We start from the raw sequence: 57135 nt of genomic DNA on the forward strand, positions 1-57135 counted from the left end.
GACGTTATCCGGCACCGTGTTTCCGTGGAGCCCGGACTTTCCTCACTCCGCGGCCTTTCGGCGCTTGCGGAGTGCGGCTGCCCGGCCAACTGGCAGAGGCTCATTAACCGACCGGGGCATGAAGCGCCAGAGAAATCGGCACTTCCCCGCTGCGGCGGCCGGCTTATCGATACGCGACCGCGAAATCGGTCTCGTATTCGTCGGCTTGGAGCCGACCGTCCATCACCAGCGCCGCACCCAGCCTGCCGATCTCGTCGGAGCTCTTGGCGGCCTGGCCGTTGCCGCCCGTCAGCACGGCGACGCGATCGCTCACGAAGCCGATATAGGGATAGCCGTGCCGCGTGAACGAGGTGACGCAAGGCGAAAAATGCGTCGAAACGGGCCTCAGCCCCGGCATCACTCCGGCAAGCAGGCCGCGCAGGTGATCGGCTGCTTCAGCACTACCGCTGCCGCGGAACCATTCCCGAATCGCCGGCTCGCTCTTAAGGATCCGATCGGTCGGATCACCGCCGATCTTGATGTAGTGTCTGCCATCGGCATAAGCAACCGGCGGGAGCAAATAGTAGCTCCTATCCTGTTCCGGCGCGGCACCGATCAATGACGGCATGCCGGCAAAGCCGGCGAGATCGTCGGGGCCGACCTCGGCGAAGAGCACGGTGCGCGCCTTCACCGTCAGGTCGATCGGTTGCGGAAGAAGCGCTTCCGAGAGGGAGAAGCCGCCCGCCGCGACGAGGATGCGCCCGGCGCTGACCGAATGCCGGTCAAGGGTCTTGACGAGGACGTGATCTGCGCCCTTCTCGACCGAGACCACTTCCGAACGGATCACGAGCGCACCAAACTTTTCAGCCGCGATCGTCTGTGCCCGTACGAGTGCGCGGGGATTGATGTAGCCCGCGCCACGCGCCTCGTGAACACCGCCGTAGCCATTCGGGAAGCGGAACCAGGGAAACTGCTCGGCGACGTCGTCGCCGAGGATCAGCGGCGCGTCGACGCCGAGCCTGTCCCGGGCACGCTCGACTTTTTCGAGATAGTCGAACGCACCGCCCGGAGCCGGCGCCGCGATCAGGCAGCCGACCTCGAAATAGAACTCGACGCCGCTCTGCTCGGCTATTTCTGGATAACGGTCAATCGATCGGCGAGCGAGCCGCGCCCAAACCGGATCGTTATCGATCGTGCGGGTGATGCGCGCATTGTCGTAGTGACTGGCGAAGACGCCGCCGTGATTGGCCCGATCTTCCGGCTCATCGGGGCCGACAAGAGCGACTCTGGCTCCGGCAAGCGCGAGATGACGCGCCGCCGCAGCGCCCATCATACCTTTGCCGACAATGACGAAGTCAAAGCTTTCCGACATGGCCTTCCCCGATCGTTCGTTCGCTGCGGAGATAGCATGCCGTTCAGCCTATGACACCGATTTCCTTCAAAGATTTAACGGTATGCCGGAACGCGAGACCTATCCGGCGTTGTCCCACAGCGCCGTGCGTCCTTTCAGGCACGCAAAGAATGCTGTAGCACTTTGGATTGCTGCATGTTTTTGTCCTTAAATCGGGACGGATACATGCAGTAGATCACAAGTCCAGGATGCTCATGACTTTACCGCAGTAGCGCTTCGAAACGGGATTCATCCGCTTGGCACCGTGGCCGGCATTATATTTGAGGATTGTGCCGCAGGTGGTGCCGTCCGAAAGCTCCTGCGCCTTGGCCAGATACATCATGCCGAACTTGATGTTGGTTTCCGGATCGTAGAGGCCCTTGGCGGATCCGGAATAGCCCATCATCCGGGCAGTGGCCGGCTTGATCTGCATCAGGCCGATTTCACCGGCGCTGCCGCGAGCCTCGGCGTTGAAGTTGCTTTCAACCTGTACGATGGCATGCGCGAGATCCACCGCGACCCCGTATTGCTTGGCGTAGGACTGGATGAGGATCGTATATTGCGAGCCGCGCATTAGCGTTAGATCCGGTTTCGGATAGCCTGTCGTTCGGGTCGCCGACGGGATCGCAGAGGTCTTGATGGTTTTGTCGATGCCCCCTGCATACGACGTACCCATCCCGGCGACGGACATGCAAAGGCATGCCGCCACCGCAGCAACAGACGATATTCTCATGTAGTTTGACGTCTCCGGTCTGAGGAACCGGCCGGACGGCGCACCCCACCGTCACGACCGAATTTCCCGATCGTTTTTTATTGACAGGGCCGCAGCGCGGGCGCCGCATTCCCTGCAGTTGATGCCGGGAAAATGAAGGGGCCATCGTGGTAAACATGTGGCAACGCGAAAAAATCGCGCACGAAAGCCCCACGCACGCTAATCTAGTGCAAGCGAGAATCGCTGCCTACGCGTTGAGTTTGGGGAGCGCCAAGAGCAGGCGATGAAGCGTATCGATGGTGGAAACGTCGGCGATGCCATCCACCCGCGATTGCCGGAAATGTCGCTGGAAGGCTGCCACTACGCCTTCGGTTTTCTGGCAGAAATCTCCCGTGATTTCAACGCCATAACCGTAAAGGGAAAGCATGGACTGAAGCGCTTCGACAGGCTGGCCTTGGTCACCACGCTGGAAGAAGCGCCCACCTGCGACCGGCGCCGGCTCCACCCAGTGCCCGACCCCGCGACGAAAAAGCACATCCCAGGGAAATTTTTCTCCCGGATCGACCTTGCGAATCGGTGCGATATCGCTGTGCGCGAGCACCCGTTCCGGGGCGATTTGCCAGCGTTGGCCACAGTCCCGACACAATTCGGCGACCGCTTCGATCTGCGCTTCGGGGAAGTCCGGCAGCCCATCCGGATGGCCGGCATTGGCGATCTCGATGCCGATGGAACAGGAATTGATGTCCGTCTCGCCCTTCCAGAAGCTCTTACCCGCATGCCAGGCGCGCCGCTCCTCCGGCACGAGTTGATCGACGCGCCCGTCCTCGTGAACAAAATAGTGGCTGGAGACCTGGCTCTCCTCGCGGCAGAGCCAGTCGAGCGCCGAGGCTCCCGTCTCCATGCCGGTATAGTGAAGGACGATCATGTCCGGCGTCCGCCCGCCAACGCGCTCGCCGTGATTGGGTGACGGCACGAAGCGGGCGCCGGGAAAATCGCAAGTCTTCGATGTCATGCGGCGCGGCGTTCTCTTTCGATCGCCTCGTAGGCCGCGTTCAGCGCCGCCATGCGATCGTTGGCGATCGCATGGAACTCCTTCGGCACGCCGCGCGCAACCAGCATGTCCGGGTGGTTCTCGGAAACGAGAACGCGATAGCGCTTGCGGATCTCGGAGAAGTCGTCCTTCGGAGACACACCGAGGACCAGATAGGGATCGCGGTCGTCCAAATGCACGTGGCGCGCCATGATGCGCTTGAAATGCGCCTCGTCCATTTTGAAGATTTCGGCCACGCGCATGAGGAAGGCGAGTTCCTTCTCATGCACCGCCCCGTCGGACTTCGCGATATGGAACAGACCGTCGACGATGTCTTCGAGAATCGGGCAGTTCCTCTCGCAGGAAGAGCAGAGCGACGCCATCTTCTCCGCATAGGCCTCATATCCCGCCACGTCCTGGCGCGCGAGATTGTAAAGCCGAGCGACGTTCTTCGCCTGGTCCGCGGGAAATTTGAAGATATCGCGGAAAGCGCTCACCTCGGCCTCGTTCACGATGCCGTCGGCCTTCGCCATTTTCGCCGAAAGCGCGATCATGGCGACCGAAAACGCCACCTTGCGCCGGGTCTCCGGATCCCCTTCGAAGAGTGTGCGAACCGCCTCGACAACCCCTGCAAGCGCATTGCCGGTGGTCGTGACGATCTTGAGAAGGTTGTCCCAGAATGACATGAGTGCGATTGTTCCCTGTCCACCACATGAGCATGACCCGATGTGGTGGCAAATTGCAAGCGGCTGACCGCGCGAACCGTCATGGCTGACGAATTTGTGATGGCCCCTCAATAAATCATATCGCCCCAAATCTCAATCGAATTCCAGAGTGCGCCATGCGACACTTTCAACGCAAGGCCGTCGCGCCTACGCGCGTTCCGACTTTCTGCGATCTACAGGCCTGTCATTTAATTTCTATCGGATTTGCGTTAGACCACGGTGATCTTTGACGTGAGACAAGGATTTTAGAATGCGGTCGATCCCATGAACGATCGCTTGGTGCCGAAATCCCGAGGAGGAATCATGGCCAAGAAAAAAGTCGCAATGCTGACGGCGGGCGGCCTTGCGCCCTGCCTTTCATCTGCTGTCGGCGGACTGATCGAACGCTATACGGACATCGCGCCCGATTACGAGCTCGTGGCCTACCGCTCCGGCTATCAGGGCCTGCTTCTCGCCGACCGTATCGAAATCACCCCGGCGATGCGTGAGAAGGCGCATCTGCTCCATCGCCATGGCGGGTCGCCGATCGGCAACAGCCGGGTAAAGCTCACAAACACCGCCGACTGCGTAAAGCGCGGGCTCGTCAAGGACGGCGAAAACCCGCTTCGCGTTGCGGCCGAAAGGCTCGCTGCCGACGGTATCGGCATCCTGCACACGATCGGCGGCGACGACACTAATACGACGGCGGCCGATCTTGCCGCCTATCTCGGCGCCAATGGGTACGACCTCACTGTCGTCGGCCTGCCGAAGACGGTCGACAATGACGTAGTACCGATTCGTCAGACGCTCGGCGCCTGGACGGCCGCCGAATACGGCGCCCGTTTCTTCGACCATGTAAGCAATGAGCAGAGTGCCGCACCGCGCACCCTCGTGGTCCACGAGGTCATGGGCCGCCACTGCGGCTGGCTGACGGCGGCGACCGCGCGCGCCTATATTCAGATGGCCCACAGCAAGGAATATGTCGACGGTTTCATGATGAACGAGCAGCTGAAGAACATCGACGGCCTCTATCTGCCGGAGATGAAATTCGATCTCGAAGCGGAAGCCGAGCGGCTGCGTGGTGTCATGGACCGGGCGGGCTTCGTCACGCTCTTCGTCAGCGAAGGTGCCTGCCTTGACGCCATCGTCGCGGAACGCGAAGCCGCCGGCGAGACGGTCAAACGCGATGCTTTCGGCCATGTGAAGATCGACACCATCAATGTCGGCAACTGGTTCTCCAAGCAGTTCGCGTCGCTCCTCGGCGCCGAGCGCTCCATGGTGCAGAAGTCCGGCTACTATGCCCGCTCCGCACCGGCCAACGGCGACGATCTGCGCCTGATCCAGAGCATGGTCGACCTCGCCGTCGAAAGCGCGCTCAACAAGGTTTCGGGCGTGACGGGCCACGACGAAGACCAGGGCGGCAAGCTGCGCACGATAGAGTTTCCCCGCATCAAGGGCGGCAAGCACTTCGACACCTCGGCCAAATGGTTCGGCGAGGTCATGGATGTGGTCGGCCAGAAATGGCAGACCGCAGACTAAGTTCAGTTACGGGGGGGGGAAGGACGTTCTCCCCCACCTTGGCACGATCGCAGCTCGATAGCAGTTGACGGCTCCGCGTTGGCATGGCTCCCTCTTGATGTTCTCAGGCCATTCAACCCGGAGCCTTCTCATGTCCCTCGAACACTGGCTCGCCTTCGCCGCCGCGTCGGCCGTCCTGCTTGCGATTCCCGGCCCGACGATCCTTCTCGTCATTTCCTATGCGCTCGGCCATGGCCGCAAGGTCGCGGGAGCAACCGTCGCAGGCGTTGCGCTTGGCGATTTCACCGCCATGACCGCCTCGATGCTCGGGCTTGGGGCCCTGCTTGCGACGTCCGCCGCCGTCTTCACCGCATTGAAGTGGATCGGCGCCGCCTATCTCGTCTGGCTCGGCATCAAGCTCTGGAAGGCACCCGTCGGCGACGCGTCCGGGATTGCCGGCGAAGCAAGCCCTGCCGAACGACCGCTGCGAATCTTCCTGCACGCCTACGCAGTAACCGCGCTCAATCCGAAAAGCATCCTCTTCTTCGTCGCCTTCCTGCCGCAGTTCCTGGATCTGTCGCGCCCGCTCTTCGCGCAGATGGTGATCTTCGAGGTAACATTCTTGACGCTCGCGACGATCAACGCGACCCTCTACGCCTGCCTCGCTTCTGCCGCCGGAGGCGCGATCCGCAAGCCAAGCGTGCGGCGCATCGTCAACCGCACCGGCGGCTCGCTGCTCATCGGCGCGGGCCTGCTGACGGCGGGACTGAAACGCGCCACCTCGTGAAATTCGCCCGTGTGCTTGCCGCAACCGGCGGCATAGGTTAATGGAGATTCAAGCGCAGCGGGTGGCATCCGCTGATTTGTCAGGGGCTACGGGGCCCAGAAGCACGAAAGTGACAGCATGGCGAAAATCCGTATCCCCCTGTCGAAACAGGCACTTACAGCCGCGGCCTTGGCGTCGGTAGCACTTGCCTCGGGATGTTCGACGGTCGAGCATACGTCGCTTCAAGAATTGACCGCCGTGCAGACGGTCACCCCCCTGCCGAAGCCCGGAACGGAGATGACGGCCTATGCGCTGCCCGCACCGATCGGCGCAACTGCGAGCACTTCGGCTGCGCTGACGGCTCAGACTTCATCCGCCGCGAGCCAGCCGACGAGCATCGCCACAACCACTCCGGGGATAGCCGCCGCAGTACCGGCGACCGACGCTGAGGTCACGCCGGCTACAGACGCGACCCTCGCATTCGCCGCGCCCCAGACCGTTGCAGTTCCCACGGCTAAGCCAGCCCAGGCCTTCGAAGTGGCGATGGCGACGCCCGCGTCGGCAAACCTCTCCCCGACCGCTTCGCCGGCCGCCGAGCAGCCTGTCGCCCCCATCCTCGGCGTTGCCGCCTCATGGGAATCGGATTTCGACACCGGCGAGCCGGTCGGCCTCGAAACGCTCGTCGCCAAGCGCATGATCGTGCCGACGGAACGCCCGAAGACCGGCGTCATCGGCTCGGCCGTCGGCGCAGTCGCAAGCGTCATTCCCGATTCGCTGAAGCTCACGAAAGCGCCGACCAGCTCGCGGCCGGAACTCGATAGCCTGATCAAGCACTACGCCGATCTCAATGGCCTGCCCCTCGAATTGGTGCACCGGGTCGTCAAACGCGAAAGCAACTACAATCCGCGCGCCTACAGCAAGGGCAATTACGGGTTGATGCAGATCCGCTACAATACCGCTAGAGGCCTTGGCTATGACGGACCGCCCGAAGGCCTCTTCGATGCGGAAACCAACCTCAAATACGCGACCAGATATCTGCGCGGCGCCTGGATGGTGGCCGACAACCAGCACGACGGCGCGGTAAGGCTCTACGCCAGCGGCTATTATTACCACGCCAAACGCCGGGGCATGCTCGACGAGCTCGACATGCGGTAAGCCGCAGCGGATCGTTTCAGGCGGCTGACTTACATTCGGTACATGCTCAATCGAGCGCTTCGATAATCCTGGCGTTCAGCTTCTGCACGTCATACCGCAGACGCGACGGCGTCAGCCCCAACCGGACGATGGCGAGACGAAGCGACGGCACGAGCATGATCGCCTGTCCGTCATGCCCAAGCATCCAGAACGTGTCCGGCGGAAAATTGCCCGTGCCGGCGCGGATACCGTTTTCCTGGAGCCAGACCTGACCGGAACCGTAGTCGCCGCCCGAGACCGCGGTCGGCGTGCGCATGAAGGACACGTATCCCTTAGGCAGGAGCCTCCTCCCCTTCCAGCTTCCGTCCTGCAGCAGAAATTCGGCAAAGCGTGCCCAGTCCTGCGCCGTCGCATACATGTAAGAGGATCCGACGAAGGTGCCGCTCGCGTCCGTCTCCATCACGGCGCTCGTCATCCCGAGTGGTGCGAAGAGCGCCTCTCGCGGATAGGCAAGCGCTTCGGCCGGATCGTCGAACGTCCGCATCCACAACCGGGAGAGAAGATTGCTCGTGCCGCTCGAATAGCTGAACGTCGTACCCGGGGCCGCTTGCAGCGGCTTCGACGCGACGAAGCCGGCCATATCGCTTTCGAGATAGAGCATGCGCGTCACGTCTGTGACGTCGCCATAGTCCTCGTTGAAGGCAAGCCCGCTCTGCATCGCCAGAAGATCCGCGAGTTTGATCCTCGCGCGCTCGTCGCCCTTCCATTCCGGCACCAGAGCGGTCCGAGCGACATCCATACGTCCCTCGGCGATCCGGCGACCGATGATCGCGGCCGTCACGGATTTCGTCATCGACCAACCGAGCAAAGGCGTGTCGCGGTCGAAACCGGCCGCATAGGTCTCCGCGACGAGCCGGCCATTCCTGATGACGACGACCGCCCGCATGCCGGGACCCGTCCATGCCGGATCTTCGACGATGCTTTGAATCGCGGGATCGATATCGGCCTTGCTTCCGTCAGGCCAACTCACGGCCGGATCATGAGCAACGCCAGCCGCGCCGGCGTCAACCTGCCCGGCCGCCGCCAGCGCCTGCGCGCTGCCGCCGCCGACATTGGCGCAGCCGAGGCCGGGGCGGTAGACCGCACGGCCGGGCGCAGCGAAGCCCAGGATACGTGCGGTTACGCTCTGCTCGTCGCGGTCGACGGAGACGCGGACGAGCTTCAAAAGCGGATGACCGGGCGCCTGCACATCCTCCGCAAGCACCGCCTCAGGATCGCGCCCGGCGAGAAACACATTGGAGCAGACGATCTTGGCGGCGTATCCGTCACCCACCTTGAGGAGCTCCGGCGGGTAGAACGCCAGCCAGCCGATAAGCGCTGCCGACGCAACGGCGACGACCCCGCCAAGCTTCTTCAACAAACCCTTCATGCTCGCCCTCCGACCTCACTGGAGAGAAACAGGTTTTCGTTGAGAGGCAAGCCCCCATACCACCGCCCCATCGACAGAAGAAGCATGGGATTGACCGGCAGACGCCGGATACCGCGGTGGCGACCGGGGCCGGAGGCCGTCACCCTCGGCGCCCGCTCAGAAGTGTGTTGAAGGTTGCAAGATCGATATTGCCCCCGCTTATCAGAATGCCGACCCTCTTGCCGGAGCAATCGATCAACCCCTGCAGAACCGCCGCCGCTGCCAGGCAGCCGGTCGGCTCCACGATGATCTTCATGCGTTCCGCAAAGAACCGCATCGTTTCTACGAGCTGAGCATCGGTCACGGTCACGACGTCATCGACGTCCCGTTTGATGATGGGAAAATTATGATAGCCGACATGCGTGGTGATCGCGCCGTCGGCAATGGACTTCGGCACGGGGATGTGGACGATTTCTCCCTTGCGCAGAGACTGCTGGCCGTCATTGCCCGCCTCCGGCTCGACGCCGATGACGGCGCAGCCCGGCGACAGCGCACGGGCGCTGAGCGCGCTGCCGGCAAGCAAGCCGCCGCCGCCGAGCGGTACGGCGAGCACATCCATCGCACCAATCTCTTCGAACAGCTCCAGGGCCGCGGTGCCCTGCCCCGCAATGATGTCCGGATGGTCGTAAGGCGGAATGAGAGTTGATCCTCGCTCGGCGGCAAGACGTCGGCTGATTGCCTCGCGATCCTCTGTATAGCGCTCATAATAGACGACCTCGGCGCCATAACCCTGCGTCGCCGCTACCTTGATCGCCGGGGCGTCGCGCGGCATCACGATCGTCGCGGAAACACCATGCAATCTGGCGGCGTAAGCGAGTGCTTGGCCATGATTGCCCGAGGAAAAGGCGATGACGCCGTTCTTGCGGGAGGCCGCATCCAAGGCCGCAATGGCATTGTAGGCGCCGCGGAATTTGAAAGCACCCGCACGCTGCATATTCTCCGCTTTGAAGAAGAGAGCGGCTTTGGCGATCTCGTTTGCGGTGCGCGATGTCAAGACCGGCGTCCTGTGCGCTATGCCGGAAATGCGCATGCGTGCCGCCCGAACATCTTCGAAGGTCGGATAACGCAAGGCGGTCGAGTCCGATGAAAGGTTGGTCACAAATAGTCCTCCCGTCGTCGAAGAGCACGGCACTGTAGCACGGGCGTGGCCGGTCCGCTCCTGTGCGAAACCTCGTCATCAAAGTGTAGCGGAGTCACTTTAGAAGCGCCTAAGTTTCAACTGGATGACAGGCAAAGATGACCGAACTCGCCCCCGATGCCGGCCTCCGCAGGAAGAATCCGAAGCTCAAAAGCGCGCTCCTGCAGCACAAGGCTCTCTCCCTTGCAGGCTTGTCCGAGCGCCTCTTCGGACTGCTGTTCTCCGGGCTCGTCTATCCGCAGATCTGGGAAGATCCGATCGTGGACATGGCGGCGATGCAGGTCCGGCCCGGGCACCGCATCGTGACGATCGGCTCCGGCGGCTGCAACATGTTGACCTATCTTTCTGCCGCACCCGCCCGCATCGATGTCGTCGATCTCAATCCCCACCACATCGCGCTGAACCGGCTGAAGCTCGCGGCCTTCCGCCACCTGCCGAGCCACAAAGACGTGGTGCGGTTTCTTGCCGTCGACGGCACGCGTTCGAACAGCCAGGCCTACGACCTCTTCATCGCACCGAAGCTCGATGCGGCCACGCGCGCCTACTGGAGCGGGCGCGACCTGACCGGCCGCCGTCGCATCAGCGTCTTCGAGCGCAATATCTATCGCACCGGCCTCCTCGGCCGCTTCATCGCCGCAAGCCATGTTCTCGCGCGACTCCACGGCATCAACCCGGTAGACTTCGTTCAGGCGCGCTCCATGCGCGAGCAGCGGCAGTTCTTCGACGACAAACTCGCTCCGCTCTTCGATCGTCCGGTCATCCGCTGGATCACCGGCCGCAAGAGCTCGCTCTTCGGCCTCGGCATCCCGCCGCAGCAGTTCGACGAACTCGCGAGCCTCAGCAGCGAGAAGTCGCTTGCGGCGGTTTTGCGCCAACGTCTCGAGAAGCTGACCTGCCATTTTCCGCTGCGCGAGAACTACTTCGCCTGGCAGGCCTTCGCGCGGCGTTATCCGCTGCCGCATGAGGGCGAGTTGCCGGCCTATCTGCAGAATTCGCGCTACGAGGCGATCCGCAACCATGCCGAGCGCGTCGTGGTTCACCATGCAAGCTTCACCGAGCTGCTTGCCGGCAAGCCCGCCTCCTCGGTGGACCGCTACGTGCTTCTCGACGCGCAGGACTGGATGACCGACCGGCAATTGAACGATCTCTGGACGGAGATCACCCGCACTGCCGACGACGGCGCGGTGGTGATCTTCCGCACGGCGGCGGAAGCGAGCATTCTGCCCGGGCGCGTTTCCGGCGCGCTGCTCGACCAGTGGCATTACGACGCGGAAGCGTCCGCCAAACTCGGCGCCGAAGACCGCTCGGCGATCTACGGCGGCTTTCACATCTACCGGAAGAAAGCATGAGCGCCGTGCAGACCGCGCAGGAGAGCCACGCCCGCCTCATGGACCGGATGTACCGCTACCAGCGGTACATCTACGATTTTACGCGAAAATACTATCTCTTCGGGCGCGACACGCTGATCCGCGATCTCAGTCCCCCGCCGGGTGCGTCCGTGCTCGAAGTCGGCTGCGGCACGGGCCGCAACCTCGCCATGATCGGCGACCTCTATCCGAGCGCGCGTCTGTTCGGCCTCGACATCTCGGCGGAAATGCTGGCGACCGCCAGTGCTAAGCTCCGGCGCCAGGGCCGCTCGAACGCCGTCTTGCGCGTCGCCGACGCAATGAATTTCACGGCTGCCTCCTTCGGCGAGAAAGGCTTCGACCGCATCGTCATCTCCTACGCGCTCTCGATGATTCCCGAATGGGAAAAGGCGATCGACGCGGCAATCGATGCACTCAATCCGGGCGGCTCGCTGCATATAGCCGATTTCGGCCAGCAGGAAGGCTGGCCGGGCGGCTTCCGCCGCATCCTTCAGGCCTGGCTCGGACGCTTCCACGTCACACCCCGCGAAACACTGTTCGACGTCATGCGTGTGAAGGCCGACAGCAGAGGAGCGGCGCTCGAACTCAGATCGATCGGCAGAGGCTATGCCTGGCTTGCGGTCTATCGCCGCCCAAAAGAAGACGGTAACTCGTAGAGGGACGAAGGCTACGCGCTGTAGGTGCCGGCGCTGCAATTCACACTTGAGCTAACGCTATTTTTACGATGATATGGTGAAAAGGAGGCCACGCCTCCCTGGGGGAATCATCAATCATGGAAACCATCGCGTGAGGCAGGATCGTCGTTCGTCTCCAAACGGAACCCTCATGCGCCGGCTTCTCCTGGTTTTGCTGCCAATCGCCACCATTCTTTCCGCCTGCACGTCCACCGACTACGATCTTGTGAGGACGGCCTCGATACAGCCGCGCTTCCGCGACACCGATCCGCAGGATTTCGGCGAGCGCACGCCGCATCACCACAGCGTCCACGGCATTGATGTCTCCAAATGGAACGGCGATATCGACTGGATGAAGGTCAAGAACTCCGGCGTGTCCTTCGCCTTCATCAAGGCGACCGAAGGCAAGGACCGGGTCGATACGCGCTTCCATGAATATTGGCAGCAGGCACGCGCCGCCGGCATCGCCTATGCGCCTTACCATTTCTATTATTTCTGCTCGTCCGCAGACGCCCAGGCCGCCTGGTTCATCGCCAACGTGCCGAGAAGCGCCGTTCATCTCCCGCCCGTTCTCGACGTCGAGTGGAACGGCGAATCGAAGACCTGCCGCTACCGGCCTTCGCCCGAGACGGTGCGGTCAGAGATGAAGCGCTTCATGGACCGCCTGGAAGCCCATTACGGCAAGCGGCCGATCATCTACACGTCGGTCGACTTCCATCGCGACAATCTGGTCGGCGCCTTCAACGATTACCATTTCTGGGTGCGGTCCGTTGCCAAGCATCCGAAGGATATATACGTCGATCGCCGTTGGGCCTTCTGGCAATACACCAGCACCGGCGTGATCCCCGGCATACGCGGCAGCACCGACATCAATGCCTTTGCCGGCTCGGCGAAGAATTGGCAGAAGTGGGTCGCCGCCGTTTCCCAGCCGAGATAGCGTGGATCACGGGCAAAGGATCACTCGCGGCGGCCTGCATTTCTTCATTCCGTCATAATGCTCTGGAAGAGCATGGCAGATTTGATCCCGCAGCGCGATGGTCCTGGCGACCGACCACGGCCGCTACAGCACTTGAATGGCTGCGTGTTCCCACAGTCGGCTCCGATCAAGGGAACATGCGGTAGACGGATTGCAGGCCGGCGGCCACTCCCAGGCGGCCCGGCCCAGGAAAGGAATTACGATGACTGTCACAGCCCGCAAGGCACTCCTCACGCTTGGGTTGTTCGCCCTCACTGGCACTTCGGCACTGGCGCAAACCCCGGCCGGCTCGCAGAGCCCTGCCGTCGCTTGCGGCGGCGACCTCGCAACCTTTCTCGAGGGCGTCAAGTCGGAAGCGGTTGCGAAAGGGATTCCGGCCGACGTTGCCGACCGGGCGCTTGCGGGGGCACAGATCGACCTGAAGGTTCTGAGCCGCGACCGCGCCCAGGGCGTCTTCAAGCAGACCTTCAGCGAGTTTTCGAAGCGGACCGTCAGCAAATCGCGCCTCGACATCGGCGCGCAGAAGATGAAGGAATACGCCGGTGTCTTCGCCCGGGCCGAGCAGGAATTCGGCGTGCCGGCGCCGGTGATCACCGCCTTCTGGGCAATGGAAACGGATTTCGGTGCCGTACAGGGCGACTTCAATACGCGTAACGCGCTGGTGACGCTGGCCCACGATTGCCGCCGGCCGGAAATGTTCCGGCCGCAGCTTCTCTCTGCCATCGAGATGGTGCAGCACGGCGATCTCGATCCAGCGACGACGACCGGCGCCTGGGCCGGCGAGATCGGCCAGGTGCAGATGCTGCCGGAGGATATCGTCGCCTATGGCGTCGATGGGGACGGCGACGGCCACGTCAACCTCAAGAAGAGCGCGCCGGACGCGATCCTCACGGCGGCGAAATTCATCCAGAGCCTCGGCTTCAAGGCCGGCGAGCCCTGGATCCAGGAAGTCAGCGTTCCGGACCAACTCCCCTGGGAGAAGACGGGCTTGCAGCCCGGTATGAAGGCGGGCGACTGGTTTGCGCTCGGCGTCACCCCGCGCGACGGCGATACCTCCAACAGCGCTCTCGAGGCCTCGCTCGTACTGCCGCAGGGTCGAAAGGGGGTCGCCTTCCTGACCTATCCGAACTTCAAGATCTATCTCGAATGGAACCAATCCTTCATCTACACGACCTCTGCCGCCTATTTCGCAACCCGCCTCGCCGGCGCCCCGCCCTACCAGCAGGGCAACCCGGAGCCGGGTCTTGGCGACGCGGAGATGAAAGCGCTGCAGACCAGATTGCAGGCACTCGGCCATAACGTCGGCAAGATTGACGGCATTCTCGGCTCCGGTACTCGCGCAGCGCTCCAAAAGGAGCAACTGAAGCTCGGCCTTCCAGCCGACGGCTGGGCGACGCCGGATCTGCTGAACGCGCTCTGACGGTATTGACAAGAAGCGGGTGGCCGCGCCCGCTTCGTTGTATTAGTGCTTGTACAATTCCCGATTGTCGGAGCCGATGCCCATCCGCTCCGGTCCTTTCCACTTGCGGCGCAGGCACGACATGGCTTCGACCACAAATTCAGTCAACACGCAGATGACGCTGCGCCTTTGGGCACTGCTGATGCTGCTCGGCCTCATCTGGGGCGGCTCCTTCTTCTTCGCGCGTGTGGCAGTCGGCTACGTTCCGCCTTTCACGCTCGTGTTTTTACGTTTGAGTCTCGCCGCCCTCGCCCTCCATCTCTATCTTCGTGGCCGCCACGGCATCTATCCGGCACTCCGCAAACGCTGGCGTGAGTTTCTGTTGATGGGACTCATCAACAACGCCATACCGCACGCCTTCATCTTCCTCGGCCAGACGCATATCGGGGCCGGGCTCGCCGCCATCTTGAACGCGACGACGCCGGTTTGGACGGTGCTCATCGCCAACATCGCGACGGAGGACGAGAAGCTGAGCGCTGCGAAACTCAGCGGCTGTCTGCTGGGTCTTGCCGGCACGGTCGTGCTCATCGGACCGAGCGCGCTTGCAGGCATCTTCGGCAGCAGCAGCGACGTGCCGCTCTGGGCGCTCATCCTGCCGGTACTGGCGGCCGTGAGCTACGGCTTCTCCGCCACCTACGGCAAACGCTTCCGTGACCTTGCACCGCCGGTCACGGCCACGGGACAATTGACTGCATCGACGCTCGTCATGTTGCCGGTCGCCGCTCTTGCGGATACCCCGTGGCTGCTGCCCGCGCCACCCCTCACGGCTGTGCTCGCGATCCTTGGACTTGCGCTCGTATCGACCGCCTATGCCTATATCCTCTTCTTCCGGATCATGGCTGAAGCGGGCGCCACCAACACATCTCTGGTGACCCTGCTCGTACCGCCAAGCGCCATCCTGCTCGGTTATCTCTTCCTTGGTGAAACGCTGCAAGCCATGGATATCGCCGGGATGGTGCTCATTGCTGCCGGCCTCGCCGTCCTGGACGGCCGTATCCTGAAGCGCGGATATGCTGCAGGCCGATAGGCCTGCATCCTGCGCCGATTCACTCGCCTCTCGCGCTCACGCAGCGTTACAAGCGTTTATATTAACCTGCCGGAAGCAAATGTGAAAGAAATGTGGCGCGCGGAAAAAAGGAAATAGCTCCAAGCACTTATGCCTGTGAACAAGAGTTGCCCGTGATCCGGATTTCGCAGTGCAGCACAAGTTTCGCTTTTATGGGCCGTTTTTTCGCCCTATGTTTTACCCGTCAACGCAGGGAGGATCAGCCTATGGGACTTACACACTCGTTGAACGTCCTCATGATCAGTGCAGCGTTTGCGTTCGTGGCCGTAATGCTCTTCGTGTGATCAGGCTACTGAAAGTCCAGACCGAATTAGGGACTATAATTCCGGAAAATCCGCTTTTGCAGCAAGACAATGTCAGGCAGGCCGCTCCGAGAGCACCCCGATCGACATGCTGCAACAACGATAAAGCCCATGAACGCGGAGCCGTGCGTGGGCTTTCACTTGTCTTGGGCCAGAGCGCCGGCTCCGACTGGGTATCATCCGGTCGCAGCGGCCCTGCGGGGGCGCTCCGCGGCAAACTCCGCCGCCGGCCGGCGTTCATAGCCTAGAAGGTCGCAGACAGCCGCTATTAGCGGCGACCGGTTCATCGTATAGAGGTGGAAGTCGCCGATGCCACGCCTGACGAGATCGACGATCTGCTCAGCCGCAATATGCGTCGCCTCCTTGAAGCGCTCCTCCGGTCGATCGTCGAGATGGCCGAGCCGCGAAACGATCGATTCAGGGATCTTGGACCCGCAAAGACCGGCGAACTTCTGCACCTGCGCGAGATTGTTGATCGGCAATATCCCGGGCACGATCGGGATTTCGACGCCGGCGCTCCGCACGCGCTCCAGATAGCGCTCGAAATCGTCATTGTCGAAGAAGAACTGAGTGATTGCCCGCGTCGCGCCATTGTCGACCTTGCGCTTCAGCATGTCGATATCGGCAGCCACACTCGGGCTCTCGGGATGTTTCTCCGGATAGGCAGAGACGGAAATCTCGAAGTCGCCACGCGCACGGAGCGCCTTGACGAGAGCGGCGGCGTTTTCATAACCGCCCGGGAAGGGCTCATAGGCGCTGCCGATGCCGCCCTGCGGATCGCCCCTCAAGGCGACGAAATGGCGGACGCCTGAGGCGAGGAACTCTTCGATGACGGCATCCACCTCCGCCTTCAGCGCGCCGACGCAGGTAAGATGGGCGGCCGTATTTGTGAGGCCCATCTCCTCGATCATCCGTCTGACGGTGGTCAGGGATCGCGCCTTGGTCGAACCGCCGGCGCCGTAGGTCACGGTCACGAATGCGGGTGCGAAGACGGAAAGATCCGACACCGTCTGGAAGAGCTGTGTTTCCATCTCCTCGTTCTTTGGAGGAAAATATTCGAAGGACAGCCTGACACTGGCGCACTCGGCGGGATGAAGCGTCCGTTCGTTCATTCTCAAACTCCCCCTGCCTGAAGGCGCTGGCGCGGCATTTCGGCGATAGTGTCGACTGCGCGCTGATCGCGCGCCAGCCAGATCGTGACCGTCAGTTTTCCTTCCTGCCCGCCTTCCGGCGCCAGATCGGTCGTCTTCTCCAGCGCGAGACCCGCCTTCTGCAGCCAATCGGCCATCACCTGATGCGAGAAGCCGAGGCGGGCATGGGCATGCTCGTCGCGCAAGTACTCGAGCCCGTGGGGCGCAAAGTCGATGATCACGAGCCGGCCGCCGGGCGCGAGCATACGGGCGGCCTCACTGATCGCCGCGTCCGGCTCCTCGAGGTAGTGCAACACCTGATGGATCGTGACGAGATCGAAGGACTGGCCGTCGAGCGGCAGATTGAAGATGTCGCCGTGGCGGATCGAAGCCTTGGTGATCCCGGCCTTGTCGAGATTGGAACGGGCGACCGCCAACATGTCGCGGCTCGCGTCGACGCCGATGCCGCGCCGGTAGATGCCTTCGAAAAGCTGCAGAATGCGTCCCGTGCCGGTACCGAGATCGAGCAGGCTGTCGACCTGTTCGTCGCCAACCATGGCCTTCAGCGCCGCCTCGACGTCACCCTCGGCGACATGCAGCCGCCGGAGTTCGTCCCACTCGGCGGCGTTGCGACTGAAATAGGCCTGCGCCTTCTCCGCGCGCGCCTTCTTCAGTGCCGCGAGCCGGGTCGCGTCCCTCGCGAGAATTGCATCGTCGAAAGCGGCCGCCGCCAGGAGTTCACGCACCAGCGCCACGCGCCCGCCCTCTTGACGCAGGCGGAAATAGGCCCAGGCACCCTCCTGATAGCGATCGATGAGGGCGACTTCGGCAAGCAATTTCAGATGTCGGGAAATGCGCGGCTGAGACTGGCCGAGAATTTCGGTAAGATCGGTCACCGTGAGATCGCCGGCGGCAAGCAATGCGAGGAGGCGCATGCGCGTCGGCTCGCCGGCGGCCTTCAGCACATCGACCAGAGCATCCAAACCAAGCGTTCCTCTGTCACCCATCGCTTTCCCCATCAACACATAAAGATATCTTTATGTGATTTGCGGGAAGCGTGCAAGCGAATTTGCGCGGACGGGCAAGAGGATGACGTTCGGGAGACAGGTCCGCTTCCAGAAAGGCTCCGTGGACATCACACCGGAGCGCGCCGCGGCGCTCTACTGCTCGCAGGATGAACAGGCGAAATGCCTGCAAACCAGCGTGTGCAGAAGCCCGCCCCTTTTGGCCGCTAAAGCGCATCGCATCCATTCGTGCCATGCGCTTTAGTCTTTGCTTCTACCTACGTCGCCCATCCCAAAACCGCAGCGGGCTTTTGGACGACGAGCCGTCAAGCCTTACCTTGTCAGCCGCTTATAGGTCACCCGCTTCGGATTGACCGAGTCCGGGCCGAGACGGCGGATCTTGTCCTTCTCGTAGTCCTCGAAGTTGCCTTCGAACCACTCGACATGGCTGTCGCCCTCGAAGGCAAGGATGTGGGTCGCGAGCCGATCGAGGAACATGCGGTCGTGGCTGATGATGACCGCGCAGCCGGCGAAGTTTTCCAGCGCGTCCTCGAGCGCCGCCAGCGTTTCCGTGTCGAGGTCGTTGGTCGGTTCGTCGAGCAGGACGACGTTGCCGCCGGACTTCAGCATCTTGGCAAGGTGCACGCGGTTACGCTGGCCGCCGGAAAGCGTGCCGACCTTCTGCTGCTGATCACCGCCCTTGAAGTTGAACGCCGAGCAATAGGCGCGCGAATTGACCTCGTGCTTGCCGAGCTTGATGACGTCGCTACCGCCGGAGATTTCCTCCCAAACCGTCTTGTTCGCGTCGAGCGCGTCGCGGCTCTGGTCCACATAAGCGAGTTGCACGCTATCGCCGATGCGGAAGGAACCGTCGTCGGGCTGTTCCTGGCCGGTGATCATGCGGAAGAGCGTCGTCTTACCGGCGCCGTTCGGGCCGATGACACCGACAATGCCGCCCGGCGGCAGCTTGAAACTCAGCCCCTCAATTAGAAGCTGGTCGCCATAGCCCTTCGAGATGTTGTCGGCCTCGATGACCACCTGCCCGAGACGCTCGCCGACGGGAATGATGATCTGGGCATCGCCCGGCCGCCGGTCGGCGGCCGCCTTGACGAGCTCGTCATAGGCACGGATACGGGCTTTGGATTTCGCCTGGCGGGCCTTTGGGCTCGAGGCGATCCACTCCTGCTCGCGGCTGATCGCCTTCTGGCGGGTGGCTTCCTCGCGGCCTTCCTGCGCCATGCGCTTGGCCTTGGCCTGCAGATAGGCGGAATAGTTGCCCTCGTAGGGAATGCCTCGGCCGCGGTCCAGCTCGAGAATCCAGCCGGTAACGTTATCGAGGAAGTAGCGGTCGTGGGTGACCATCAGCACGGCGCCCGGATATTCGCGCAGATGCTTTTCAAGCCAGGCGATCGTCTCGGCGTCGAGGTGGTTGGTCGGTTCGTCGAGGAGCAACAGGTCCGGTTGCGACAGCAAGAGCTTGCAAAGCGCCACACGGCGCTTTTCGCCGCCCGAGAGATTGGTGACCTCCGCGTCGCCGGGCGGGCAGCGCAGCGCGTCCATCGCCATCTCGACCTGGCTTTCGAGATCCCAGAGATTCTGACTGTCGATGACATCCTGGAGCTTCGCGCCCTCTTCCGCAGTCTCGTCGGAATAGTTCATCATCAGCTCGTTGTAGCGGTCGAGGATCGCCTTCTTGGCGGCGACACCTTCCATCACGTTCTCGAGCACGTTCTTCTCAGAATCGAGCTGCGGCTCCTGCGGCAGATAGCCGACGGTTGCGCCTTCAGCGACCCAGGCTTCGCCCGTATACTCGTGGTCGAGCCCGGCCATGATCCTCAGAACAGTCGACTTGCCGGCGCCGTTGGGGCCGAGAATGCCAATCTTCGCGTCCGGGTAGAACGAGAGATGGATATTCTCGAGGACCTTCTTGTTGCCATAGGCCTTGTTGAGCCCGGCCATGTGATAGATGAACTGACGTGCCATAAGGGAATGCTCCGCATCGGAAGGGAAAATTTGCCCGCTATGTAGGCGAATTATGGTGGCGGGGCAATCCGGCAAAGGCTTGCCACGCCGACCCTTCGATGTGGCGACCCCGCCGGATCAGCCCTGCCCGGCAGCGTCCGCTATCCCCTTTCCGCATTTGAACTCGGTCGGGCCGGCTGCCTGGATTAAGTCCGAAAGCCCGCTCTTGCCCGAGAGATCGCCGGAAAGCCCGATCGTAAGTCCGGTGATGATGCTGCGGCCGTTGACGCTTTGGCAGCGCATCCGCACCCGGTCGCCGGCACCTGCACCGAAGCTATGGTCGAAGGCCTGCTTGATCTGCTTTTCGTCGATCTCCTTGCCGATCTGGTCGGCAAAGAGCGCACGCACGGCCGAACGGTTGAGCTCATCCAATAGCCGGAGCTGCAACGTGAAGTAGTCGTCCGCATTTGACGCTTGGCAGGTGCCGCTGCGCAGCCACTGATGTCGGTCGAGGCCGGATTTGACGCCAGGCATGGCGACGAGCAAGCGCGCGGCCGTGTCGTCGGCCATGGCGGCCTTCGGCAGGTCCAGCCAATCACCCTTGCGGTCGCGGGCCTTCAGCTCCGCTTCCACGCCGCAATAGCTCTTCCTGAGCGGCCACAGGCCATGAAGCGAAAAATGGGTGGCGTCGAACCGTTCCGCCGTCTGGTCGACGCATTCCATGCGCGTCGGCCGCGTCTCGCAAAAGCCTGGCTGCCAACTTACAGCGAGGACATATTCAGTCTTCCCGCCGCCGGCCCCGCCACCCTCGTCTCCTTCCTGCGCGGCGGCGAAGGTGGCAAATCCCAGCCCCACCGCCAGCGCCGCCATCCGCACCACGTTCACTAATGCCCTTGTCCGCATTGTCATAACCGCCTCCAAACAGGAAAACAAAACGAGAACAAATATCAATAAACGCGCGAAAATTGCAACCCCTAATCAACATTTTCGGAATCGTTGTGACCTCATGCGAAACGAGCAACAAGCGCCGATTGCCTTTACCGTCCAAATCGATTTGATATCTGCGACGGCGTCCGCATCGAAGGGGCGACGACAAACAGGCGGTGTGACGGTTTTTTTGGGAGAGCGCATGGCATGTTCGGGCAGGTGAGGACGCATCGAAGCCCGACAGGTGCGACGCTCGGCTGGCGTTATCGCGGCGCCGCAGGCGTGCCCCGCGGGATCCTCATCATCAGTCACGGCCTTGCGGAACATTCCGGCCGTTACGGCCGCTTTGCCGAGGTCATGGCCGCGCATGGCTTTCATGTCTATGCTCATGACCATCGCGGACACGGCGGGAGTAGCGCGCCGGACGCACTCTTCGCCATGTTCGCGCTCCGCGATGGCGCCCGGAAGGTCATCGCGGACCTTCGCGCCATTCGCGATATGGCGGTTGCCGACCATCCAGGCCTGCCGGTCATCCTCTTCGGCCATTCGATGGGCGGGCTGATTGCTCTCAATGCGGCCGAAACCGATCCCGAGCTCTACGATGCACTCGCCGTCTGGAACTCCAACTTTCGACCGGGCCTTGCCGGCCGCGCCGGTCTATTGCTGCTCGCAATCGAGAAGATGTTGAAGGGCTCGGACGTGCCAAGCCCGCTGCTGACGAAGCTGACCTTCGGCGCCTGGAGCAAGAGCATTGCCGACCGGAAGACCGATTTCGACTGGCTCTCGCGCGACGAAGGCGAGGTCGCCAAATATATCGGCGATCCGCTCTGCGGCTTCGATGCGACGGTGTCGCTGTGGATCGACGTCTTCACCTTCGCCTTTGCCGGCGCCCGCACCGATCGGCTGGCGCGGCTACCCGCAACCCTGCCGGTCCACCTCGTCGGCGGCAGCGCCGATCCCTCCACGTTCAACGGCGCCGCCATCCGCTGGCTCGGCAACCGCATGAAAGCACGCGGCATGGCGGACGTCACCATCACCATTCATGAAGGCATGCGCCACGAGACGCTCAACGAAATCGACCGCGAGAAGGCGACGGAAGAATTCGCCGCCTGGTGTCTGGGGGCCGTCGGCGCCAAGCGTCGGGAAAAATCATGACCGACATCGCCCTCACCAGGATCGCGGCCGCTCACCGCCGGATCTCCTACGGCCTGACGCTGATGGTCCTTTCCGTGTTGATCTCGCCTGGGATCGACATCCTGTCCAAGCTCGCCGTTGCAACCCTACCATCGGCCGAGATCACCGCGGCGCGTTTCCTGCTCCAGGTCGTCTTCATCCTGCCGGTCGTGCTGGTGCGCGGCACGCTTTTCGACCTCACCTGGCGAAAAAGCGCGCTGCATGCGTTGCGTGGCGGGCTGCTCCTGCTGACGATGCTTTCCTTCGTTACCGCGCTCAAAGTGATGGAAGTTGCCGACGCGATCGCAATCTTCTTCGTCGAGCCGATCATCCTCACCATTCTCGGCAGCGTCTTCCTGAAGGAGACGATCGGCTGGCGGCGTTATACGGCCTGCGGCGTCGGCTTCCTCGGCGCGCTGCTCGTCATCCAGCCGAGCATGCAGGAAGTCGGCCTGATCGCGCTCCTGCCGATCGTAACCGCCTTCAGCCTCGCCTTATTCCTGCTCGTGACGCGCATGGTCGCCCAGAATGAGGACCCCTGGTCAATGCAGTTCCATGCGGGCATATGGGGCGGTCTTTTCTGTCTCGTTCTGATGTGGCTCGGGGAGGGTAGCGGTTCGGACGTGTTCGATCCCGTGTGGCCCGAGGGCCTCACGTGGATCTATCTGCTCGGCGTCGGCGTCACCGCGACGATCTCCGGCGTCCTCGGAGTCTATGCCTATCGCGCCGCACCCGCCTCGGTGCTTGCGCCGTTGCAATATTTGGAGATCGTCTCAGCGACAATCTTGGGCTGGCTCGTCTTCGGCGACCTGCCGGACGCGTTGAAGTGGCTGGGCATCGCGATCATCATCGGCTCCGGCCTCTATATCATCTGGCGCGAGCGGCAGGTGCAGAAGACAGCGACCGTCGCGCCGGTATCGCCGGCAATCTGAAACCGGCGGAGTAAACCGGCATTGGGAGGTGCTGACATGAAAACGGGTGGGCAACTGGTGGTGGAGGCGCTTGTCGCGAACGGGGTGAAGCGCATCTCCTGCGTGCCGGGCGAAAGCTATCTCGCCGTGCTGGATGCGCTTTACGGTACTGACATCGACATCCTCGTCTGCCGACAGGAAGGAGGGGCGGCAATGATGGCCGACGCCTGGGGCCGACTGACGGGCGAGCCCGGCATCTGCATGGTCACGCGTGGTCCTGGCGCGACCAACGCATCCGCCGGCCTGCATGTGGCGCGGCAGGATTCGATTCCGATGATCCTGTTCATCGGCCAGGTGCAGCGCGACGCGCGCGAACGCGAGGCCTTCCAGGAAATCGAGTATCGCCGCGCCTTCAGCGAAGTCGCGAAATGGGTTGGCGAAATCGACGATCCGGCCCGCATTCCCGAATTCGTCACGCGCGCCTTCGCCGTCGCCACCTCAGGCCGTCCTGGTCCCGTGGTGCTGACCTTGCCGGAAGACATGCTCACCGAGAGCGCGGAAGCCCCGGCGGCACGCGCCTATCAGCCGGTTGAAAGCCATCCGGGCCCGGGCCAGATCGCCCGGCTCGCGGAGCTGCTCTCTGCCGCGAAAAAGCCGGTGGCCATTCTCGGCGGTACACGTTGGTCAATCGAGTCCGTTGCCGGGTTTCGAAGCTTCGCCGAACGCTGGCATCTCCCCGTCGGCTGCTCCTTCCGCCGCCAAATGCTCTTCGATCACCTGCATCCGAACTATGCCGGCGATGTCGGTATCGGCATCAATCCGGCGCTCGCGAGCGAGATCAAAGAGGCCGATCTCGTCCTTCTCATCGGCGGCCGTTTCTCGGAAATGCCCTCTTCCGGCTACACGCTGATGGACGTGCCCTACCCCAGGCAGACGCTGGTCCATGTCCATCCGGATCCGGCCGAACTCGGCCGCGTTTATCGGCCAGATCTCCCGCTCGCCGCAAGCCCGCGCGATTTCGTCGCCGCGCTCGCCGACCTCGCGCCTGCGGAAGAGCCTGCCTGGTCCGCCCGCACCGCCGCCATGCACGCGGCCTATCTCAGATGGTCGACACCGCCGGAAAAGGGTCCGGGCGACGTGCAGATGGGGCCGATCATGAACTGGCTGGAGGCGAACACCGCGCCGGACACGATCTTCACCAACGGCGCCGGCAACTACGCTACCTGGCTGCACCGCTTCCACCGCTTCCGCCGTTACGGCACTCAGGCCGCTCCCGTGTCAGGCTCGATGGGCTACGGCCTGCCGGCGGCAGTCGCGGCCAAGCATCTCCATCCCGATCGCGAGGTCATCTGCTTCGCCGGCGACGGCTGTTTCCTGATGCACGGGCAGGAATTCGCGACCGCGATCCGCCATGAGCTGCCGATCATCGTGCTCGTCATCAACAACGGCATCTACGGTACGATCCGCATGCATCAGGAGCGCGAATATCCCGGCCGCGTCAGCGCCACGGACCTGACCAATCCGGATTTCGCCGCCCTCGCCCGCGCCTATGGCGGGCACGGCGAAACGGTGGCGCGGACCGAAGAATTTGCCGGGGCGTTCCTGCGGGCCCGCGCCAGCGGCAAGCCGGCGATCATCGAGATCAAGCTCGACCCGGAAGCGATCACGCCGACGCGGACGCTGAGCGATATCCGCAACGGTTGAGAGAACGTCCGCCCCTCGTCCCGGCCCAGGGCTTTCAGGCACCATCGCGGCGCTTGGGAAATTGCGCGGTTTCTCTCGGGAATAAGCGCCTCAGCCGCGAATGTGCAGCGTATGCTGGTAAACCGCTGTGGAGCGAGCGCCGGAGCGGCAATAGCCGAGCATCGGCCGCGGGAATTCGTCGAGCGCGTCAACCATGCGCGTCACCGCATCCGCGGTCACGCCCATCGGTCCGACCGGAATATGGGTAATTTCCAGCCCCAGTTCCTGAGCGCGCGCGGCGATCGCATCGAAGGTCGGCTGCTCGGGCACCTCGAAATCCGGTCGGTGGCAGACGACGGACTTGAAGCCGAGCGCCTTGATCTCGTCGAGATCCTCGACCGTGATCTGGCCGGAGACCGAATACTCATCGTTGATCTGGCGAATGTCCATGTTGCGTTCCTCAAGAAAAGCGTTGCCCTGATGTAGGCCCGGCGTCAAACGGCGTCAATCGACAAGCGCTTTCAGGCGACCGCGAAGGCTAGTGCGTAGTCCCGCGATTGGCCAGGCTCCAGCAGCGGGAGCTCTCCACCTGCGGTGAGCTCCGGCCGCTTCGCCAGACGATGCGATGCCGGTTCGATGCTGATGACATTGGCGCCGCCGCGCTGACAGCGCCACATCTGCAGGTGCGGCAGCGTGTCCGTCCGGAACCTCACACGGAGAGTGCGGCCCTGAAGACCGGATATCGCGGTCAGCGCCACCTCCGACAATTGCCCGTCGCTGGCGACGGCCGGTCGGCAGAAATGCGCACTCTCCCCCTCGCCGAACCGCCAGGCGAGCGATCCGCCATCGACCGACGCACTTTCGATTCGCGTTTCGTCGGCAAGCAGCCGACCGGCGATGTTGATGTGGTACATCATCATCGGCGCGAAGGCGGACGTACCGATGTTGATGATGCGATCCGCGAGCGTGACGCTCCGTGTGGCCTCATCGATTTGCCATAGGCGCTTGACCGCGGCCCGCCCACCGCAAGCGAGATCCAGTTCGATGTCGGCGCTGCAGCGATCGCCGGCGACCGACATCTCCGACCGGCTGACGGGTGTTCCTGCGAGCGACCCATGCAACGGATAATGTCCATCCACGCGCCCATCCACCAGTTCCGGATGGCGGATATGGTCGGGGCCGCAGGTGAAGAGAAAGCCCGCAAGGGCACGCTCGATGCGCGGATCGCCGTCCGAGGGGATTGCATCACCGGGTGACAGATCGACGCCGGCGACAACGAAGGCGGCGATATCGAGCGCCGAGGAACGGTCGAAAAGGAGATGGCTCTCAATGTCCTCGCCGGCGCGAAGCGTGGTCTGCATTCGTCTCGCTCCAGAATCAGGCGGATGAAAGCATAATAGCAGCCCGGCGGGCGCCGGCGTCCCGAGCGAACCAATGCGGACGAAAAAACGTTATGGATTCAAGGAGGTCAAAAGGTCGACAGCCGCTCACGACGGCGAGCGCCGTTGCAACGCGCGGGCAGGTCGCCTAACTAGGATTTAAGGGAATGTTCATGATGAATTCATTTTTTCCACATTAACGTCGGAATCGGCATGTACCGCGCCAGGGAAACCACCAGAAAGACGGGTTCTATCGTGACGTCAGCGCCTCGCATTGGCCTTTCGCTTGTAACCGCACTCGGCCTTTTTGCCGCGGAGTTCGCTCCGGCCCACGCGCAGGAGGGCTACGGCGGCTATTGGAGCGATGGCGATGTGATGCTGGTGACCCCGGAAGGGGATATTCTCGACTATATGCCGGGTCGGGACGAGGTCCAGGTCATGCGTGATCGGCGCGGTCGCACCGTATTGGTCGATCCCTGGGGCAATATCGTCGCGACCGTGGTGCCGAATGACGGCTACGGCGCGGCCCGCCGCCGGGAGTATGACGCCGAAAGCTACTCGGACCGCGACCGCGGCTACGGCTATTCCGAGCCCGGCGAGTTCACCGGCACCGTTCCCGACTATGGCGATGTCACCCCTGCTCCAGTCGAGCGTGAGGAGCTTCCAAATAGCCTTCCGTCGCTCTCCGGGCGCGAGGAGGCCGCCTATGATCCGCAATACGACGATCCGTTGGCGCAGCCGATGCCGCCGGCGATCACGCTAAAGGGCAAGTCCCGCGCCGAGATCACCGCCCTTCAGGTCTTCCTCGATCGCGAAGGCTTTTCGCCGGGCGTCATCGACGGCAAGATGGGCTCGAACGTCACCAAGGCGATCGAGGCCTGGCAGCAGGCGACAGGCGAGACGCTCGACCCGAACAACACCGAAGATACCCTCGAACGCCTGCGCTTCAACGGCGGCCTGCCGATCACCAGTTATACAATTACCGCAGCCGACGCAGCCGGCCCCTATGTCGCCTCAATCCCGGAGGACTACGCCCACAAGGCAATGCTCCCACATCTGTCCTTCACTTCCACCGCCGAAATGCTCGGCGAAAAGTTCCACATGGACGAGAACTACCTGCGTGAGCTCAATCCCGGCGTCGATTTCTCCATTCCGGGAACGACGATCAAGGTCATCAATCCCGGTCCGAACAAGGCGGGCAAGGTCACGCGGATCGTCGCGGACAAGGGTCGCAAGCAGGTGCTCGCTTATGACGAAGCGGGAAAACTGATCGCCGCCTATCCGGCCACCATCGGCTCAGCCGACACGCCCTCGCCGTCCGGCACCGTGGCGGTCGAGCGCATCGCCTTCGATCCGGGTTATACCTACAACCCGAAGATCAATTTCCGGCAGGGTGCGAACGATAAGATCCTGCAATTGCAGCCGGGCCCGAACGGCCCCGTGGGCACCGTCTGGATCGCGCTTTCGAAGCCGACCTACGGCATCCACGGAACGCCGGATCCCTCAAAAATCGGCAAGACCCAGAGCCATGGCTGCATCCGCCTGACCAACTGGGACGCGACCGAGCTCGGCAAGATGGTGAGCCCCGGCGTGACCGTCGAATTCGTCGATTAGTCGCTTCAGACGCCCTGCGGCGCTGAATTTGCGCGCCCCCTATCGGACCATCATGTCACGCCTCGCACGCGGTGTCTAAACGCCTGTCGCCGCGACGGAAAGTGCGCCATTGCGACCCTCATGACATCATGAAACATTGTCATGAAAAACTTTGCCGCATTGGCTCTATCACAGGCGAAAATATCCTCGATCACCACAAAGGAACGTCCGCGATGGCGACGGAGCGCCCTCTCCCCAATCTCTGGCATGCGACGGCACCGGCAGGGCCGCAAACGGCTCCGCTTGCGGGTGACCTGACGACAGAGGTGGCCATTATCGGGGGCGGCTTTACCGGGCTCTCGGCTGCCCTCCACCTTGCCGAGATGGGCGTGAAGGCAACGGTAATCGAGGCGCGAATGATCGGATTCGGCGGTTCGGGCCGCAATGTCGGTCTCGTCAATGCCGGCATGTGGGTGAAGCCGGACGACCTGATCGCAACCCTCGGAGCAGCCGCGGGAAACCGGCTGCTCAATGAGCTTGGTGACGGCCCGTCGCTCGTCTATGACCTCGTCGTCAAGCACGGCATCGAGTGCGAAGCCGTTCGCAACGGCACGCTGCACATGGCTGTCGGCGCCGAAGGGCTGAAGGAGATCCGGGAGCGCGAGACGCAATGGAAGAAGCGCGGCGCGCCGGTCGACGTGCTTTCGGCCGAAAAGGCGCACGTGCTTTCGGGTGCGGAAGGCTTCACCGGAGCGCTGCTCGACCGGCGCGCCGGAACGATCCAGCCGCTCGCCTATGCGCGGGGGCTCGCCCGCGCGGCGCTTGCCGCCGGGGCCGATATTTTCACCGATACGCCGCTTCTTGCCGCCAAGCGGCAAGGCGATCTCTGGAAGCTGCAGGCCGGGCGAGGCACCCTCACCGCCCGCCACGTCATTCTCGCGACCAATGCCTATGGCAGCCTTGTGGCCGATGTGCCGTGGAAGGAATACCGGCAGGAACTGACGATTCTCCCCTATTTCCAGTTCGCGACCAATCCCCTCCCGGACCACATCTCCGCGAAGATATTGCCGGAGCGCCAAGGCGCCTGGGACACGGGTCTCGTCATGACGTCCTTCCGCATGGACCGGCAGAACCGTCTGATCTTCGGCTCGATCGGCAGGCTCGACGCATTGGCCGCAGGCACGCACCGGGCTTTTGCCGCCCGTTCACTACGCAAGCTCTTCCCCTATATCGGTGATTTCCGCTTCGAATACTGGTGGGACGGCCGCATCGGCATGACCACGAACAACCTGCCGGCGATGCACGTGCTCGCCCCCAATGTCATATCGGTGAGCGGCTATAACGGCCGCGGCATCGCGCCGGGTACCGTCTTCGGCCGCGCACTCGCCCGCCATGTCATCGGCGACACATCCGCCGTTCCGCTTGCGGAAACGCCGATCACGCCGGATCCGTGGCGGAGCCTGAAATCGGCCTTCTACCACGCCGGCGCCCAGGCCAAGCATTTTATCGACTGGCGGTTCTGACAGGCTCTGCTTGTCACAGGATCCCGCGGGCGCCGCGTCTGCGGTGCAGGTAACCGCCCCTGCGGCTAGGCCGCCCGCGGCAAGGCCGAGCGCAAGCGAGACATCAGTGCGCGGCGTGCGGTTACGGGAAGCAGGCTCTGCACCTCGCTGGCAAGCGCGAAGGCGTTTTCGCGCGCCTTGTCGAGATTGCTGACGCGGTTCGGGTCCATCGTCTGCAAGGTGCCGCCGCATTCGAAGATTTCGCGATAGGCGACGCGCTCGACGATCGGCGTGTCGAGGACCGAGACGCCGCGAGAGGCGAGCAGCGCCTTGATCGTCTGCAGCGCTCGCGTCGTCACCAGCGAATTGACGCGGGTCAACACGACCGAGTGATTGATGCGGACCCTCGCCTTCTGCTCGATCTGGCGGATGAGCTCCAGAATCTGCACCGCGCCGCGCGCATCCATGGCGCAGCCCTGAACCGGGATCAGCACTTGGTCGGAGAGTCCGAGTGCCAGCGCGACAATCGCGTCCTTGGCGCCGGCCAGATCGATGATGATGAAATCGACCTCGCCCTTGAGTTCGCGGATATGACAGGGCAGCGAGGCCGGCGTGACATGCGAGATCACTTCCAGGTTGGCGACATGGCCGGATACCTCGGACCAGCTCGTGATCCAGCGCTGCGGATCGGCATCGAGAACCACGACGCGGTTCCCCTGCCTCGCCAGTTCCGTCGACAAGATCAGCGCCGCAGTCGTCTTGCCCGCACCGCCTTTCGCATTGGCAAATGTGATGACCGCCATTTCTCCACCTCGTCCTTGCATGTTCCGTTTGCGGGCCCGCCCAGCAGGACGGGCGCGCCGGTTTCTTAATAGAACCTTTCAGATCATGGTTAACAAAATGGAAAGTTTGGCTCCCAAAGATTAATCAAAACGCCTTTCCCGTCACTGACGCGTAATGAAAAAGCCCGGAATACCAAAACTTTCCGGGCTTTGAAAAAATTAACGCGACTTACCGTCAGATGCACTCGGCAAAGAGCTTCTTCGCCGCTTCGAGCGTCAATTCGATCGGGTTGCCGCCTGCGGTGGGGTCGACGATTGCCATTTCCGCCATCTCGTCGATGCGGTCGGTGCCGACACCGAGCGCGGAGAGTTTGTCCGGCACGCCGAGCTCCTCTCTGAGCCGCAGCACATAGTCATAGAAGCCATCGAAACCGCCGGCGATGCCAAGGTAAGCGGCGGCGCGGCCGATCTTGTCCTCGATCGCGGCGCGGTTGAAGCGCAGCACGGGCGGCATCACCACCGCATTGGTCATGCCGTGGTGCGTGTTGTAGATCGCCCCGACCGGATGCGACAGCGAGTGGATCGCCCCGAGCCCCTTCTGGAAGGCGACTGCGCCCATGGCCGCTGCACTCATCATATGGGCTCGGGCTTCGATGTCCGCCCCGTCCTTATAGGCGCGCGGCAGATATTCCTTGACGAGCCGCATGCCTTCGAGGGCGATCCCGGCCGACATCGGATGGTAGAAGGGAGACGAATAGGCCTCCAGGCAATGCGCGAAAGCGTCCATACCCGTGCCGGCGGTGATCACCTTCGGCATCCCGACCGTCAGTTCCGGATCGCAGATCGTGACGGCCGGCAGGAACTTCGGATGAAAGATCACCTTCTTCACGTGGCTTGCCGAATTGGTGATGACGCTGGCGCGGCCGACCTCGGAACCGGTGCCGGCCGTCGTCGGAACGGCGACGATCGGCGCGATGCCCTCGACACTCGCCCGCGTCCACCAGTCACCGATATCCTCGAAATCCCAGACCGGACGCGTCTGGCCGACCATGAATGCGACGCATTTGCCGAGATCGAGACCGGAGCCGCCGCCGAGGGCGACGACGCCGTCATGGCCGCCCTCTCGGAAGGCCCTTACGCCGGCTTCCAGGTTCTTGTCGTTCGGGTTCGGATCGACGTCGGCGAAAATGGCGCGACCGAGGCCGCCGGCCTCGAGTATATCGAGCGCATTCTGCGTGATCGCCATTGGCGCGAGCCCCCGGTCGGTCACGAGCAGCGGCTTCTTCATGCCGACCGCCTTGCAATGGTCGGCAAGCTCCTTGATCCGGCCGGCGCCGAACTTGACGGCGGTCGGATAGCTCCAGTTGGCGGTGATGGTCATGCGGTGACTTTCTTCAGGTGATAGGATTTCGGACGGGTGAGATTGTGGAAGCCGAGGACGGAAAGCGAACCGCCGCGGCCGGTCTCCTTGACGCCTGTCCAGCAGAGCGCCGGGTCGAGATAGTCAGCCCGGTTCATGAAGACGGTGCCGGTTTCGAGCTCACGCCCGATCCGCGCGGCCCGCTCGCCATCCTTCGTCCAGAGCGAAACGGTGAGCCCGTACTGACTGTCATTCATTAATTCGATCGCTTCGGCATCACTCTTCACCTTCATGATGCCGACGGCCGGACCGAAGGTCTCCTCCCGCATGAACTCCATCGAATGGTCGACATCGACCAGGATTTGCGGCGCGAGATAGGCGCCGCCATCGTCCTGCGGGAAAAGCTTCGGATCGATCAGCGCCTTGGCGCCCCTGGAGACGGCATCGGCGATCTGGTTTCGGACGGTGGCAGCAAACCGCTTGTTGGCCATCGGCCCGAGCGTCGTTTCCGGATCGAGCGGATTGCCGAGCTTGTAGTTGGAGACCCAGGCGACCGATTTCTCGACAAAGGCGTCGTAGAGCGATTCATGCACATAGATGCGCTCGATGCCGCAGCAGCACTGGCCGGAATTGTAGGTCGCCCCGTCCATCAGCGTGTCGACCGCCGCGTCGAGATCGGCATCCTCCATCACATAGCCTGGATCCTTGCCGCCGAGTTCGAGGCCGAGACCGGTAAAGGTGCCAGCCGCCGCGCGCTCGATCGAGCGGCCGCCTTCCACCGAGCCGGTGAAGTTGATGAAGTCGAAACTCTTGGCAGCGATCAGCGCCGCCGTCGTCTCGTGGTCGAGGAACAGGTTCTGGAAGACGTCCGCCGGAACGCCCGCCTCGACGAAGGCGCGCACCATGCGCTCGCCGACAAGGATCGTCTGACTGGCGTGTTTGATGATGACCGTGTTGCCCGCCATCAGCGCTGGAGCGACCGTGTTGATCGCCGTCATGTAGGGGTAGTTCCAGGGCGCAATGACGAAGATCACGCCATGCGGCTCGCGCTCTATGCGCCGCTCGAAGCGATCGCTCTCCTCGACGACGAGCGGCTTCAGCGCGTCTGCAGCGATCGAAGCGACGTAGTTGGAGCGCTCGTTGAAGCCTCTGAACTCGCCGCCATAACGGACCGGCCGGCCCATCTGCCAGGCGAGTTCCGGCACCACTTCATCGACCATTTCGTTGAGACGCGCGACGCCGGCGAGCACCAGCTTGACCCGTTCATCGAGCGGGCGCTTCGCCCACGCTTTCTGTGCGAGCCGCGCATGTGTTACCGCCTGTTTGGCGAGCTCCAGCGGCATTGCCGGGCGCTCGGCATAGACCTCGCCATTCACCGGCGAAATACATTTGATCATCGTCATGATCGTCTTCCTGTTCCTACTGCGAAAACAAATTTCCCCTCCCCACCCCTTCCCCACAAGGGGAGAGCTTCCCTCTCGCAGCCTCGCCTGATCTCGGCTAATGCCACCTGCGGAGGCGCTGAGTTGGGCGGGCGGTGACGCCGCGAAGCCCTTGCGGAGAGGGGTTGGGGAGGGTTTACCTACGCCCTCTCGAACCCCCGCGCGACTTCCCAGTCAGTCACGCGCCGGTCGTATTCCTGCTGCTCCCATTGGGCGGCATGCACATAATGGTCGATCACGTCCTCGCCGAAGGCCGCGCGCAGCATCTTCGACCCGGAAAGCGCCTCCGTTGCTGCCCTCAACGTATGCGGAATCTCTCGCACGTCCTTGCCATGGTATGCGTCGCCGACGAAGGGCGCCTCCAGTTCCATCTTGCTTTCGATACCGGATATACCGGCCGCGATCAAAGCGGCAAAGGCAAGATAGGGGTTGAGGTCGGAGCCGCCGACGCGGCATTCGATGCGGATCGCCTTGGTGTCCTCGCCGCAGAGTCGGTAGCCGGCGGTGCGATTGTCCTTGCTCCAGATCGCCTTGGTCGGCGCGAAGGTGCCGGCCATGAAGCGCTTGTAGGAGTTGATGTAGGGCGCCAGGAAATAGGTGATCTCGCTGGCATGGGTGAGCAGGCCCGCCACGTAGTGCCGCATCAGCTCCGACATGCCGTGCGGCGCGTTCTTGTCGAAGAACAGCGGCGTCTCGCCGTCAAGGCTCCAGAGCGATTGGTGGATGTGCGACGATGAGCCCGCGGCCGAATAGTTCCACTTGGCGAGGAAGGTGATCGCCTTGCCCCGCTGCCAGGCGATCTCCTTGCAGCCGTTCTTGATGATCGCGTGCCGGTCCGCCATCGTCAGAGCGTCCGCATAGCGAACATTGATCTCCTCCTGCCCCGCGGAAGCCTCGCCCTTGGAATTCTCGACCGGAATGTCCGCGCCCTGAAGGCCATTGCGGATCGCCCGCATCACATCCTCTTCCTTCGTCGTCTGGAAGATGTGGTAATCCTCATTGTAGCCGCTGGCGAGTTGCAGGTCGCGGTATCCGGAGACCCTCGCCTCGTCATACGACTGATCGAACAGGAAGAATTCGAGCTCGCTCGCCATGAAGGGCTTGAAGCCCATGGCTTCGAGTCGCGCCACCTGCTTCTTCAAGATGGCACGTGGCGAATGCGGCACTTCCGCATGGGTATGGTGGTCGAGCACATCGCAAAGCACCAGCGCCGTGCCTTCAAGCCAGGGGATGCGGCGAAGCGTCGAGAGATCCGGCTTCATCGTGTAGTCGCCATAGCCCCTTTCCCAGCTCGTCGCCTTGTAACCGGGAACAGTCTCCATCTCCATGTCGGTCGCAAGCAGGTAGTTGCAGCTGTGCGTTTCCTTCCAGGCGCTGTCGACGAAGTATTCCGCGTGAAAACGCTTGCCCATCAGCCGGCCCTGCATGTCCACTTGGCAGGCGAGCACCGTATCGATGCGGCCGGCGGCCACATCCTCTTTCAGTTCTTCGAACGAGTAGCTCATGAAAGTGTCATCCCGTGTTGCGGCGCGGCCGTTCCCGAAGCCGCGAAAGTCAAGCGGGGATCGCAAACGCGATCCCCGCGCTCCTGTTACCCTCTCAGACTTCGCCTACGGCCTTTTCGGCGGCGACGATCTCCGCCTGGCGGCGGGCGACTTCATCGCCGATCGGCGGCCCGCGGAAGCGGCGGTTTTCAAATGCGAACCAGATGATCCCTGTCACAATCAGGAAACCGACGGTGATATAGAGCGCCCAATCATTCGGCGGCTGGATGCCGAGAACGAAGATCAGCACCATGGCGATGATCGACAGGATCGCGAAGAGCTTGAACATGCCTTCGCCGAGGTTCCACGGTCCCATCTTATCCCACTTCGAGGTTCCCCAGGCGAAAAGGCCGAGCGTGATCGGGATCGCGAAGGAGAAGAACAGGAAGATGACCGTGCACGAGACGACGATCGTGTAGACCGGCGTGTCGCCGATCGAGACCAGCGACGATCCCCAGACGAAGAGCACCGCAAGGATCGAACCTGTCCAGATCGCTGCAACCGGCGTGCGGTAGGTCGGGCTCACCTTCGACAGCGGCTTGGAGGCGGGCAGGCCGCCGTCACGCGAGAAAGCGAAAATCATACGGGAGACCGAGGTGACCGTCGCCAAACCGCACAGCCACTGGCTGACGAAGATGGCGAGGTAGAGAATGTCCTTGATGGCCGGATGGACCCGCGCGTCCATCGCCCAGAAGAAGACGTTCCAGCCCTGCTTGGCCGCCTCGTCCATGTTCGGGATCATCAGCACGAAGGAGCACAGCATGATGTAGCCGAAGAGCGCCGACCAGAGCACCGAAGAGACCATGCCGCGCGGCACCGACTCGGCAGCCTTCACCGTCTCCTCCGAGGTGTGGGCGGAAGCATCGTAACCGGTGATCGTGTAGATCGGCAGCAGCAGGCCAAGCAGAAACACCCAGGTGCCGGAAGTCTGCGGCCAGACATTGCCGCCCGCCTCGCCGGAATAGTTCGAGAAGGTGAAGAGCCGCCCGAACTCGTAAGAGTCCGCCGCTGCAAGGCAAACGATCGCCAGCAGGATCGAGGTCGCGAAGATCAGATAGCCCGAGAAGTCCGTGAGCTTCGCCGTGAGGCCGATCCCCATATGGTTCACCAGGGCCTGCACGCCGGTGATGATCGCCAGGAAGACGATACGAGTGGTCGTCGTGTCTTCCAGCCCCAGATAGGGCGTGCCGAACGAACCCATGAAGAAATAGTAGGTGCCGACATTGATGGCGCCGAGAACCGTCACCAGCCCAAGCAGGTTGAACCAGGCCGTGAGCCAGCCGGTGAAGCGGTTGCCGAGGATCGAGCCCCAGTGATAGAGGCCGCCGGCGGTCGGGTAGGCAGAACCGATCTGCGCCATGGCAACGGCGAAGACGAGCGAAATGAAGCATCCGAGCGGCCAGCCGATGCCGATCGAGGCGCCGCCTGCGCCGGAAGTCGCCTGCGCAAGCGAATTGATACCACCCGAGAGGATGCAAATGATCGAAAAGGATACGGCGAAATTCGAGAACTGGCTCATTCGCCGCTCGAGTTCCTGGGCATAGCCCATGGAATGCAGAATCTGCAGATCCTGCTTCTTATCGATTTCGGTATAGTCTGACATCTTTTTCCCCTGTTTCTCCGGACCCTCCGCGCCATTGCGAAAGGTCGCGTCACCCACTGCTCCAGAGAACGGAACAGCACCGCGGCTTTGCCGCTCCCCCAGGTCTTTTTATTTTGCCGGAAGCGCCGCTACGCCCGTGGTGAGCAGCCCTTCCAGATAATCGGCCACGACCCTTTGGCCGATCTCGTTGCGGATGAGATCGTTGCGGATCTCGATCATGACGTTCGGCACGCCAAAGCGGATGCCGTATTCGATCAAGCTGTGCGTCACGCCGTCGGCCGGTCCATAGGGCTCGTTGCGGCGGATATCGTAGCCCACGTCTCCAACGGCTGCAGCGGCAAGCATGCGGTCCGCCAGCCGACTGTCGGCGTCGTGCAAAATGCCGATTTCGACAGAGCGGGGCTCGCCGAAATAGACCGGCGTGAAGCTGTGCATGGTGACGAGAACAGGCCGCCTGCCCGAAGCCCGGCGGTCGCTGATGAGCTGAGAGACCGCTTCTTTAAACGGCAGGTAGATCTCGTCCACCCTCGCCCGCCGCTCGGCTGCCGACATCGTCCTGTTGCCCGGGACCTCATAGACCTCGCTGACGACAGGCGTTGCCGCATCGGATTCCGGCGGCCTGTTGCAGTCGTAGACTAGGCGTGAAAAACGCTGATGGACGAGCGTGGCGTCGAGCCGCTTCGCGAGAAATCTGCATACCGCCAGAGCTCCCGGGTCCCAGGCGATATGGCTCTCGAGCGCCTCTTCGGAAAGGCCGAGCGTACCGAGACGTTCCGGCAGGCGGCGGGACGCGTGCTCGCAGACGAAGAGGAATTCTCCCTTCGCATCGGCATTCTCGATGGCGACCGGGCCGCCCTCTGCCTGCGTCAAAAGCCCCGTCAAAACCGGCTCCCCTGTGCCTCGTCAGACGATATTTGTGAAAAGAATTCTTCACGAATCGACCAGTGTCAATCAGAATCTGAAACGATCTCTTCAAGAATGTGATTGACTCTGATTGTGACAGCGATGTTTAATTTCTCACAAGCTGGCGAAGACCGGCCGAGGGGCAAGAGCATTGAACGGCAACGCAACATCTATGACCGTGTCGGATGTGATCAACGCACATTTCGCCGCGCTGACGCGCGCGGAAAGGCGGCTGGCGGAGACACTTCTCGATAACTATCCGGTTTCCGGCCTCGGCTCGATCACCACGGTCGCCGAGAATGCCGGCGTTTCGACCCCGACGGTCGCCCGCATGGTCCAGAAGCTCGGCTTCCGCGGATTTCCGGATTTCCAGGCAAGGCTCCACCAGGAACTCGAGGCGACGATCTCCAATCCAATCGCCAAGCATGATCGCTGGGCGGCGAGCGCGCCGGGCACCCATACGCTCAACCGTTTCGCCGACGCGATCATGGGCAATATGCGCCAGACGCTTTCTCAGATCGAACCCCGCGAATTCGACGCGGCCGCAGCAGTCGTCGCCGACCGCAAGCGCAATGTCTATCTGGTCGGCGGGCGCATCACCCGCTCGCTTGCAGACTATCTCTTCACCCATCTCCAGGTCATCCGCACCGGCGTCACCCGGATCGCCGTCAATCCGAGCTCCTGGCCGCACTATGTGCTCGACATGAAGCAGGGCGACGTCCTGATCCTGTTCGACATCCGCCGTTACGAGCAGGAGATGGAAACGCTCGCCCGTTTCGCCCGCGAGCGTGGCGTCGAGATCATCCTCTTCACCGATCAATGGGGCTCGCCGGTCGCCAAGTCCTCCTCCAAGGTCTTCCGCGCCCAGATCGAAGTGCCCTCGGCCTGGGATAGTTCCGTGATGCTGCTCTTCCTCGTCGAGGCACTGATCGAGGCCGTGCAGAGCACGAACTGGGACGAAACCCGCGATCGTATGAAGACGCTCGAAGGCCTGTTCGATTCAACGCGCATCTTCCGTAAGCCGGTCTAGGAGGGACCGCCCGAGGGTTGAAGTTTCCGAAACGAAAGACATCAAGGAGGTGCAAAACGCCGTCACGCACGGGCTCGAAAGCGGGTCATTCCGAAGCCGACACGTTTGGCGCGAACAGGACAGAGCCTGTCACACAAGCTTCATCGCATCTCTTTAACAGCATCGCCGAAATTGGCTGAAAACCCATAAGGAGAACACCAGTGATTTCAAAGACTCAACGCCTGCTCTCGCTCTCGACCGCAATGCTGCTTGCAACGACGGCCATCGCCGCCGAGCCGAGCGAGGAGCTCATCGCCGCCGCCAAGAAGGAAGGCACGCTGACCACGATCGCCCTTCCCCACAGCTGGTGCGGATACGGCGATCTCATTGCCGGCTTCAAGGCCAAGTACGGCATCGAAGTCAATGAGCTGAACCCCGACGCCAGCTCCGGCGACGAGATCGAGGCCATCAAGGCCAACAAGGGCAACACCGGCCCGCAGGCCCCTGACGTCATCGACGTCGGCCTCTCCTTCGGTCCGTCGGCCAAGGCCGAAGGCCTGATCCAGCCCTACAAGGTCTCGACCTGGGACACGATCCCGGACAGCGCCAAGGACGCCGACGGCTACTGGTACGGCGACTATTACGGCGTTCTCTCCTTCGTCGTGAATACCGATATCGTCAAGGATGTGCCGAAGGACTGGGCCGACCTCAAGAAGTCGGACTATGCGAACTCGGTCGCGCTCGCCGGCGATCCGCGCACCTCGAACCAGGCCGTGCAGGCGGTCTATGCCGCCGGTCTCGCCGCCGGTGAAAAGGATCCGGCAAAGGCTGGCGAAGCAGGTCTCGCTTTCTTCGCCGAAGTCAACAAGGCGGGCAACTTCGTTCCGGTTATCGGCAAGTCCGCCTCGCTCGCGCAGGGCTCGACGCCGATCATCATCGCCTGGGACTACAACGGTCTCTCCTGGCGCGACAGCCTGAACGGCAATCCGCCGGTCGAGGTCGTCGTTCCGGCCTCCGGCGTCGTCGCCGGCGTTTACGTCCAGGCGATCTCCGCCTTCGCACCGCATCCGAACGCGGCCAAGCTCTGGATGGAATACCTCTATTCGGACGAAGGTCAGCTCGGCTGGCTGAAGGGCTATTGCCACCCGATCCGCTTCAACGATCTCGCCAAGAACGGCAAGATCCCGCAGGAACTGCTCGACAAGCTGCCGCCGGCAGAGGCCTACGAAAAAGCCGTCTTCCCGACGCTTGAAGAACAGGAAGCCGGCAAGACACCAATCACCACCAAGTGGGACAGCGTCGTCGGCGCAAACGTACAGTAATCGCTATCTCGGCCTCCTCGCCCCGACGGGCGGGGAGGCTTTTCTCTGACGCCGGGACGGCCGAAGCCTCGATGACCACGACAACAACAGCAACAACGACAGCACCCCTGATCAGCAAACGGGCGATCATCGATTGGCTCGGCATCGCGCCCTTCATGATCTTCGCGCTGATGTTCCTGGTCGTGCCGACGCTTTACCTCGTGACCGGCGCCTTTCTGACGCCCGCGGGCGAGTTCACGCTCAAGAATATCGCCGACCTGTTCACGCCTTCGATCCTCTCCGCCTATTGGATCTCGATCCGGGTGTCGGTCGCCTCGTCGCTCGGCGGCGCGCTGATCGGCTTCTTTCTCGCCTGGGCGATCGTACTCGGCGGCGTGCCGAGTTGGGTCCGCTCCGGCCTGCTCACCTTTTCGGGCGTTGCGTCGAACTTCGCCGGCGTGCCGCTCGCCTTCGCCTTTCTGGCGACGCTCGGCCGTACAGGTCTCGTCACCGTGTTCCTGCGCGACTGGTTCGGCTTCAACCTCTATTCGACCGGCTTCAATCTCCTAAGCTTCTTCGGGCTGACCATCACCTATATGTATTTCCAGATCCCGCTGATGGTCCTGATCCTGACGCCGGCGCTGGACGGCCTAAAGCGAGAGTGGCGCGAAGCGGCCGAAATCCTCGGCGCCTCCCACTGGCAATATTGGCGCATGGTGGCACTGCCGATCCTCTGGCCGAGCCTGCTGGGCACGACGCTTTTGCTTTTCGCCAACGCCTTCGGCGCCATCGCGACGGCCTACGCGCTGACCGGCAGTTCGCTCAACATCGTGCCGATCCTCCTTTACGCCCAGATCCGCGGCGACGTGCTGCACAACCCGAATCTCGGCTATGCGCTCGCCCTCGGCATGATCGTCATCACCGGGATTTCCAACATTCTCTATATCTGGCTGCGGATGCGCGCCGAACGGTGGCAGAAATGAAAGCACAGCGCCTGGGCGCCTGGATCGCCATCGCCGTCGGAGCGAGCTATTTCATCATCCCGCTGCTCGGCACGCTGGAGTTCTCGCTGCGCATGCGGCGCGGCGCCTATTCCTTCGATGCTTACCAGTCGGTTTTCTCCGACATCCAGTTCCGCGAGACCTTCGGCTATTCGATCATAATGGCGCTGCTAACCATCGTCTTCGGCATGCTGCTCGTGGTGCCGACGGCCTATTGGGTGCGCCTGCGCCTGCCGCAGGTCCGCCCCGTCGTGGAGTTCGTGACACTGCTACCGCTCGTCATTCCGGCGATCGTCATCGTCTTCGGCTATCTGAGGCTCTACAATTCCTCGTCGATCCTGCCACTTACCGGCTCGACCTCCGGCACGAATGCGCTGCTCATGTTCTCCTACATGACGCTGTCGCTTCCCTACATGTACCGCGCCGTCGATACCGCCATGCGGGCAATCGATGTCCGGACGCTGACGGAAGCGGCCGAGAGCCTCGGCGCCAAATGGCCGACGATCCTTTTCCGCTGCATCTTCCCGAACGTGATGAGCGGGGTGCTTTCCGGCGCCTTCATCACCTTCGCGATCGTAATGGGCGAATTCACCATGGCGGCGCTGCTCAACCGGCCGGCCTTTGGCCCCTATCTGCAGCTCGTCGGCGCCAACAAGGCCTACGAGCCCTCGGCGCTCGCGGTCATCGCCTTCGCCATCACCTGGCTCAGCATGGGGCTGATTCAGCTCGTGTCCCGCTTCCAGCAATCCGCTTCGCCCAAGGCTTGATCACATGGCATTCCTGACGCTGACGAACATCCAAAAATCCTTCGGCCCGGTTCAGGTCGTGCACAACTTCAACATGGGCATCGACAGGGGCGAATTCGTTTCCTTTCTCGGCCCTTCCGGTTGCGGCAAGACGACCATCCTGCGCATGATCGCCGGCTTCGAGACGCCGTCCGGCGGCTCGATCGTCATCAACGGCAAGAATCAGGGCACGCTGAAGCCAAACCAGCGCAATATCGGCATGGTGTTCCAGGCTTATGCGCTGTTCCCGAACATGAACGTTCACGACAATGTCGCCTTCGGCCTCAAGGTCGCAGGCGCCTCCAAAACGGATATTGATATGCGGGTGAAGCAGATGCTCGGGCTCATCAAGCTCGAGCACCTGGCGGACCGCTTCCCCTATCAATTGTCCGGCGGCCAGCAGCAACGTGTGGCGCTCGCCCGCGCGATTGCCGTCAAGCCGCAAGTGCTGCTGCTCGACGAGCCGCTCTCCGCACTCGATGCGAAGATCCGCATCTCGCTACGAGAGGAGATACGGCAGATCCAGCAGCAGCTCGGAATCACGACGGTATTCGTCACGCATGACCAAGAGGAGGCGCTCTCGATCTCCGACCGGATCGTCGTCATGAATGCCGGCCGCGCCGACCAGATCGGCACTCCCTTCGAGATCTACAATACGCCGGCGACCCGGTTCGTCGCCTCCTTCGTCGGCACGCTCAATATTATCGAGGGCAAGGTGGCCGATCCCGCGACCGGCGCCGTCACCATCGGCGACCAGCGGATTTCTCTGAAAGAGCCCATTGCCGGCGTCAAAGGCGGCGACAGCATCTCGCTGGCGCTCAGGCCGGAGGCTGGCTCGATCGCCGAAGGTGCGCCAGGCGATACGGCCCTTCCCGGCGAAGTGGTCTCCACGAGCTTTCTCGGCTCCGTCATTCGCACCAAGCTGCGCGTCGGCGGCGACATCATCTCCTTCGACATGTTCAACAATCCGGGCATGACCCCTCCGGTCGCCGGCGAACACGTCACGCTACGCTTCGCCGCCAAGGACCTGCTCGTCATCCGCGAGTAGGTGGGCGCCCTGCCGGAACGATTTATCCGACACGCCGATGTCCTTGGAAAGATCTGTCGCGATTTCCCGCTTTTTCGTCGCTCGGCGCGTTTGACCGCAGCCGAGTGGCCGATATAGTCGCAAGCGTTCTCAGGGCGGGGTGAAATTCCCCACCGGCGGTAGCGGCAAGGCGATCGACATGATCGCCGGGTCGGAGCCCGCGAGCGCTTCGGGCAGCTTCAGCGCCTGAAGGTCAGCAGATCCGGTCGAATTCCGGAGCCGACGGTTACAGTCCGGATGGAAGAGAGCAAGCAGAAGCGGCGCCCCCTCCCCGGGGGCTGTCGTGCATGCATGTTCGCCCGACGGGATCATTGGAAAAAACGCCAACCCTGAAAGGCTTGAGACCATGACTATCCTTTCCCATCCCTCCACCAAGATCGCTATCGTCCGCGCCCGCTGGCACGCCGATATCGTCGACCAGTGCGTCGACGCCTTCGTCGCCCAATGGGCGAAACTCGGCGGCAACACCGCCGACGTCGAGATCTTCGACGTGCCGGGTGCACTCGAAATCCCTCTGCATGCGCAGACGCTCGCCAAAACCGGCCGCTATTCGGCGATCCTCGGCACGGCCTTCGTCGTCAATGGCGGTATCTACCGGCACGACTTCGTCGCCGGCACTGTCCTAGACGGCATGATGCGCGTACAGCTCGACACGGACGTGCCGGTGCTCTCTGCCGTGCTCACGCCTCACAACTTCCAGGAAAGCGAGCCGCTGATCGCCTTCTTCCGCGAACATTTCGTCGTCAAGGGCGAGGAAGCCGCCAATGCTTGCGCGCAAATCCTCGACGCCCGCGCGAAGCTGGCGCTGATCAACGCCTGAGCAGCTTCCTCTAAAAGAAATGCGAAGGGGCGCGGCTGGCATCGGTCGCGCCCCTTCGCATTTGCGCCGATTGAAAATTCGTGCGACCACGTTAGTAAACTTGACAAAATCTGAAAGATTATCCTTGCCGGCTGTGGGTGCCGGCCGAGAAAACGACCATGACATTTCAGCCGCGCATGCAGAACAAGATCAGCGGTTTTTCGATCATAGGCGGCCTCAACCGCCGCGAATGGAATGGTGTGGTCGCGGATGTCTGGGACGTGGAGTGCGTTCCGCATGCCGGCGGCTATTACGTTGCCGAGGACCCGCGCATGTTCATCGTCCTCGACGCCAAAGGTGGCGGCAATTGCAGGGTGAAGCTGGCCGCAAACGGCAAGGGTGTCGTCCAGAACTATCATCGGCAAGCCCTCTCCTATATTCCTGCCGGGATGGAATTGTGGACCGATGTGGTCGACGTCCACTATATCCGGCATCTCGATCTGCACTTCGATGTCGATGCGCTCAGCCGGCGCCTGAAGGAAGATCTGGACTCCGCCGCTATCGACAGGCCCCGGCTGATGTTCCAGGACGAGCGCTTTCTCCGGCTTGCAGGTCTGATCGCGGCCGAATGCCTCAATCCGCAACCGCTTCATGATCTCTACGGCGACGGGCTGACGGTAGCGCTCTTCGTCGACCTCATGAAAATCGGCAAGCGCGAGCCCCGCAAGCGCAGCCAGTTGGCGGGCTGGCAGTTGCGCCGTGCGATCGACTTCATCGAGGAGAACTTCGCCCGCAACGTCCGGCTGGAGGAACTTGCAAACCTCACCGGCCTCTCCCAATCACATTTCAGCCATGCCTTCAAATCCTCGACCGGTGTCGCCCCTCACCAGTGGCACATGAATGCCCGGGTCGAGCGGGCAAAGCAGATGCTGCTCAAGACCGACGTGTCGCTCACGACGGTCGCCGCGGAGACCGGCTTTGCAGATCAGGCCCATTTCACCCGCGTCTTTCGCAAGACGATCGGCACGACTCCGGCCCTCTGGAAAAAGAGCCGCGGGGCCTAACAAACGCGACGCCCGCCTGTGTGCACTGCGCAAAATTTGCCCAGGATCGTTCAATTTTCCCCGACTGCGACAAGCCGGGCCCGTATAGTTGATTTAATCACTCACCTTATCATTGAACAAAACCGGTAATGGTGCGATGGGCGCGCTCGGCCGAATTCGTGGCAGGAATGAAGACATGAAGCGCAAGGATCATGGGGCACATCTGAAGCATGTCTTGGCGAGCGGAGCGGCACTTGCCACGTTGATGGCTGCGGGCGTGGCGCTGGCGCAGGATGGAAGCGCCACTCAGCTTGAACGGCTCGTCGTCGAGGGCGGGAATGTTGCGGACGACGGCGCCACCGGGCCAGTCGACGGCTACGTCGCCAAGGCCACGGCGACCGGTTCGAAAACGGCCACTCCCCTCACCGAGATTCCGCAATCGATATCCGTAGTCGGCCGCGAGGAACTGGACGACCGAGCCGTCGTCAACAAGGTCGACGAGGCGCTGCGTTATACGCCCGGCGTGATGGCCGCGCCCTTCGGTGTCGATCCCGACACCGACTGGTTCTACGTCCGAGGCTTCGACGCCGCGCAGACAGGTGTCTTTCTCGACGGCCTCTCCCTCTACAGCTACGCTTTCGGCAATTTCCAGATCGATCCTTTCATGCTGGAGCGGATCGAGGTGCTGAAGGGGCCGGCCTCCGTGCTCTATGGCGGCGCCAATCCGGGCGGTATCATCAATCTGATCAGCAAGCGGCCGCTCGACGAGCCTCTCTACTATAACGAGCTCGGCATCAACAGCGACGGCAACGCCTTCACCGGCTTCGACGTTAACGACCGGCTGACCGAGGATGGAACGTTACTCTATCGCCTGACCGGTAAGATCGCCGGCGGGGACAACTACTCGGATGTTTCCAAAGACGTGCGCGGTTTCATCCTTCCTCAAGTGACCTATGCGCCCGACGAAGCAACCAGCCTTACTGTCTATGGTTTGCTGCAGGGACTCGATCAAGTCCATGTCGGCAACGGCTTCCTGCCCTATGTGGGAACCGTAGTCGATGCGCCCTTCGGCAAGATCGACCGGGATGCCTACTTCGGCGAGCCGGATATCGACGAGGGAACCTACACCCAGCAGATGCTCGGCTACGAGTTCAAGCACGACTTCGATAACGGCTGGACCTTCACCCAGAACGCGCGCTACGCCCATCTCCACAAGCACGAGAAGTACCCCTATCCCTATGGCTATGTCGGCCCGGGCTTTGGCAATGTCGAGCCCATCGGTCCGGACTACCTCCTGAACCGCATCGGCTTCGAGGCGACGTCGAAGGTGGACAGCTTCTCAATCGACAACCGGGCCGAGACGGACTTCGATCTCGGCGGCACGACCCACACTTTTCTCGCCGGCCTCGACTACAAATACTACCGGCTTGACCATGTCGGGGCGTCGGGAGGCGCGACGCCGATCAGCCCCACTGATCCGGTCTACGGTGTGCCGCAGGGGCCAACCGCCGTCTACATCAACCAAATTTTCACCCAGCAGCAGCTCGGCATCTACGTCCAGGACCAGATTCGCTTCGGCGGCGGTTGGCTTGTCACGCTCAACGGCCGCTACGACTATGTGGACACCGACCTCAAGAACGGCCCTACCGCCTGGTCCGGGCCTTCCAACTTTGGATATGATGACGGCGCGCTCAGCGGCCGCGCTGGTCTCGCCTACGAGTTCGAGAACGGCCTCACGCCTTATGTGAGCGTCGCCACCTTCTTCAACCCGCTCGTGGGCTCGCGCGACTCGGACCCGGATCCTCTGGTCACGATTCTGATTCCCCTGAAACCCGAAGAAGGCCTCCAGTACGAAGCAGGAATCAAATACGAGCCGACCTTTATCGACGGCTTGTTCACCGCCTCCGTCTTCGAGATAACCAAGCGGAATGTCCAGGTGACCGACACCCTTGGGATCTCCACCCAGCGGGGTGAAGTGCGCTCCCGCGGGATCGAACTCGAGGGCAAGATCAACCTTGATGAAAACTGGAAGGTCATCTCCGCTTTCAGCTATACCGACATCGAGATTACGGAAGACACAAATCCGTCGCTGCTCGGCAAGTCGCCCTATCTCATCCCCGAAACGCAGGCCTCGCTTTGGCTCGACTACACGGTTCCGACCGGAGCGCTCGAAGGCGTAAGCCTCGGCGCCGGCGTCCGGCACCAGGGCGAATCCTGGGCCGACTCAGAGAACACGAAGAAAGTTCCGGCTGCGACGCTGGTCGATGCTGCCATACGCTACGAGAAGAACGACTGGGCGGCATCGCTCAACGTCGCCAACCTCTTCGACAAGGAATATGTCAAAGGATGCCAGGGCCTCCTGACCTGCGGCTACGGCGAAAGCAGGACGTTCACGCTGAAGCTCAGCAAGACATGGTGACCTCCGCTCAAGAAGCTGAATCGCCGTGTGAAGGACCTGAATCCAAGTATTGGAAGATCACCAAGCCACTGATCCGATTCGACATTCAACGGGTAGAGATCGGTTGCTGATCCGGGTGCAGCTCCTCCCTCAGCGCATCCTGCAACGCCCGCACACGGTTCTGGTGGCCCGCAAACTCATAACCAACGATCGTCACGACCGGCGCCAGCATCAGGATGATGAGGCATATCGTCATGGGGATGCCCGCTGCCGCTGCAGCAACCGATGCGGCCAGCACGAACGCCGTGCCGGCCAGAAGCCAAATGTGGAGACGGTCCGAACGGCGCAGCAGATAGGTATACATAGCATAGATCAGCGCCACATAGATCGCCACGGGAACAACCACCGTCATCACCGTTGCCACCGAGGAAATATGCGCCTTGTGCTCGATGTAATAGGCGGCGACATGCAAGCCAGCGCCGGTAGCGACGATCGCGGCGAAGATCAGCATGTGACCGTAGCCCCAAACGAAGGCGCGCTTGCGGAACCGGTGCAGGATCTCCGCGCTCGGAAGCATGAAATAGATCCACCACATGCCGAAGGTCAGTCCCGTGCCAGCGATGCAGACGAGGGCGACGTCAGGGTTCCAGCCGTGCCCTTCGACAACGGCCGTGACCGAAGCGACCGTTCCGACCACGCCTTCGCCGAGGGCAATGATAGCGAGCAGGCTATAGCGCTCGGCGATATGGTGGGCATGCCAGGGCGTTCCTCCCTGAAACGATTCCGCGATTACCGGCCCCGCCATCTCGACTGCCGTCAACACCACGACGAAGGCCAAGGTCACAAGTAGCGAGAAATCGATGAAGATCAGGATGACCCAGCCTAGCTGGGCGATGGAAACGGCCGTTGCATAGGTCATGCAGGCTTTGCGGCGGGAAGGATCCTGACGGGCCGCCCGAAGCCACTGGAATACCATGGCAACGCGCATCACCACATAGCCGAGCACCATGACGCCGTTGTTGAGGTATTCACCTTTGTCGATCGACTCGAACATCGGCGGCAGTCCGATGGCGAGGATCAGCACCCCGACCATCTGCACCATCGTCACTGAGCGGAATACCCAGTCATCCGTGTCGTAGGCGGAAGCGAACCAGGAGAAGTTCACCCAGGCCCAGCAGATCGCGAAACTGGCGAAGCCGAAACCGATCAGCCCGGCCTTGAAATGCCCTTCCGCCAGCAGATGCGCGAGCTGCGACGCGGCAAGGCTGAAGGCGATGACGAAGGTCAGGTCGAAGAGCAATTCGAGCGGCGTCGCCGCGCGATGTCCCTCATGCGGGTCGCGCCCGCTCATTCTTGATACGTGATGCGCGCCCGGCTGTTTGGTCTCGGACATGAAATGCTCCTCGCTGATGCGCGGGCATCTTCAAGTCTTTGCCGAAAATCCGTCAAGGCCGCAAAAGCGAAAACACCCGGCATTGCTGCCGGGCGCCTCGCTACAGGCCCATGAGGGAGGATCAGCCTGAGCCTGCAGAAATCGCGGTCGTCACCTTGCGGCGTCGAGACGGTCGATCGCCTGCACATTGGCGGCCGAAGGCCCGTTCGGGTCGAACTCCGAGGCAAGCCAGGTATCGACGATCGATTTCGCCAGCTCCGGCCCGATGACGCGCGCGCCCATGGTGATGATCTGGGCATTGTTGGACTTCGCCGCGCGCTCGGCGGAATAGGTGTCGTGGGTCAGCGCCGCACGGATGCCCGGCACCTTGTTGGCCGAGATGCAGACGCCGATGCCGGTGCCGCAGATCAGGATGCCGCGGTCGTTCTCGCCGGCCGTGATCGTCTGCGCCAGATCGCGAGAGAGATCGGCATAATAGCCGGCATGGCTCAAGTCCTTCACCTCGATATCGGCTTTGCCGGCGAGATGCGCGGCGATGACGTCGAGCAAGGGCTTGCCTGCGCTGTCAGCTCCGATCGCGATTTTCATGGATGTTTCCTTTCCGCACTTGTTGGAGACCATGTGGCGATTCTCAAATCGCCTTGGCCACGCGTTGCAAAATGTCGAGATAGCCGCCGACGTCCCAAGCCGAACGGCCGATGAAAAGACCGTCGATATGGGGCTCAGCGATCAGTTCCTCGCAGTTCTCAGGGTGGACGCTGCCGCCGTAGAGCACCGGCACTACGACGCCGAGCGCGGCTTTTGCGACCTCGGCGATCAGTCTGTGGCGAGCATCTGCATAATCGGCGGTCGCCGGTATGCCGTTTACCCCGATCGCCCAGACGGGCTCGTAGGCGAGCAGGATCGGCGCATTCGTGGCCGCTCCTTCGAGGAAGGCGAAGGCGCCTTCCACCTGACGCGTCAACACCGCATCCGCCTGGCCGGCCTCCCGTTCGGCGAGCGTTTCGCCGATGCAGATCAGCGGAACGAGACCGTGCTTCACGGCAGCCGCGGTCTTCAGCCCCACGGTGCGGTCGGTCTCGCCGAAATGTTCACGGCGCTCGCTGTGACCGAGCTCGACGATGTCGAGATGGCAGTCCTTGAGCATCAGGGGGGAGATCTCTCCGGTCCAGGCCCCTGCATCTTCCCAATGCATGTTTTGCGCACCGACCTTGACGCTCGTCGCCTTCAGCCTCTCCTTCACCTGCCGAACCGCCGTAAAAGGCGGAATGACGAAACGTTGGATGCGCGGGTCGCGCGAAGCATCGGCGGCGGCAAGACCGTCGGCGAAGGTCATCGCCTCCGCCAGCGTCTTGTTCATCTTCCAGCTCGTGCCGACCCAGAGCCCTGACTTGCTCATGCCTTCTCCGATATCCTTTGATTGCTGACCCTGATGAGCTTAACCCCGGTATCGTCGAGAACCGCCGCGTGTTGGTCCGAAACGCCGTCGCTGCTCAGCACGGCATCGAAGGCCTCAAGCCCGGTCAGGAAATGCAGAGCCGAGCGCCCGAACTTGCCATGATCCACGAGCAGGTATTTGCGGCTTGCCGATTTCACCATCTGGCGCTTTGTCTGCACGACCTCCTGATCCTGATGGAAAGCGATCGCGCCCTCGATCGCCGAACTCGACAGGAAGGCCACGTCGGCGCGGAGCGACCGTAACGCCTCCTCGGTAACGATGCCGAAGAACCCGTTGAATTTCTTGCTGTAATGCCCGCCGAGCGCGATCAGATTGATGCCCGGCGCGCCGGAAAGCTCGGCGATCACCCCGAGATTGTTGGTGATGACGGTGAGCGGGCGGATATCCTTGAGAAAGGCGGCAATCGCGCCGGTGGTCGAGCTGTCGTCGATGATGATGCTCTGGCCGGGCTCGATCAGCGTTGCCGCGTGCTCGGCGATCCGCCGCTTCTCGCTCGCCGCGATCTTTTCCCGATAGCGGAAATCGCTTTCGAATTGCGGGCTCGATTGAATCGAGGCGCCCCCATGGACCTTGCGCAACAGCCCCGCCTGCTCAAGGTCGTCGAGATCGCGGTGAACGGTCATCTTGCTGACGCCGAAGCGCAGCGCAAGATCCTCGACGGAGGCCGTTCCCGCCTCCATCAGCACCTCCATGATCGCCTCTCGCCTGTCTTCCGGTTTCATCGCACGTCCCGAGCCCAGCGCAACCTGCCTCCGCGCCACCACGGAGAAGATAACATGAAGATGTGATACTTCAACTTAAATTGTGAGTTTTTGTTACGTCTGAATGTGATATTTCAGAGGTGATTAAAGCCGGTATCGATATACGGTTCCCAGAACTCGACCGACTCCCGGATCATCTCGACGACCTTGTGATCGGTCGGCTCGCGCTCGCGGAACGAGAGCTCGAGGCAGATCTCGTTGTCCGTCCCGCCGCCCCTTCTTACGGCTTCGATCAGGCGCTCCGGCGTGATGCGGCCGTCCTTGTTGTATGCCGCGGTGAAGGGCCAGTGGCCGCCCTTGTTCATCGACGACTGCTTGATGTGAATGATCGGGGACTGCCGCGGAAAGGCCTCGGCCCAGGCATAGGGATCGACATCGGCGGCGTTCGGCGATGTGACGTCGCCATGATCGATGTCGACCATCACCTTCATCGGGATGGGCAGTTCGGCGGCCTCCAGCCGCCGGTCGAGCGCCCTGCACTCTTCGATTGTGTGACCGAATTCGCGGCCGACCGACATCGGCTCCCAGAAGACGTAGGAAAGCCCGGCCGCCTTGGCGTGCTCGGCGACCTCGCGCCAGCATTCGATGGCGATCGCCACCAGCTCCTCCCGGCGCACCGGATCGTCATAGTCCTTGAGCGTGAAGATCGCGAACTGCGTGCCCATTCCGGAAGCGCCGAGTTCGGCGGAAATATCGGCGAAAGTCTTGAACCAATCGACATAGTAGCGCCGGACGTCCGGGTCGGGATGACCGAAATGATTGAGCCGGCCGTAAGGCCCGGTCATGCCGGAGGTGACTTTCAAGCCGGTGCGGGCAAGCGCTGCTCGGAACTGCCGAAGCGTCTTGTTGATCGTCGCCGCCGGCCAGCCCGGATTCACGAATTCATGGGTGAGCTGGACATAGCCGATGCGGATCTTCTCGGCGATCGTGTCGATCAGGTCGTCCGGCTCGGCAAAACGATTGACGAGAGGATTGGTGTTGAGCGACAGCGTGAAGGCCATGGCCGGGCTCCTTGCTACCAGAGAAATTTCGGGAGGATGAAATCGGGCGCGGCACCATGCTCCACGAAGAGGAGCCGGCGCTCCTCGTCCGACTGGCGTTCGAGAATGCCGGTCGTCACCAGGACGGAGGCGAGCCCGACGGCTGCCGCCCCCGCAATGTCGTGCTCGACGCTATCGCCGATGGCGCAGACCCGCGCCGGATCGGGCCGACCGAGGAAGTCGAGCGCGAAGTCGTAGATGTCGGGAAAGGGCTTGCCGATCCAGCGCACCTTGCCGCCAAGCTCTTCGTAAAGCTCGGCGATCCGCCCCGCGCCGAAAGCGTCGCCGGTCTTCGTCAGCATCACCTTGTCGGGGTTGGTGCAAAGGCATGGGACGCCGCGCTCCGCGGCCGGTCGAAGCAGATGCTCGTAATAGGACAGCGGATTAATATCGCCTTCGCTTCCCGCCAGGAGCACAATATCGGCATCCTCGCCATTTTCGGTGCGGACAAGATCCAACCCCTTCAGCGGAGAAAGATCACCATCGCGACTGACGAGCAGGCATTTTCGCGCAACCCTGCCTCCTGTCTCAGCCTCGCGCCTGAGCATCTGCCAGGCGACCTCCCCCGAGGTCAGAAACCAGTTCCAGCTTCTTGGCTCGAAACCGAGTTCTGCCAGCCGGTGGTCGTTTTCCATCGAGCGCTTGCCCGAGTTCGAGAGAATGATGACCCGCTTGCCGGCCTCTTTCAGACGGACGAGCGTCTCCGGCGCACCGGGATAGGGCCCACGCCCGTCTCGGAGCACCCCATACTGGTCTATCAGAAAGGCATCATAAGCGCCGGCGATCGCGGAGACGCCGGGTATTGTCCGGATGCCGTTCATAGCACGCCCGCCTCCCTCGCTCCGGAGAGCGCCAGGCGCGCCGTGCCGGCCGCCGCCTCTTCCGAAAGTGCCGGCAGGAAGGGGACGGCGAGCTTACGCTCGCGGATCGCCGTCCAGGTCGTGTTCTTCGCGCCGCCGCCGACCGTGCGGACCGAGCGAAGCTCCGGGCTGCCGAGGGAGACGAGCCGTTCATAGGCGAGACGCTCTACACCGGCGATCCCCTCGAGGATCGCCTGCAGGAATTCCGCGTCGTCCGCGGGCCGCGGCTCCATTCGCGGCGCGAGCTGAGGATCGGCTATAGGAAACCGCTCGCCGGGCTTCGTCAGCGGATAGTAGTCCAGGCCTGTTTCGGTCCTCGGATCGATCCTTGCTGAAAGTTCGGCGATCCGCTCCGCACTGAAATGCGCGGCGAGCACTGCCCCGCCCGAATTGGAGGCGCCACCGGCAAGCCACATATCGCCGATCCGGTGGCTATAGAGCCCGTATTCCGGGGCGAAGAGCGGCTTGTCGGACAGCATCTTGACGGTGAGCGTGGTGCCGAGCGCGCTGACGCCATCGCCGGGCCGGTCGGCACCAGTCGCCAGGAACGAGGCGCAGCCATCGGTTGTGCCCGCGACAACGACGACGTCACGCGGCAAGCCCAAGGCTTCCGCCGCCGGAGGCGAGATCGTCGCCACCGGGCCACCTGCCGGCAACACCTCCGGCAGCAGATCGACGCGCGCACCGGTCCGCGCCAGCCAATCCGGCCAGCAACGGGCGACTGGGTCGTAGCCGGTCTTCAGCGCGTTGTTCTCGTCACTGACGTCATAGAGGCCGGTGAAATGCCCGGCGAGCCAATCCGCCTGGTGGATGACACGGAAGACGCCGGGCAGCGACTGAAACGAGAGCACCTTTGCGAGACCCGAGGTCGCGCCATGGGCGGCGCTCTCCTTCGGCGCGTGGGCGGCAATGGTTTCAAGAATGGCCGCATCGTCGACGGGATCGTTGTACATTAGCGGCGTCGCGAGGGGCGCACCGTCCGCGGCGACCGGCAGCATTGTGCCCGATGTGCCGTCGATGCCGATCGCGCGCACCCGCATCGGATCGATTGCGGCAAGCGTGTCCTCGAGCGCCGCCTGCACCGCTTGCCACCAGCCGAGCGGATCACGATGGTGATCGGAAAAAGCGGCGAGTTTCGCTGAAGCGGATGCGACGATCTCGCCGGCAGCCGTCATCGCAACGGCACGCGCTCCCGATGTGCCCATGTCGACGCCGAGGACAAGATGACTCTGTCCGTTCATTGCAGCACCTGCCCCGCCCGGTTCAGCTGCTGGCGGTATTTCTCCGCGTCCCAGCCGAGAAGCTCGGCATTTTCCGTATCAGTGAGATAACGCAGCCGTGCGCCGGCGGGGATGCGCGCCGTCACATCCGAAAGGCAGCGCGCCATGGCGAGCGCCCCGGCGGAGATATCCTTGAGCACCAGCGCTCCCTTGCCCGGGAAAAGGAGAACCGGCGGCAGGCTCTGGCCGGCGCCGCGGAAGCGATCTTCAAGAGAGAGGGCGCTCTCTCCCGGAGCGGCAATGACCGACCCCTTGCCAAGGAAGATGACATGGTCGGGATAGAGGCTTCCGCCGGCGGCGATCCTGCAGCTTTCGAGATCGGTCGCAGCGTCATGCAGCCTCTCGTCCTCGGGCAGCCGGTAGGCGCTGTTGACGGCAAGGCGGGAAAGCGCTGAAAGATCGGGAGATGGAGCCTCGCGGACGGGCCCGGCAAAGCGGTCTGAGATCGCGGAAAGGAGAATTTGAGCATCCTCGACCGTCTCCGCGGCAACGGCAAGCCCATGATTGCCGAGGACGAGCACCGACGTGTCCGCGGCGATCCGCTCCGCGATGGCCTTGGCGAGTGGCAGGCCTGGCCGGGCGTAGGGAACGAAAGCATGGGGAATCCCGCTTAGCTTTTTTGCCGCGATCGCCGCGGCATTGGTCTGCACCGCGGTCGAGATGGTCGCGACGCAATGCACATGAATTACCACCTTCTGCGGCATCAGTGCATGAACCGTGGTCTCGATCGATGGCCTGAGGCCCGAGGGATTGAGCCCCTTGACCACGAAATCCTGCGCCTTTTCCGCCGCCGGGTCGTCACGTTCGAGAGCATCGAGCAATGGATCGAGCGCGACCGGCACCATCACATCGCGCATGCGGGCATGGGCAAGCCACAGGCCCGAGGCCTTGATCCAGAGGGTGCCGCCCTCCTTGATCGAGGTGTTGCCGCCCGCACCCTGGACGAGTTCAGGATCAGCGCCGACGCGCGCCGAAAGGTCCAGAAGCGCCTCGAAATCGGAGCTTCGCAACATCGTCTGCTCCTTTCTCATGCCGCCGCCTGCTGTCCCTCGAGCCAGCCGCTGAAGGCCCGCTTCTCCGCCTCGCTCATATGCAGGCCGTGCTTGGTACGGCGTTCGATGAGGTCTTCCGCCGTGCGTGCCCATTCGGTCTCGATGAGGAAGCGGGCCTCACGCTCGCGGAAGAGTGGGCCGAAGGCCGTGCCGAGGTCGTCAAGCGACGTGGCGTCGTCAATGAGTTCATAGGTCCTCGTGCCGTAAAGGCGCGCGTAATGTTTGGCGAGATCGGCCGGCAGCCAGCGATAGCGGGCACGTAGATCGCCGAGGAACTGGTCGAAATCCGCATCCGCCATGTCGCCGCCCGGGAGGTGAGCGCGCGCGGTCCAGGCAGGGCCCATCTTCGGAAAGAAAGGCTTCAGCCGCTCGAGCGCGTGCTCGGACAGCTTGCGAAAGGTGGTGATCTTGCCGCCGAACACCGAGAGCAGCGGGGCCTCGCCCTTGCCGCCATCGAGCTCAAAAATATAGTCGCGCGTCACCGCCGACGGGTTTTCGGCATTATCGTCGTAAAGCGGGCGCACGCCGGAGAAGCTGTGCAGGATGTCGCCTTCGCTAAGCTGCTGCTTGAAGTAGCGGTTCACCGATTTGAGCAGATAGGCAATTTCGTTGCGGTCCGCGGCCACGTCCTCCGGCCGGCCCTCATAGGGAATGTCCGTGGTCCCGATCAGCGCCAAGTCGTTCTGGTAGGGATTGATGAAGATGACGCGCTTGTCGGGATTCTGGACGAGATAGGCCTGTCTTCCTTCCCAGAACTTCGGCACGACGATATGGCTGCCCTTGACGAGGCGGACGCTGCGGCGGGAGTTGAGCCCCGCTATGCGGCCGATCACGTCATTGACCCAGGGCCCGGCGGTGTTGACCACACAGCGTGCATTGACCTCCGTCTTCGCACCGGTCTCAGTATCCGTCATCTCGACATGCCAGAGATCGCCGCGGCGGCGAATGCTGCTGCAGGCGGTACGGGTCAGAATTCGGGCGCCGCTCTTACCAGCGTCGAGGGCGTTCAAGACGACAAGCCGTGAGTCGTCGACCCAACAGTCGGAATATTCGAAGGCCTTGCCATAGGCCGGTTTGATCGGCGCGCCTTCGGGTGCGGTGCGCAGATCGAGCGTCCGTGTTCCGGGAAGACGCTTGCGGCCGCCGAGATGATCGTAGAGGAAAAGCCCGAGCCGAACGAGCCAGGCCGGCCGGTCAGCGGGGTTGTGCGGCAGCACGAAGCGCATCGGCCAGATGATGTGCGGTGCAGACTCTAGAAGGACCTCGCGCTCGATCAGCGCCTCGCGCACCAGGCGGAACTCGTAGTATTCCAGATAGCGCAGGCCCCCATGCACCAGCTTGCCCGAACGCGAACTGGTGCCCTGCGCCAGGTCGTCCTTTTCGCAGAGCAGGACCGAAAGCCCCCTTCCCGCTGCGTCACGGGCAATGCCCGCGCCGTTAATGCCGCCGCCGATGACGAAAAGATCGTATGTCCCGGTTTCGGTACTCACGTGCCTGTCTCCTGTCACGCTGGTCATGCAGCTGCGGTACCGTCGCGCTTGTCCTGCAGCCCGTAGCTGGCAAAGCCCTCGAGAACGCCGGCGATCTCTGCGTCCGGCAGGATCACCGGTCCGCCGATCAACAGCGTGTGGTAATACTGCTTGGCGATCGTCTCGAGCTCGATCCCCGCCCACATCGCCTTCTCGAGGCTTGGCCCGGTCGCGATCATGCCGTGATTGGCCATGAGACAGGCCGAACGCCCCTCCATCGCTTTCAGCACATTTTCCGAAAGCGCCTTGGTGCCATAGCGGGCGTAATCGGCGACGCGAACATCGACTCCGCCAAAGGCTGCGATCATGTAGTGGCAAGCGGGAATGGGTTTACCCGCGATCGCGAGGATTGTCGAAAAGGTCGCGTGCGTATGGACAACTGCGCAGACTTCCGGCCGCGCCCGCATGATGTCGAGGTGAAAGGGCCACTCGACCGACGGTTTCCTGGGCCCGGACCAGGCGCCATACTCGCCGTCGATCGGCATCGCGACGATCATTTCCGGCGTCATATCGGCATAGGGGATGGCGGACGGCGTTATCAGCATCGTGTCGCCGTGGCGCACACTGATATTGCCCGACGTGCCCTGATTGAGGCCGATCGCATTCATGTGGCGGCAATGGTCGATGATCGACCGGCGCAGTTGAAGTTCGCTCATCGCCTCACCTCAGCACGGATTGACCGGCGGCAGGCCGGCGATGTAGCGGCGCACCTCTTCCGCCGCCATCTCCGCGGCATAGGTGACGGTACGCACGGAGGCGCCGGCGATATGCGGCGTCAGCGTCACATTGGGGAGCTTCAGGAGCGGCCACTCTTCCGGCACCGGCTCCACCGCGAAGGTCTCCAGCATGGCGCTTGCGAGATGACCGTTGATGAGATTCTCGTAAAGCGCGTCGTAATCGCAAAGCGGCCCGCGCGCAGTGTTCACGAAGATCGCCCCCGGCTTCATCTTCGCGAAAGTCTCCGCGTTCATTATGTTCTTTGTCTCTTCCGTCACGCGCGGATGCAGCGTCACCACGTCGGAGCGCTCCAGCAATTCATTGAGCGAGACATGCTCGACGCCGGCGTTCCGGTCTTCGGCGCTGAGCTGCACATAGGGGTCATGGACGAGCACCTTGGTGCCGAAGGCGCGGAGCAGCCGGACGACCTTGGTGCCGATATTGCCGTAACCGATGACGCCTACCGTCATTTCAGAGAGCTCGCGCCCCGTGCGATCGGCACGATAGAGATCGCCGCGCCATTCGCCCCGCCTCAGCGCCTCATGCCCAACGCGGATCAGCCGAGTCTCGGCAAGGATGGCGCCTATGGTGAACTCGGCGACTGCACTCGCATTGCGACCGGGCGTGTTGACGACGCGGACGCCCGCATCGCGAGCGGCCTTCATGTCGATATTGACCGGACCGCCGCGCGACACAGCAACAAGCTTCAAGCTCGGCAGGTCCGCCAACATAGTGCGCGACAGCGGCGCGAGCTGGGTCACCAGGATTTCGGCGTCGCCGATGAAGCGGACGATCTCGTCCGGCTTGCCAAGATATTCCTTTAGCCCGTCCATGCCCTCGACCGCATAGCCGTGCTCCATCGGCACATCCGGCCAGGGCTGTTCAAGCAACCGTATCTCGTGCCCATCGCCGCAGGCCTCGACGATCTTGTCGCGAAACACATCCGGCAGCATGAACCGGTCGCCGATAATGGCTATCTTCTTCATTGCGGTCTTTCCTGTGGAGTTCCCGTTCCGGCGGCGTGGGAGAGCGCGTGCCAG

The 57135-nt window shown here is 62.5% G+C and carries 51 protein-coding genes, 1 other RNA gene and 1 riboswitch (2 of these 53 running past the window's edge); of the genes, 21 read left to right on the top strand and 31 right to left on the bottom strand.

The genetic code is table 11. The features are described from left to right. The 5 genes from rnpB to AYK65_RS10710 all read right to left on the bottom strand — a co-directional run. Window positions 1-93, bottom strand: an RNA gene (gene rnpB / locus AYK65_RS10685) — RNase P RNA component class A (it extends 307 nt beyond the left edge of the window). Window positions 94-163: 70 nt separating this feature from the next. Continuing rightward, window positions 164-1351, bottom strand: a complete 1188-nt coding sequence (locus tag AYK65_RS10690) for an NAD(P)/FAD-dependent oxidoreductase (protein ID WP_026617788.1) — start codon at window positions 1349-1351, stop codon at window positions 164-166. Window positions 1352-1565: 214 nt separating this feature from the next. Next, window positions 1566-2102, bottom strand: coding sequence for a lytic transglycosylase domain-containing protein (locus AYK65_RS10700; RefSeq protein ID WP_046118863.1), 537 nt, complete (start codon window positions 2100-2102; stop codon window positions 1566-1568). A 226-nt stretch (window positions 2103-2328) separates the two neighbouring features. Further along, entirely contained in the window at window positions 2329-3093 is a 765-nt protein-coding gene (locus AYK65_RS10705) for an N-acetylmuramoyl-L-alanine amidase (RefSeq protein WP_046118862.1), read from the bottom strand. Continuing rightward, the gene (locus AYK65_RS10710; RefSeq protein WP_026617791.1) at window positions 3090-3797 is read right to left on the bottom strand and encodes a J domain-containing protein; all 708 of its coding nucleotides are present in this window, start codon (window positions 3795-3797) and stop codon (window positions 3090-3092) included. The genes AYK65_RS10705 and AYK65_RS10710 overlap by 4 nt, the downstream gene beginning before the upstream one ends. 342 nt (window positions 3798-4139) lie before the next feature. On the opposite strand from AYK65_RS10710, the gene AYK65_RS10715 reads away from it, so the two are divergent. The 3 genes from AYK65_RS10715 (at window position 4140) to AYK65_RS10725 (ending at window position 7254) form a co-directional block, all read left to right on the top strand. Then, window positions 4140-5354 (top strand): pyrophosphate--fructose-6-phosphate 1-phosphotransferase, encoded by a 1215-nt coding sequence (locus AYK65_RS10715; RefSeq protein ID WP_046118861.1) that lies wholly within the window; start codon window positions 4140-4142, stop codon window positions 5352-5354. A 130-nt stretch (window positions 5355-5484) separates the two neighbouring features. After that, window positions 5485-6120, top strand: a complete 636-nt coding sequence (locus tag AYK65_RS10720; RefSeq protein ID WP_026617793.1) for a LysE family translocator — start codon at window positions 5485-5487, stop codon at window positions 6118-6120. Window positions 6121-6237: 117 nt separating this feature from the next. Continuing rightward, complete coding sequence (locus AYK65_RS10725) at window positions 6238-7254, top strand: lytic transglycosylase domain-containing protein (protein ID WP_026617794.1); 1017 nt, start codon at window positions 6238-6240, stop codon at window positions 7252-7254. A 46-nt stretch (window positions 7255-7300) separates the two neighbouring features. On the opposite strand, the gene AYK65_RS10730 is transcribed toward AYK65_RS10725, so the two are convergent. Together AYK65_RS10730 and AYK65_RS10735 are read right to left on the bottom strand one after the other, a co-directional pair. Continuing rightward, window positions 7301-8662: a serine hydrolase domain-containing protein gene (locus tag AYK65_RS10730; RefSeq protein ID WP_081158325.1), complete on the bottom strand. Its 1362-nt coding sequence runs from the start codon at window positions 8660-8662 to the stop codon at window positions 7301-7303. 139 nt (window positions 8663-8801) lie between these two features. Further along, window positions 8802-9800, bottom strand: a complete 999-nt coding sequence (locus AYK65_RS10735) for a threo-3-hydroxy-L-aspartate ammonia-lyase (RefSeq protein ID WP_081158326.1) — start codon at window positions 9798-9800, stop codon at window positions 8802-8804. A 137-nt stretch (window positions 9801-9937) separates the two neighbouring features. Between AYK65_RS10735 and AYK65_RS10740 the strand changes: the two genes are divergently transcribed. From AYK65_RS10740 to AYK65_RS10760, 5 genes are all read left to right on the top strand, one after another. Then, window positions 9938-11188, top strand: a complete 1251-nt coding sequence (locus AYK65_RS10740; protein WP_046118859.1) for a BtaA family protein — start codon at window positions 9938-9940, stop codon at window positions 11186-11188. Further along, entirely contained in the window at window positions 11185-11862 is a 678-nt protein-coding gene (locus tag AYK65_RS10745) for a class I SAM-dependent methyltransferase (RefSeq protein ID WP_081158327.1), read from the top strand. The genes AYK65_RS10740 and AYK65_RS10745 overlap by 4 nt, the downstream gene beginning before the upstream one ends. A gap of 169 nt (window positions 11863-12031) precedes the next feature. Next, complete coding sequence (locus tag AYK65_RS10750; protein ID WP_046118857.1) at window positions 12032-12817, top strand: glycoside hydrolase family 25 protein; 786 nt, start codon at window positions 12032-12034, stop codon at window positions 12815-12817. A 241-nt stretch (window positions 12818-13058) separates the two neighbouring features. Next, window positions 13059-14276, top strand: a complete 1218-nt coding sequence (locus tag AYK65_RS10755; protein WP_046118856.1) for a lytic murein transglycosylase — start codon at window positions 13059-13061, stop codon at window positions 14274-14276. A 121-nt stretch (window positions 14277-14397) separates the two neighbouring features. Further along, complete coding sequence (locus AYK65_RS10760) at window positions 14398-15342, top strand: DMT family transporter (protein ID WP_081158328.1); 945 nt, start codon at window positions 14398-14400, stop codon at window positions 15340-15342. A 517-nt stretch (window positions 15343-15859) separates the two neighbouring features. Here AYK65_RS10760 and metF read toward each other — a convergent pair. The 4 genes from metF to AYK65_RS10780 form a co-directional block, all read right to left on the bottom strand. Next, window positions 15860-16795 (bottom strand): methylenetetrahydrofolate reductase [NAD(P)H], encoded by a 936-nt coding sequence (metF, locus tag AYK65_RS10765; RefSeq protein ID WP_046118853.1) that lies wholly within the window; start codon window positions 16793-16795, stop codon window positions 15860-15862. 2 nt (window positions 16796-16797) lie between these two features. Then, complete coding sequence (locus tag AYK65_RS10770) at window positions 16798-17820, bottom strand: ArsR/SmtB family transcription factor (RefSeq protein ID WP_046118852.1); 1023 nt, start codon at window positions 17818-17820, stop codon at window positions 16798-16800. Window positions 17821-18150: 330 nt separating this feature from the next. Next, window positions 18151-19800: an energy-dependent translational throttle protein EttA gene (gene ettA / locus AYK65_RS10775; RefSeq protein WP_026617804.1), complete on the bottom strand. Its 1650-nt coding sequence runs from the start codon at window positions 19798-19800 to the stop codon at window positions 18151-18153. 117 nt (window positions 19801-19917) lie between these two features. Then, window positions 19918-20682 (bottom strand): ribonuclease T2, encoded by a 765-nt coding sequence (locus tag AYK65_RS10780; RefSeq protein WP_026617805.1) that lies wholly within the window; start codon window positions 20680-20682, stop codon window positions 19918-19920. Between the two features lie 231 nt (window positions 20683-20913). Here AYK65_RS10780 and AYK65_RS10785 point away from each other — a divergent pair, with 231 nt between their 5' ends. The 3 genes from AYK65_RS10785 to AYK65_RS10795 are packed head-to-tail and all read left to right on the top strand — an operon-like array spanning window position 20914 to window position 24494. Continuing rightward, window positions 20914-21861 carry an alpha/beta fold hydrolase gene (locus AYK65_RS10785; RefSeq protein WP_046118850.1) on the top strand — a complete coding sequence of 316 codons (948 nt, stop codon included), beginning with the start codon at window positions 20914-20916 and terminating at the stop codon, window positions 21859-21861. Further along, complete coding sequence (locus AYK65_RS10790) at window positions 21858-22811, top strand: DMT family transporter (RefSeq protein WP_026617807.1); 954 nt, start codon at window positions 21858-21860, stop codon at window positions 22809-22811. Before AYK65_RS10785 ends, AYK65_RS10790 begins: the two co-directional genes overlap by 4 nt. A gap of 36 nt (window positions 22812-22847) precedes the next feature. Continuing rightward, the gene (locus tag AYK65_RS10795; protein ID WP_026617808.1) at window positions 22848-24494 is read left to right on the top strand and encodes a thiamine pyrophosphate-binding protein; all 1647 of its coding nucleotides are present in this window, start codon (window positions 22848-22850) and stop codon (window positions 24492-24494) included. A 90-nt stretch (window positions 24495-24584) separates the two neighbouring features. Here AYK65_RS10795 and AYK65_RS10800 read toward each other — a convergent pair whose 3' ends face one another. Further along, the gene (locus tag AYK65_RS10800) at window positions 24585-24923 is read right to left on the bottom strand and encodes a protein tyrosine phosphatase family protein (RefSeq protein WP_026617809.1); all 339 of its coding nucleotides are present in this window, start codon (window positions 24921-24923) and stop codon (window positions 24585-24587) included. 71 nt (window positions 24924-24994) lie between these two features. After that, window positions 24995-25834 (bottom strand): DUF4432 family protein, encoded by an 840-nt coding sequence (locus AYK65_RS10805; RefSeq protein ID WP_081158329.1) that lies wholly within the window; start codon window positions 25832-25834, stop codon window positions 24995-24997. 231 nt (window positions 25835-26065) lie between these two features. Here AYK65_RS10805 and AYK65_RS10810 point away from each other — a divergent pair, with 231 nt between their 5' ends. Together AYK65_RS10810 and AYK65_RS10815 are read left to right on the top strand one after the other, a co-directional pair. Continuing rightward, entirely contained in the window at window positions 26066-27466 is a 1401-nt protein-coding gene (locus AYK65_RS10810) for a L,D-transpeptidase family protein (RefSeq protein WP_046118848.1), read from the top strand. A 212-nt stretch (window positions 27467-27678) separates the two neighbouring features. After that, complete coding sequence (locus AYK65_RS10815; protein WP_026617812.1) at window positions 27679-28968, top strand: NAD(P)/FAD-dependent oxidoreductase; 1290 nt, start codon at window positions 27679-27681, stop codon at window positions 28966-28968. Between the two features lie 65 nt (window positions 28969-29033). Here the strand turns inward: AYK65_RS10815 and AYK65_RS10820 are convergent, their stop codons facing one another. From AYK65_RS10820 to AYK65_RS10845, 6 genes are all read right to left on the bottom strand, one after another. Next, window positions 29034-29750 carry a ParA family protein gene (locus AYK65_RS10820; RefSeq protein WP_026617813.1) on the bottom strand — a complete coding sequence of 239 codons (717 nt, stop codon included), beginning with the start codon at window positions 29748-29750 and terminating at the stop codon, window positions 29034-29036. Between the two features lie 214 nt (window positions 29751-29964). Beyond that, window positions 29965-31110: an iron-containing alcohol dehydrogenase gene (locus tag AYK65_RS10825; RefSeq protein WP_026617814.1), complete on the bottom strand. Its 1146-nt coding sequence runs from the start codon at window positions 31108-31110 to the stop codon at window positions 29965-29967. Next, window positions 31107-32492, bottom strand: coding sequence for an aldehyde dehydrogenase family protein (locus tag AYK65_RS10830; RefSeq protein ID WP_026617815.1), 1386 nt, complete (start codon window positions 32490-32492; stop codon window positions 31107-31109). The genes AYK65_RS10825 and AYK65_RS10830 overlap by 4 nt, the downstream gene beginning before the upstream one ends. A gap of 179 nt (window positions 32493-32671) precedes the next feature. Next, the gene (locus tag AYK65_RS10835; protein WP_046118927.1) at window positions 32672-34036 is read right to left on the bottom strand and encodes a glutamine synthetase family protein; all 1365 of its coding nucleotides are present in this window, start codon (window positions 34034-34036) and stop codon (window positions 32672-32674) included. A gap of 94 nt (window positions 34037-34130) precedes the next feature. After that, window positions 34131-35678 (bottom strand): amino acid permease, encoded by a 1548-nt coding sequence (locus AYK65_RS10840; protein WP_026617817.1) that lies wholly within the window; start codon window positions 35676-35678, stop codon window positions 34131-34133. A 108-nt stretch (window positions 35679-35786) separates the two neighbouring features. Beyond that, the gene (locus AYK65_RS10845; RefSeq protein ID WP_046118846.1) at window positions 35787-36560 is read right to left on the bottom strand and encodes an N-formylglutamate amidohydrolase; all 774 of its coding nucleotides are present in this window, start codon (window positions 36558-36560) and stop codon (window positions 35787-35789) included. Between the two features lie 172 nt (window positions 36561-36732). Here AYK65_RS10845 and AYK65_RS10850 point away from each other — a divergent pair, with 172 nt between their 5' ends. From AYK65_RS10850 to AYK65_RS10885, 8 genes are all read left to right on the top strand, one after another. Continuing rightward, a complete protein-coding gene (locus tag AYK65_RS10850; protein WP_026617819.1) occupies window positions 36733-37611 on the top strand; it encodes a MurR/RpiR family transcriptional regulator in 879 nt (292 codons plus the stop codon). 200 nt (window positions 37612-37811) lie between these two features. Beyond that, complete coding sequence (locus AYK65_RS10855; protein ID WP_081158330.1) at window positions 37812-38912, top strand: ABC transporter substrate-binding protein; 1101 nt, start codon at window positions 37812-37814, stop codon at window positions 38910-38912. Window positions 38913-38983: 71 nt separating this feature from the next. After that, window positions 38984-39874 carry an ABC transporter permease gene (locus AYK65_RS10860; RefSeq protein ID WP_046118845.1) on the top strand — a complete coding sequence of 297 codons (891 nt, stop codon included), beginning with the start codon at window positions 38984-38986 and terminating at the stop codon, window positions 39872-39874. Beyond that, complete coding sequence (locus tag AYK65_RS10865; RefSeq protein ID WP_026617822.1) at window positions 39871-40659, top strand: ABC transporter permease; 789 nt, start codon at window positions 39871-39873, stop codon at window positions 40657-40659. The genes AYK65_RS10860 and AYK65_RS10865 overlap by 4 nt, the downstream gene beginning before the upstream one ends. Window positions 40660-40663: 4 nt before the next feature. Continuing rightward, window positions 40664-41725, top strand: coding sequence for an ABC transporter ATP-binding protein (locus tag AYK65_RS10870; RefSeq protein WP_046118844.1), 1062 nt, complete (start codon window positions 40664-40666; stop codon window positions 41723-41725). A gap of 121 nt (window positions 41726-41846) precedes the next feature. Then, a riboswitch (FMN riboswitch) is annotated at window positions 41847-42017 on the top strand. A gap of 93 nt (window positions 42018-42110) precedes the next feature. Further along, complete coding sequence (locus AYK65_RS10875; protein WP_026617824.1) at window positions 42111-42584, top strand: 6,7-dimethyl-8-ribityllumazine synthase; 474 nt, start codon at window positions 42111-42113, stop codon at window positions 42582-42584. Window positions 42585-42742: 158 nt separating this feature from the next. Continuing rightward, entirely contained in the window at window positions 42743-43627 is an 885-nt protein-coding gene (locus AYK65_RS10880) for an AraC family transcriptional regulator (RefSeq protein ID WP_081158331.1), read from the top strand. A 175-nt stretch (window positions 43628-43802) separates the two neighbouring features. Further along, window positions 43803-46025, top strand: a complete 2223-nt coding sequence (locus tag AYK65_RS10885) for a TonB-dependent siderophore receptor (RefSeq protein ID WP_081158573.1) — start codon at window positions 43803-43805, stop codon at window positions 46023-46025. Window positions 46026-46110: 85 nt separating this feature from the next. On the opposite strand, the gene AYK65_RS10890 is transcribed toward AYK65_RS10885, so the two are convergent. From AYK65_RS10890 to AYK65_RS10945, 12 genes are all read right to left on the bottom strand, one after another. Further along, entirely contained in the window at window positions 46111-47397 is a 1287-nt protein-coding gene (locus AYK65_RS10890; RefSeq protein WP_046118842.1) for a low temperature requirement protein A, read from the bottom strand. Between the two features lie 150 nt (window positions 47398-47547). After that, window positions 47548-47985, bottom strand: a complete 438-nt coding sequence (gene derI, locus AYK65_RS10895; RefSeq protein WP_026617828.1) for a D-erythrulose-4-phosphate isomerase — start codon at window positions 47983-47985, stop codon at window positions 47548-47550. Window positions 47986-48028: 43 nt separating this feature from the next. Next, window positions 48029-48796 carry a triose-phosphate isomerase gene (locus tag AYK65_RS10900; RefSeq protein ID WP_046118841.1) on the bottom strand — a complete coding sequence of 256 codons (768 nt, stop codon included), beginning with the start codon at window positions 48794-48796 and terminating at the stop codon, window positions 48029-48031. Next, window positions 48793-49578, bottom strand: a complete 786-nt coding sequence (locus tag AYK65_RS10905) for a DeoR/GlpR family DNA-binding transcription regulator (RefSeq protein WP_026617830.1) — start codon at window positions 49576-49578, stop codon at window positions 48793-48795. Before AYK65_RS10905 ends, AYK65_RS10900 begins: the two co-directional genes overlap by 4 nt. 113 nt (window positions 49579-49691) lie before the next feature. Beyond that, window positions 49692-50618, bottom strand: a complete 927-nt coding sequence (locus tag AYK65_RS10910) for a sugar phosphate isomerase/epimerase family protein (protein WP_026617831.1) — start codon at window positions 50616-50618, stop codon at window positions 49692-49694. A 14-nt stretch (window positions 50619-50632) separates the two neighbouring features. Continuing rightward, entirely contained in the window at window positions 50633-51478 is an 846-nt protein-coding gene (locus AYK65_RS10915; protein WP_046118838.1) for a TIGR01459 family HAD-type hydrolase, read from the bottom strand. After that, the gene (locus AYK65_RS10920) at window positions 51475-52758 is read right to left on the bottom strand and encodes an FGGY-family carbohydrate kinase (RefSeq protein WP_046118837.1); all 1284 of its coding nucleotides are present in this window, start codon (window positions 52756-52758) and stop codon (window positions 51475-51477) included. The genes AYK65_RS10915 and AYK65_RS10920 overlap by 4 nt, the downstream gene beginning before the upstream one ends. Continuing rightward, window positions 52755-53810 (bottom strand): class II aldolase/adducin family protein, encoded by a 1056-nt coding sequence (locus AYK65_RS10925; RefSeq protein ID WP_026617834.1) that lies wholly within the window; start codon window positions 53808-53810, stop codon window positions 52755-52757. Before AYK65_RS10925 ends, AYK65_RS10920 begins: the two co-directional genes overlap by 4 nt. A gap of 14 nt (window positions 53811-53824) precedes the next feature. Next, window positions 53825-55366 (bottom strand): glycerol-3-phosphate dehydrogenase, encoded by a 1542-nt coding sequence (locus AYK65_RS10930; protein ID WP_139015901.1) that lies wholly within the window; start codon window positions 55364-55366, stop codon window positions 53825-53827. Next, entirely contained in the window at window positions 55363-56034 is a 672-nt protein-coding gene (locus AYK65_RS10935) for a class II aldolase/adducin family protein (protein ID WP_081158332.1), read from the bottom strand. Before AYK65_RS10935 ends, AYK65_RS10930 begins: the two co-directional genes overlap by 4 nt. Before the next feature lie 9 nt (window positions 56035-56043). Beyond that, complete coding sequence (locus AYK65_RS10940) at window positions 56044-57081, bottom strand: 2-hydroxyacid dehydrogenase (RefSeq protein WP_026617837.1); 1038 nt, start codon at window positions 57079-57081, stop codon at window positions 56044-56046. Then, window positions 57078-57135, bottom strand: partial view of an FGGY-family carbohydrate kinase gene (locus tag AYK65_RS10945; protein WP_081158333.1) — the 3' portion only. It continues 1520 nt past the right edge of the window; the window shows 58 of its 1578 coding nt (coding positions 1521-1578); the start codon falls outside the window, past its right edge; it ends in the stop codon at window positions 57078-57080. Before AYK65_RS10945 ends, AYK65_RS10940 begins: the two co-directional genes overlap by 4 nt.

This window comes from Ensifer aridi (assembly GCF_002078505.1).
Taxonomy (GTDB): domain Bacteria; phylum Pseudomonadota; class Alphaproteobacteria; order Rhizobiales; family Rhizobiaceae; genus Sinorhizobium; species Sinorhizobium aridi.

What these genes read in the sequence shown, in the direction of transcription:
- AYK65_RS10690 (WP_026617788.1), bottom strand. Translation starts at nt 1,351, where the DNA reads ATGTCGGAAAGCTTTGACTTCGTCATTGTCGGCAAAGGTATGATGGGC.
- AYK65_RS10700 (WP_046118863.1), bottom strand. Translation starts at nt 2,102, where the DNA reads ATGAGAATATCGTCTGTTGCTGCGGTGGCGGCATGCCTTTGCATGTCC.
- AYK65_RS10705 (WP_046118862.1), bottom strand. Translation starts at nt 3,093, where the DNA reads ATGACATCGAAGACTTGCGATTTTCCCGGCGCCCGCTTCGTGCCGTCA.
- AYK65_RS10710 (WP_026617791.1), bottom strand. Translation starts at nt 3,797, where the DNA reads ATGTCATTCTGGGACAACCTTCTCAAGATCGTCACGACCACCGGCAAT.
- AYK65_RS10715 (WP_046118861.1), top strand. Translation starts at nt 4,140, where the DNA reads ATGGCCAAGAAAAAAGTCGCAATGCTGACGGCGGGCGGCCTTGCGCCC.
- AYK65_RS10720 (WP_026617793.1), top strand. Translation starts at nt 5,485, where the DNA reads ATGTCCCTCGAACACTGGCTCGCCTTCGCCGCCGCGTCGGCCGTCCTG.
- AYK65_RS10725 (WP_026617794.1), top strand. Translation starts at nt 6,238, where the DNA reads ATGGCGAAAATCCGTATCCCCCTGTCGAAACAGGCACTTACAGCCGCG.
- AYK65_RS10730 (WP_081158325.1), bottom strand. Translation starts at nt 8,662, where the DNA reads ATGAAGGGTTTGTTGAAGAAGCTTGGCGGGGTCGTCGCCGTTGCGTCG.
- AYK65_RS10740 (WP_046118859.1), top strand. Translation starts at nt 9,938, where the DNA reads ATGACCGAACTCGCCCCCGATGCCGGCCTCCGCAGGAAGAATCCGAAG.
- AYK65_RS10745 (WP_081158327.1), top strand. Translation starts at nt 11,185, where the DNA reads ATGAGCGCCGTGCAGACCGCGCAGGAGAGCCACGCCCGCCTCATGGAC.
- AYK65_RS10750 (WP_046118857.1), top strand. Translation starts at nt 12,032, where the DNA reads ATGCGCCGGCTTCTCCTGGTTTTGCTGCCAATCGCCACCATTCTTTCC.
- AYK65_RS10755 (WP_046118856.1), top strand. Translation starts at nt 13,059, where the DNA reads ATGACTGTCACAGCCCGCAAGGCACTCCTCACGCTTGGGTTGTTCGCC.
- AYK65_RS10760 (WP_081158328.1), top strand. Translation starts at nt 14,398, where the DNA reads ATGGCTTCGACCACAAATTCAGTCAACACGCAGATGACGCTGCGCCTT.
- metF (WP_046118853.1), bottom strand. Translation starts at nt 16,795, where the DNA reads ATGAACGAACGGACGCTTCATCCCGCCGAGTGCGCCAGTGTCAGGCTG.
- AYK65_RS10770 (WP_046118852.1), bottom strand. Translation starts at nt 17,820, where the DNA reads ATGGGTGACAGAGGAACGCTTGGTTTGGATGCTCTGGTCGATGTGCTG.
- ettA (WP_026617804.1), bottom strand. Translation starts at nt 19,800, where the DNA reads ATGGCACGTCAGTTCATCTATCACATGGCCGGGCTCAACAAGGCCTAT.
- AYK65_RS10780 (WP_026617805.1), bottom strand. Translation starts at nt 20,682, where the DNA reads ATGCGGACAAGGGCATTAGTGAACGTGGTGCGGATGGCGGCGCTGGCG.
- AYK65_RS10785 (WP_046118850.1), top strand. Translation starts at nt 20,914, where the DNA reads ATGTTCGGGCAGGTGAGGACGCATCGAAGCCCGACAGGTGCGACGCTC.
- AYK65_RS10790 (WP_026617807.1), top strand. Translation starts at nt 21,858, where the DNA reads ATGACCGACATCGCCCTCACCAGGATCGCGGCCGCTCACCGCCGGATC.
- AYK65_RS10795 (WP_026617808.1), top strand. Translation starts at nt 22,848, where the DNA reads ATGAAAACGGGTGGGCAACTGGTGGTGGAGGCGCTTGTCGCGAACGGG.
- AYK65_RS10800 (WP_026617809.1), bottom strand. Translation starts at nt 24,923, where the DNA reads ATGGACATTCGCCAGATCAACGATGAGTATTCGGTCTCCGGCCAGATC.
- AYK65_RS10805 (WP_081158329.1), bottom strand. Translation starts at nt 25,834, where the DNA reads ATGCAGACCACGCTTCGCGCCGGCGAGGACATTGAGAGCCATCTCCTT.
- AYK65_RS10810 (WP_046118848.1), top strand. Translation starts at nt 26,066, where the DNA reads ATGTACCGCGCCAGGGAAACCACCAGAAAGACGGGTTCTATCGTGACG.
- AYK65_RS10815 (WP_026617812.1), top strand. Translation starts at nt 27,679, where the DNA reads ATGGCGACGGAGCGCCCTCTCCCCAATCTCTGGCATGCGACGGCACCG.
- AYK65_RS10820 (WP_026617813.1), bottom strand. Translation starts at nt 29,750, where the DNA reads ATGGCGGTCATCACATTTGCCAATGCGAAAGGCGGTGCGGGCAAGACG.
- AYK65_RS10825 (WP_026617814.1), bottom strand. Translation starts at nt 31,110, where the DNA reads ATGACCATCACCGCCAACTGGAGCTATCCGACCGCCGTCAAGTTCGGC.
- AYK65_RS10830 (WP_026617815.1), bottom strand. Translation starts at nt 32,492, where the DNA reads ATGACGATGATCAAATGTATTTCGCCGGTGAATGGCGAGGTCTATGCC.
- AYK65_RS10835 (WP_046118927.1), bottom strand. Translation starts at nt 34,036, where the DNA reads ATGAGCTACTCGTTCGAAGAACTGAAAGAGGATGTGGCCGCCGGCCGC.
- AYK65_RS10840 (WP_026617817.1), bottom strand. Translation starts at nt 35,678, where the DNA reads ATGTCAGACTATACCGAAATCGATAAGAAGCAGGATCTGCAGATTCTG.
- AYK65_RS10860 (WP_046118845.1), top strand. Translation starts at nt 38,984, where the DNA reads ATGACCACGACAACAACAGCAACAACGACAGCACCCCTGATCAGCAAA.
- AYK65_RS10865 (WP_026617822.1), top strand. Translation starts at nt 39,871, where the DNA reads ATGAAAGCACAGCGCCTGGGCGCCTGGATCGCCATCGCCGTCGGAGCG.
- AYK65_RS10870 (WP_046118844.1), top strand. Translation starts at nt 40,664, where the DNA reads ATGGCATTCCTGACGCTGACGAACATCCAAAAATCCTTCGGCCCGGTT.
- AYK65_RS10875 (WP_026617824.1), top strand. Translation starts at nt 42,111, where the DNA reads ATGACTATCCTTTCCCATCCCTCCACCAAGATCGCTATCGTCCGCGCC.
- AYK65_RS10880 (WP_081158331.1), top strand. Translation starts at nt 42,743, where the DNA reads ATGACATTTCAGCCGCGCATGCAGAACAAGATCAGCGGTTTTTCGATC.
- AYK65_RS10885 (WP_081158573.1), top strand. Translation starts at nt 43,803, where the DNA reads ATGAAGCGCAAGGATCATGGGGCACATCTGAAGCATGTCTTGGCGAGC.
- AYK65_RS10890 (WP_046118842.1), bottom strand. Translation starts at nt 47,397, where the DNA reads ATGTCCGAGACCAAACAGCCGGGCGCGCATCACGTATCAAGAATGAGC.
- derI (WP_026617828.1), bottom strand. Translation starts at nt 47,985, where the DNA reads ATGAAAATCGCGATCGGAGCTGACAGCGCAGGCAAGCCCTTGCTCGAC.
- AYK65_RS10900 (WP_046118841.1), bottom strand. Translation starts at nt 48,796, where the DNA reads ATGAGCAAGTCAGGGCTCTGGGTCGGCACGAGCTGGAAGATGAACAAG.
- AYK65_RS10905 (WP_026617830.1), bottom strand. Translation starts at nt 49,578, where the DNA reads ATGAAACCGGAAGACAGGCGAGAGGCGATCATGGAGGTGCTGATGGAG.
- AYK65_RS10910 (WP_026617831.1), bottom strand. Translation starts at nt 50,618, where the DNA reads ATGGCCTTCACGCTGTCGCTCAACACCAATCCTCTCGTCAATCGTTTT.
- AYK65_RS10915 (WP_046118838.1), bottom strand. Translation starts at nt 51,478, where the DNA reads ATGAACGGCATCCGGACAATACCCGGCGTCTCCGCGATCGCCGGCGCT.
- AYK65_RS10920 (WP_046118837.1), bottom strand. Translation starts at nt 52,758, where the DNA reads ATGAACGGACAGAGTCATCTTGTCCTCGGCGTCGACATGGGCACATCG.
- AYK65_RS10925 (WP_026617834.1), bottom strand. Translation starts at nt 53,810, where the DNA reads ATGTTGCGAAGCTCCGATTTCGAGGCGCTTCTGGACCTTTCGGCGCGC.
- AYK65_RS10930 (WP_139015901.1), bottom strand. Translation starts at nt 55,366, where the DNA reads ATGACCAGCGTGACAGGAGACAGGCACGTGAGTACCGAAACCGGGACA.
- AYK65_RS10935 (WP_081158332.1), bottom strand. Translation starts at nt 56,034, where the DNA reads ATGAGCGAACTTCAACTGCGCCGGTCGATCATCGACCATTGCCGCCAC.
- AYK65_RS10940 (WP_026617837.1), bottom strand. Translation starts at nt 57,081, where the DNA reads ATGAAGAAGATAGCCATTATCGGCGACCGGTTCATGCTGCCGGATGTG.